Genomic DNA, 57,671 nt, shown 5'->3' with positions numbered 1-57,671 from the left:
GCCGCGAAACCGGCCGCCGCCCGATGCAGTTGCGCCAGCGCGACGCCAGCCGCAAAGGCGTGATCGGGCGACAGGAAGGGCGTCCAGGACTGGCGATCGCGATAAAGATCGATACCCGGCGCCTGGCGATGCAGCTCATAGCTCCATTCGCCCAGCGCCATCGCGCTGGCACCACCGGTCGCGCGCAGCACATCGGGCACCGCCAGTCCGGCACCACGCAGATGCGCCATATAGCCATGCTCCTCGGCCAGCGCCGCCGGCGTCCGCAAGCGCTGGTGATGCCGCTTCAGGAACAGCGGGCCGCGATCCGTCTCGACCAGCGCCGCCGCCGAAAAGGGGCGCGGCGAATGCCAGGCCAGCGCCGCCAGCCGGCCTGCGTCAGGGAAGTGGGCTAGCACCGCCGCTGCCTCATCCGCCGTGATCGCCGGCCAGGCCGGCGCCTCCAGCGCCAGCCCCATGCCATGGACCAGATGCGGAGCGGCGGCACTCATCGTCAGAAGGCGCGCGACAGCGTCGCCACCACGGCGCGCCCGCTGCCGACATAATAGGTCGGCGCCGAACCGGCGATCAGCGTGCCGTTACGCCCGACCGTGTCCTGCGCATTGGTGCTGATCGAATAGACGCCCGACAGGACGCGCGGATTTGTGACGTTGATCGCGTTGATGCGCAGGTCCATCACCTGCGCGTCGATCAGCCCGGCCAGATGCACGCCGACCGACAGGTCCAGCGTGGCATAGCCCTTGATGCTCTCGTCATTCATGAAGGTCGCATATTGGCGGCCGACATATTTGAGCGCGCTGCTGCCGAACAGCCGGCCATCATCATAGGTGCTGCCCAGCGCGAACTGGAAGCTGGGGGCCGACACCGCCCGCTTGCCCCTGGTCGGCAGATAATCGCCGTTGATCGCCAGATCGTCGTTCAGCCGCGTGTGCAGATATTCGGCCGAGGCATAGATGCTCATCCCCTTGGCCGGACGATAGTCGATCTCGCCATCCAGGCCATAGCTGCTCTGGCTGCCGGCGTTGATGGTCGAATTGACCAGCGCGCCGCCGCTGTCGATCACCGTCGCCACCTGGCGGTTGCGGAAATGATAATGGAAACCGGTCAGCGAGAAGGACAGGCTGGGGCCGATATAGCGATAGCCCAGCTCCTGCGAGATCGAATATTCATTCTTCAGCGCATTGGTGCCCTGGCTCACCAGTTCGCCGCCATAATAGCTGTTGTAGAGCGCGAACTCGTTGGGCGTGCGGAAATTGGTGGTGATGTTGGCGAACAGCTGCTGCCGGTCGTCCAGCTGATAATGGATCGCCGCCCGCGGCAGCGCGGCAAAGCTGTCGATCCGCACCGTCGATTGCGGGCCGGGCAGATAATTGCGGCCGTTGCGCAGCAGGTTGACGCCCTTGAAACCGATGTCGATGCCAAGCTTGGGCGTCACCGCAATGCTGTCAGCCAGGAAGAAGCCCTTGGTGACCGTCTCCGTGCGCTGATTCTCATAGGCGAGCAAGCGCCCGTCGGCGGTGCGGATCGCCTTGTCCTGATAGCCCCACTGGTCGACCGGGCGGCCATCGGCATCGATCGACGTATAGGATTGCGTCACCCGGTCGGTGCCATAGTCGAACCAGAGGCCGGCCACGATCCGATGCGCGCCGGCCTGCAGCGTCAGCTTGCTGACGTCGCCGACGCGGAACTGCTTGCCGGTCCAGTTGCCCATTACCGTAGCGACGCCCTCGACCGCGCCGGGCAGGTCGATCGGCTGGGTCAGTTCCTCGGTGCCCAGATAATTGCCGGTGGTGGCGAGCTGCGTGCCATAGGGCGAATTGCCATGGCCCATCTGCAGATAGGCGCTGCTGTCGAAGCTCAGCGTGTCGCTCAGCTTCAGGTGGACGGGCGCCGCGACATAGAAATTGCGGAACGGCGCGCGATAGAGGCGCCAGTAGTTGGTATTCCCCTCGCTATAGGTCTCGTCGAAATTATAGCCGCGGCCAGAGGCTTCCCAGTCCGTCTTGCTGGGGCTGGGATAGGTCGATGTCTTGGCGTCATTGAAGGAAAAGGCGATGCTCGCCCGGTTGCCCTCGCCCCATTCGTTCAGCAGCTTGGCATCGATATGCTGGCGCTGATCATGGCCCGCCCCGCGCCAGTTGTCGGCACGGTTGTTGGAATAGGAAATGAAGGCCTTCAGCCCGGTCGATCCGATCCGTCCCGTGTCGATCCGCGCAAAGACGCGCCGCTCGTCATAGGAACCGACCGACAGGTTGACGAGGCCGCCCGCCTCCGCCCTGGGATCATCCAGCGTCAGCGACAACAGGCCACCTGCCGCCGCCACCACCGGCGAGTCAATGTCTGCCGAGCCCTGCGCCAGCATCACCTGCCGCACATTCTCCGCATCGGCGAATTGGGAGGGATAGGCATAATAATAGCCGATGTCGTTCTGCGGCGCGCCTTCCATCAGCACGCCGATCTGGTCCTGGCCCAGGCCGCGCAGCGTCAGGCTGGACGATGCCGACAGGCCATAGGGGTCGCTGGACGAGACATTGGCGCCGGGCAGCAGGTTGACCAGCTGGAAGGCGTTGAGCGTCGGCGCCTGCTTGATGATGAAGTCGGTGGAGATCGCGCTGACCGCCTTGGGCGCGCTCTGATCGGGCAGCAAGCCTTCGGGGTCGGGATGGCCGACGACCTGGATATTGGTCGACTGGTCCAGTTCATCCTCCGCCATCGCGGGCGATGCAATCATCAACAGGGCCAGCGTCAGGCAGGCGCTTCCAACATGGGGCAATCGGGCAGTCTTCATCTCACGTCCACTCCACAGGAGGGACGACGGACCTGCCGCCTTGCCCTCCCTACGCCGGTATCAGCCGGATCAGGTTCAGCGGGTCGTGGTCTGCTGACCACCTCTCAGCCGCGCATGAGCGGCCCCCCGGGGATGGCCGCCCCTTAGGCGTTTCGACGCGAAGTGGAAAGCCCTCTCTATCGGCTCTCGACTTATCGAAGCCCGCCCGGCTAAGACATGGCCATGATGAAGCTGTTCATTGGCAACAAGGCCTATTCGAGCTGGTCGCTGCGCGGCTGGCTGGCGTGCAAGCTCTCCGGCCTTCCGTTCGAGGAAGTGGTGGTCCCCCTCTATGACGAGGAATGGGAAAAGCGTCGCGAGGGCGATGAGTTCGCCCCCTCCTCCGGCAAGGTGCCGATCCTGTGGGATGGCGACGACATCGTCGTGTGGGACAGCCTGGCCATCGTCGAATATCTCAATGAAAAGACCGGGGGCGACCAGTTCTGGCCGACCGATCCGGGTGCCCGCGCCATGGCCCGCTCGATGGCGGCCGAAATGCACAGCAGCTTCGCCGCGCTCCGCCGCGAGCACAGCATGAACATCCGCCAGATCTATGATCCGGTCCCGCCGTCGGAGGCCGTCGCCCACGACATCAGCCGGATCATGCAGCTCTGGGCCCAGGCCCGCGCCCGCTATGGTGGCGAGGGCGACTTCCTGTTCGGCGAGTTCGGCGCCGTCGACCTGATGTTCGCGCCGGTCGTTACCCGCTTCATCACCTATCAGCTGCCGGTCGCCCGCTTTGCCGAAGCCTATATGCGCGCGATCATCGCCCATCCCTGGATGCAGGAATGGATCGGCGAGGCGCAGGCGGAGGAATGGGTGATCGACAAGTTCGAAGTCCCGCCGCAGACGGCCTGACCCGATGAGCGACAGCCCCGAGGCCAAGCAGGAGACCCGCAAGGAGGAAGCCGCCCGCATCCGCCGGCGCTGGATCACGCTGGGTGAGTTGCTGGCGGTGGCGGCGGTGCTGATCTCTGCCCTCACCCTCTATCTCAACTGGGCCGACAAGAAGGACGAGCGCGCCAGCAAGGCCGCCGAAAGCAGCAAGGCCTCCGCCCGCGCCGCCCGGCTGGTGCTCAACGCTTCGGCCGATGGCGATAGCCGCCTGACGCTCAAGCCCGCCGATCCCGATCAGCTGGTGCAGAGCCAGACGATCCATTTCCCCAGGGCGCTCGGCATCGCACCGGTCGACACCACCGGCGAACCGCGGATCGAGGCCGGCTGGTTCGAGGATGCGCTGAAAAAGGCGCGCAACGCCGCCAAGCTGCCCGACGACAGCATCGGCGACGAGAAACTGCCGGTGACCATCGTCACCCAGTTCGTCGTCAATGGCGACACCCACAGCGATTCCGCCGTCTACGACATCGGCTATGGCATCGCCGGCAAATGGCTGTCCGGCCATAAGCTGACCCTGCGCGGCCTGTCCCTGGTCAGCCACGCCCAGGGCGCCGACGCCCAGGCCCAGATCGACGCCCGCTGGGCGCGCCAGACGAAAGGCTAGGGCTGCGCGCTCGAAACATCGACCAATCGCGGTCATTCCTCCCCGGCACGGGGAGGTGGCAGCGCGAAGCGCTGACGGAGGGGCAGGCGCCCTCTAACGCCGCGCTATCCGGCCTGTGCCCCTCCACCATTTGCTACGCAAATGGTCCCCCTCCCCGTACCGGGGAGGAATGGCGGGAAACCACCCAAATCCGTCATCCTGGCAACAAAAAACCCGGCCGCTCCTTGCGGGAGCGCCGGGCCTTTTGCTCGTCCGGGGACGGGTGTCGGGTTTAGCCGACGATTTCTTCGGGCTTGAAGAAATAGGCGATCTCGATCGCGGCATTTTCTTCGCTGTCCGAACCATGGACCGAATTGGCTTCGATCGATTCGGCCAGTTCCTTGCGGATGGTGCCGGCGTCGGCATTGGCCGGGTTGGTGGCGCCCATGATGTCGCGGTTGCGGGTCACGGCGTTTTCGCCTTCCAGAACCTGGACGACGACCGGGCCCGAGATCATGAAGGCGACCAGGTCAGCAAAGAAGGGGCGTTCCTTGTGAACGGCATAGAAGCCCTCGGCCTGTTCGCGGCTCATGCGGATGCGCTTGGAAGCGACGACGCGCAGGCCGGCTTCTTCCAGCATCTTGGTGACGGCGCCGGTCAGGTTGCGACGGGTTGCGTCGGGCTTGATGATCGAAAAAGTGCGCGTGACGGCCATGGCCCTCATAACTCCGGATTGTTGGAATAAAGTTGCGCGCCCTTTAGACCGGGCCGGATCACTTCGCAAGAGGGGCGCGAGTGGGCTTGGTAGAAGTCCCTATTTCCGGGCGTTCACGGTCCCTGCACCCATTTGCGGCCTTCCTGCCGCCAGAAGCGCGGGGTCACGCCCTCGCGCTTGCTGAGCGCCCGCCAGCTGGCCCGCGCCCCGTCGATCGTGTCCGCATCGAAGAAATAGAAGGCGCGATCGAAGCCCAGCGCCTCCTCGCGCCATACACCGTCCGCCAGCGCAACATGCCTGGCGCCATTGGCAGCGTCACAGCTCTGCGCCAACAGCACCGGCTGGGCGGCGTCCACCCCGTCGCCTGCCAGCCCATTGGCCAGGAAGCTTTCGGGTGGCCCCGCCCACAGGCCCGCCGATATGCGGGCCAGCCGTTCCGGCTCGTCGGCCACCACCAGCAGCCGCGCGCCCATGTCCAGGATGCGCGCCGCGATCGCGGGCAGCACCCCTTCCACGGGATCGCGGCTGAGCTGGTAGAAGTCGACCTGCACCGGCTTCAGCGCTCGAACTTGTCGGCCACCAGCTGGTCGATCAGGCGCACGCCATAGCCAGTCGCGCCCTTGTCGGCGGTGGCGCCCGGCTTGTCCGACCAGACCATGCCGGCAATGTCGAGATGCGCCCACTTCACGCCTTCGTTGACGAAGCGCTTGATGAACTGGGCAGCGGTGATCGAGCCAGCGAAGCGCGGGCCGATATTCTTCATGTCGGCGATCGGGCTGTCGATCAGCTTGTCATAAGCCTCCGACAGCGGGAAGCGCCACAGCTTCTCGCCGCTGATCTTGCCCGCCGCCAGCAGGTCGTCGGCCAGCGCATCGTCGTTGGAGAACAGGCCGCCATGCTCGCTGCCGAGCGCAATCATCATCGCCCCCGTCAGGGTGGCGAGATCGATCACCACTTCAGGTTCATAGGTCTTCTGCGCCCAGGTCACCGCGTCGCACAGCACCAGACGGCCTTCGGCGTCGGTGTTCAGCACCTCGATCGTCTGGCCCGACATCGACGTCACGATGTCGCCGGGGCGCTGCGCATTGGCGTCGGGCATATTCTCGACCAGACCACAGATGCCGACGACACGCGCCTTGGCCTTGCGACCGGCCAGCGCCTTCATCGCGCCCGCCACGGCGCCGGCGCCGCCCATGTCCCACTTCATGTCTTCCATGCCGGGGCCAGGCTTGAGCGAGATACCGCCGGTGTCGAAGGTCACGCCCTTGCCGATGAACACCACCGGCTTGTCGGCGGCGCCATCGGTGCCGTCCCATTCCATCGCCAGCAGCCGCGCTTCGCGCGCCGACCCCTGCGCCACGCCCAGCAGCGCGCCCATGCCCAGCTCCGTCATCGCCGCGCGGTCCAGCACGGTGATCTTGACGCCCAGCTCGGCCAGATGCTGGCAGCGCGCGACGAAGCTTTCGGGATAGAGGATGTTGGCCGGTTCCGACACCAGTTCGCGGGTGAAGGCGACACCGGCGGCGACTGCCGACAACTTGGCCCATTCGACCTCGGCGCCGTTTGCGACGATCGTCACGGTCGCCAGCGTCGGCTTGGCCTTTTCGGGCTGACGCGTGCGATAGGTGTCGATCCGCCAGCTGCGCAGCAGCGCGCCCAGGCCCAGCCGGGCGGCATCCTCGCCGCTTACGCCGGCCGGGAATTCGACCGCTGCGTGGATCGCGCCACTGGTCGACAGCTTGGCGGTCAGCGCGCCGCCGGCCCGCTCCAGGTCGGCCGCACTGCCATTGCCGATGCCCAGCAGCAGGACGCGCAGCACCGCGCCGCCTTCCTCGACGAAGCTCTCGACGCTGCCGCCCGCCTCACCGGCGAAGCGCGCGGCGGCGGCGCCGGCGACCAGCGTGGCCGATGCGGCGAGCGGCAGGCTGTCGACAGTCCCCTTCGCCACGGCAAGGACCAACGTGTCGACCTGGGGGCGCGTGGGGCTGAATTGGATGTCCATCTGGGGGCCTTTTCTCTGGAATGCCGTGTCGTTCTTGTTTCAGCCAGATAGTGCGGCTTTGCCGCTCTGCAAAGCCATTCGGCGGATTTCCGCCGTCCCGAATGCGAGCAGCGATTGCGGCGCGGGCCAAGCAGTGCGATAGGCAGGGACCAGAAGTGCCCACAAAGAGGCCCCTACGCTTGCAGATTTCCGTGTTTCCCCTGTCGTTCAAACAGGCGCTGCTTGCCGGCGCTGCCTCGTCCTGCCTGCTCGCGGCGCCGCTGGCCCATGCGCAACAGGCACCCGAGTCCAAGCTGAACGAGCCCCAGACGCCGATCAGCGCGCCCGACGCGCCGGTGCCCGACAATGACCAGGAAATCGGCTTCGCCGCCGATACGCTGGAATATGACACCAACAGTCAGGTCGTGACCGCCACCGGCAACGTCCAGTTGCTGCGCGACGGCAACCGGCTGCGCGCTGACAAGATCGTGTGGGACCGCAACACCGGCAAGGTCGAGGCACAGGGCGCCGTCTCGGTGATCGATCCCGACGGCAATGTCGCCTATGGCGACCGCTTCGATGTCACCGATACGCTCAAGGACGGCGCGGTCGACAATATATTGCTGGTCCTCCAGAAGGGCGGCCGCATGGCCGCGACCAAGGGCGAGCGGGTCAATGGCGTCTACACGCTGCACCACGCGGCCTATACCGGCTGTCCGGTGGAGGGCAGCGACGGCTGTCCCAAGGAACCGACCTGGCAGATCAACGCGGTCAAGGTCGTCTATGACCCGACCAAGCAGCGCGTCTCCTATACCCGCGCCAATGTCGAGCTGTTCGGCCTGCCGCTGATCCCGGTGCCGGGCCTGTCGCATCCGGTCGGCGACGATGGCGGCAGCGGCCTTCTGGTCCCCAATATCCGTTATGACCGGGTCAACGGCTTCGAGGTCGCGGTCCCCTATTATCTCAAGCTCGCGCCCAATCGCGACCTGACCGTCACGCCGCACGTCTACAGCGATTCGCTGCCGATGATCGAAGGCAATTTCCGCCATCTCTACGATCGCGGTGCCTATCAGATCACCGGCTATGCCACCTATGGCAGCCGGTCGAGCGGCATCACGCCGACCGATTCGCAAAAGGATATTCGCGGCGCGATCGACGCCAGCGGCGGCATGCAGCTGTCGCCTGAATGGAGCGTCAACGGATCGATCCGGGTCGCCACCGACCGCACCTTCCTGCGCCGCTACGACATCAGCCGCGACGACCGCCTGCGTTCGACCCTGGGCGTCCAGCGGATCGGCGAGAACAGCTATTTCTCGCTCGCCGGCTGGGCGGTGCAGACGCTGCGCGTCGACGATCCCCAGGGCCAGATGCCGATCGCCCTGCCGGTCATGGACTATCGGCTGCGGATGAAGGATCCGCTGCTCGGCGGCCAGATGCAGTTCCAGGCCAATACGCTGGCGATCACCCGGACCGAGGGGCAGGACACCCAGCGCGCCTTTGCCGCGTTCGAATGGAATCTGCGCAAGCTGACCGGCCTTGGCCAGGAAGTGAATTTCACCACCTATCTGCGCGGCGACGTCTATCACAGCAGCGACAATCTGCTGACCGACACGATCAGCTATGCCGGCGATCCGGGCTGGAAGGCGCGCGGCATCGCCGCCGCCGCGGTCGACATGCGCTGGCCCTTCATGGGTGAGGCGTTCGGCGGCGTGCAGCGCATCGCCCCGCGCGTCCAGATCGTCGCCTCGCCCCATCTCGCCAACCTGTCGGTGCCCAATGAGGATGCCCGGTCGGTCGATCTGGAGGACAGCAACCTCTTCGCGCTCAACCGCTTCGCGGGCTATGACCGGTTCGAGGATTCGAGCCGCATCACCTATGGCCTGGAATATAATCTGGCGCTGCCCGACTTCACGCTCGACGCCAATGTCGGCCAGAGCTACCGGCTCGACAACCGCGCCAGCATCCTGCCCGACGGCACCGGCCTGTCCGACCGCATGTCCGACATCGTCGGCCGCTGGACCATCCGCTACAAGGATTTCGTCAGCTTCACCCAGCGCTTCCGGGTCGACAAGGACAATCTGGCGGTCCGCCGGAACGAGGTCGACGCGACCGTGGGCAGCAAGAAGACCTATGCCCAGATCAGCTATTTGCGCCTCAACCGCAACGCCAACATCACGCTGGAGGATCTGCAGGACCGCGAGGAACTGCGCCTGGGCGGCCGCATCCAGTTCGCCCGCTTCTGGTCGGTGTTCGGCTCGACCGTCATTGATCTTACCGGCGCGCAGGAAGATCCGGGCACCACGGCCGACGGCTATGAGCCCGTGCGCCAGCGCCTCGGCGTTGCCTATGAGGATGATTGTTTGACGCTGGGCTTTACATGGCGGCGCGACTATCAGACCAACGGTGACGCGCGCGCCGGCAACAGCTTCCAGCTGCGGCTGGCTTTTCGCAATATTGGCATATAAGGAACTGCCTTCCCGCCGTCCGCTCAGGACCGGTTAAGGCGGAACGGGGCATTGGCTCCCGACCGTATTGGAGATTTTTGCCGACGATGCTTTCTGTCGTTTTCTCGCCCAAATCCGTTCGCTCGGGCCTGCGCACCCTGTTCCTGTCCACCGCCCTTCTGGGCATGGCGGCACAGACCGTATCGGCCCAGGCCGTCGACGATGACGCCGATCAGGGCCTGAACCTGCCCAAGGATGTCACCATCTTCGGCAAGAATGATCCCAATGTCCGCAAGGCAACGGCGATCGTGAACGGCCGCATCATCACCGGCACCGACGTCGACCAGCGCCTGGCCCTGATCATCACCGCCAATGGCGGAAAGGTGTCGGCCGAGGAGAAGGAACGGCTGCGCGTCCAGGTTCTGCGCAACCTGATCGACGAAACGCTGCAGATCCAGGAAGCGGCGGCCAACGACATCAAGATCGATCCGGCCGAAGTGAACCAGAGCTATGAGCGCGTCGCGGCCAATTTCCGCAAGTCGCCCACCCAGTTCGACCAGTATCTGCGCGAACAGGGCAGCTCGGCCAGCAGCATCAAGCGCCAGATCGAGGGCGAACTGGCCTGGAGCCGCCTGCTCCGCCGCAACATCCAGCCCTTCGTCAACGTTTCCGAAGACGAAGTGAAGTCGGTGGTCGATCGCCTCAACGCCGCCAAGGGCAGCGATGAAGTGCGGATCAGCGAAATCTATCTGTCCTCGACGCCGGAAAACCGTGACCAGATCACGGCCAACGCCCGCAACATCATCGAACAGATCAAGCAGGGGGGCAGCTTCGCCGCCTATGCCCGTCAGTTCTCCGAAGCCTCCACCGCCGTCGTCGGCGGCGATCTCGGCTGGGTCCGGCCCAGCCAGCTGCCGACCGAACTGGCGCAGGCCGCCACCGAATTGCAGGTCGGCCAGCTCGCCGGCCCGATCGAGACGGTGGGCGGCATGTCGATCATCTATGTGATGGACAAGCGCAAGGTGCTGACCGCCGATCCGCGCGATTCGCTGCTCAGCCTCAAGCAGCTGTCGGTCCTCTTCCCGGCCGGCACCAGCAAGGAAGCCGCCAGCCAGAAGGCTGCGACCTTCGCCGCCGCGGTCAAGGAGATCAAGGGCTGCGGCCAGGCGAACGAAATCGGCGCCCGCATCGGCGCCGACGTGGTCGACAATGACAATGTGAAGCTGCGCGACCTGCCGCCCCAGTTGCAGGACATTCTGGTCAATCTGCAGGTCGGCGAATCCACACCGCCCTTCGGTTCGATCAACGATGGCGTCCGCGTCCTGATCGTCTGCGGCCGTGACGAGCCGCAGTCAGCCAACGCCCCCAATCCCGAACAGATCCAGGCCCAGCTGGAAGAGGAACGCGTCAACAAGCGCGCCCGCATCTATCTGCGCGATCTTCGCCGCGATGCCGTTATCGAATATAACTGATCCGGGCAGCCTGCCGCCCTTCGCCGTCTCGCTCGGCGACCCGGCAGGCATCGGACCGGAAATCGTCGCCAAGGCGTGGGTCATGCGCGAAGCGCGTGGCCTGCCCACCTTCTTCGCCGTCGGCGATGCCGCATCGCTGCGCGCGGTGTGGCTCGGCCCGGTCGAGATCGTCGGATCGCCCGAGGAGGCCGCGCAGGTGTTCGAGCGCGCCTTGCCTTGCATGCAGGTAGCCGAAGCGGGCGAGATCGTGCCCGGCACGCCCAGCATCGATGGCGCCCGCACCGCTTTCCAGGCACTAGAGGTCGCGGTCGGCCTTGCCCGCACCGGATCGGCCGCCGGCATCGTCACCGCGCCGGTCGGCAAGGAACAGTTGTACGGCGTCGGCTTCACCCATCCGGGCCAGACCGAGTTCGTCGCCGAACGCTGCGGCGTCTCGGCCCAGAACGCGGTCATGATGCTCGCCGGCCCGTCGCTCAAGGTGGTGCCGATCACCATCCATATCGCGCTGGCCGATGTGCCCGCGGCGCTGACCATCGATCTGATCCGCGCGCGCGCCCTCACCACGGTGAAGGGGTTGCAGCGCAATTTCGGGATCGCCCGTCCCCGTCTCGCCGTCGCCGGCCTCAACCCGCACGCCGGGGAGAATGGCGCACTCGGCCGCGAGGAGATCGAGGTGATCCGCCCGGCGATCGAAGCGCTGCGCGCCGAAGGGATCGACATTGTCGGCCCGCTGGCGGCCGATGGCATGTTCCATGCCCGCGCCCGCGAAGCCTATGACGCGGCGCTCTGCATGTATCATGATCAGGCGCTGATCCCGATCAAGACGCTGAACTTCGACGATGGCGTCAACATCACTCTGGGCCTGCCGATCGTGCGCACCTCGCCCGATCATGGCACCGCCTTCGGCATTGCCGGCACCGACAGCGCCAATCCCGGCGCGATGATCGCCGCCCTCAAGATGGCGGCCGAAACCGCCCGCGCACGGATTGCCTATGCCGGCTAACGCCCGCCCTACCTTGCCGCCGCTGCGCGATGTGATCGCCGCCCATGGGCTTCAGGCCAGCAAGGCGCTTGGCCAGAATTTCCTGCTCGACGAACAGTTGCTCGACCGGATCGCCGCCATTCCCGGCAGCATCCGGGATCAGCCTGCGTTTGAGGTCGGCCCCGGCCCCGGCGGCCTGACCCGCGCGATCCTGCGCGCCGGCGGCAAGCTGGTCGCGGTCGAGCGCGACCGGCGCTGCCTGCCGGCGCTCGCCGAACTGGAGTTGGCCTTCCCCGGCCAGTTGCGCGTCATTTCCGGCGACGCGATGGAGGTGGATGCCCGTGCCGAGGCCGGCGATGGCGCCCATATCATCGCCAATCTGCCCTATAATGTCGGCACCGCCCTGCTGGTCGGCTGGCTGTCGGCGCTATGGGCGCCGCTGCCCTGGTGGTCCAGCCTGACCTTGATGTTCCAGATGGAAGTGGCCGAACGCATCGTCGCGAAACCGGGCACCGACCATTATGGCCGCCTCGCCGTCCTCGCCCAGTGGCGCAGCGACGCGCGCATTGCCATGAAGGTACATCGCAGCGCCTTCACCCCGCCGCCCAAGGTGATGTCGGCCGTGGTCCACATCACCCCCAAGCCGGCGCCCGAAGGCGTGCAGCTCAAGATTCTCGAACGCCTGACCGCCGCCGCCTTCGGCCAGCGCCGCAAGATGCTGCGCCAGAGCCTCAAGTCCGTCCCCGGCGCCCTCGACGCGCTGGAGGCGATCGGCATCGACCCGCAACGCCGCGCCGAAACCGTCAGCGTCGAAGAATTCGTCACCCTCGCCCGCCAGCTCGGCCAGGCAACCACCAGCGCCTGATTCCGCTACGCCCCCCCCCCCCCAGCAAGGCCCAGAGACGGAGCAGAAACTGAACGTCTCTGGCACGGTCACCCCTGCGGAGGCGTGGATGATGAAGTTGGGTGGGAAGCGAACCGTCCGAAATCCTCCCCAAGCTCGCTTGGAGAGGGGGACCGCCGAAGGCGGTGGAGGGGCAATGACGTTGCGCTTGCGCCATTTCCCCTCCGTCAGCGCTTCGCGCTGCCACCTCCCCAAGCAAGCTTGGGGAGGAACTGGAAACGTCAGCTTCTGATCGTCAGCCAAGCGCAGCGAAGCCCTGTCCTACTCGCCCAATCTCTGATCTACCCTGGGCGATGCACCAGCGCCGCCCCCTTCCCTCGCCCCGACCGCAGCCCGCCACAGTCCGTGACGCATGTGTCGCCTCCCTGTCGCGTCGGAATGACCCGACCGCCGCGTCGGTGCGAGGCTGTCCTGACCCGAATGACGCGCGACGGTCGCGTCATGGGTGCGTGGCAGGCGCATATCCGGTGCAAACGGCCCTGAATGCCGCACGACACTATGAACTTCGGCCCTGTCGCGCCGGCATGACCTTTGCCAATCCCGGCTTATCGGCAATAGCCTTCCTCGCCCGGCTTCACGATCAGGCAATCCTGCTTGTCGGCGAGATATTTGAAGCCCGTCTCCGCCCCCGTGCCCGGTCGGATGGCGAGATCGCGGCCATCGCGCACGAAGCGGATCGTCGCGCCATCGGCCAGGCCGCTATAGGTCGCCTCCCGGTCGAGATTATCCTTGTTGGCCAGCGCATAATGGCCCAGCTTGCCGTCGGGCGCGGGCTGGATGTCGAGGAACAGCCCTTCCGGCCCGGTCCAGCGCCCGACCCACTCGTCGGTGGGCAGCGCCGCGCCCGCATTGTCGGGTGCCGCGACAGAGTCCGTATCCTCGATCGCCTCGGCATGGGCCGGCACGCTCGCATTGTTCGCCACCGTTTCATTGTCCACGCCCTTGGCGCATCCGCTCAGCAGCAGCGCCGCGCCCAGACCGGGCAGAATCAGGCGAAGGGCGGACGTGGTGGCGGGCTGTCGGATCATCCATGTTCTCCTTGCTGTCATGACGACAATATGCGGAGCAAACGGGCGAACCGGCCGGATCGATCCGCAATCGGGTCGAACGGCGCTTGCCAGCGCCCGTCATTTCCGCACAATGAGCGGCAACAGAATAGCATGTTCGGGGCGCCGGGTCGTCCCATGCCGGGGGGCAAGTGAGAGCGAAATTCGTACGGGAGTCCGCCGATGTCCGGCGGCAGGCACTGATCGACGCAACGGCAAAATGTCTGGCGGAAAAGGGCGTGGCAGGCACCTCCGTCCGCGCTATCTGCGCCGCCGCGGGCGTATCGTCCGGGCTGTTGACCCATTATTTCGAGGGCGTCGATGCGCTGATCCTGGCCACCTATCGCGATGTCGGGCAGCGCGTGTCCCAGGCCATGGACGCAGCGATCGCAGGCGCGGGCGATGATCCGCTGGACCGGCTGCGCGCCTTTCTCCAGGCCAATTTCCGCGAGCCCGTGCTCGACGCCGACCTGCTCGCCACCTGGATCGCCTTCTGGAGCCTGATCAAGTCCAACGCCGATGTCGCGGCCGCGCATGCCGACATCTATGCCGCATCGCGCGCGCAGCTGGAGGGGCTGGTCGCCGCCGCCGCGCCGGCCTTCTCCGCCGCGCAGGTACGGCTCAAGGCCATCGGCCTCACCGCGCTGGTCGACGGGCTGTGGCTGGAATATTGCCTGGACCCCACCAGTTTCAGCGCGGCGGAGGCACAGCAGCTGGTCGAACGGGCCATGGGTCATGCCCTGCGGGATCAATGAACCGTTCGATTAATCGGATAGCGTGTGATCGCTTTTATCTATCAACATGTCCGAGAAAACCAATTTCCCCCGAATCATCCGCTTCCCTAAACAGGCTTCGCAACAGCAACCCTAATCAAGGAACTGGATAGCCCATGGCTCTCATCAACACCCCCCTGCAGCCTTTCAAGGCAACCGCTTTCAAGGAAGGCAAGTTCGTCGACGTCACCGATGCCGACGTCAAGGGCAAGTGGGCCGTCTTCTTCTTCTACCCGGCCGACTTCACCTTCGTCTGCCCGACCGAGCTGGAAGACCTGGCCGACATCTACCCCACCCTGCAGGGCATGGGCGTGGAAGTCTACTCGGTGTCGACCGACACCCATTTCTGCCACAAGGCCTGGCACGACACTTCGCCGGCCATCGGCAAGATCAACTATTACATGCTGGGTGACCAGAACCACGACATCTCGAACCAGTTCGGCGTGCTGCGCGAAGGCGTCGGCCTGGCCGACCGCGGCACCTTCGTGCTCGATCCGGAAGGCGTGATCCAGCTGGTCGAAATCACCCCCGAGGGCGTGGGTCGCAACGCGGCCGAACTGCTGCGCAAGATCAAGGCGCTGCAGTATTGGACCAGCCACCCGGGCGAAGTCTGCCCCGCCAAGTGGGAAGAAGGCGCGGAAACCCTCGCCCCCTCGCTCGACCTCGTCGGCAAGATCTAAGCACCATTAGGTGCTGACAGGCCGCCGGGTTCGCCCAGATTGAGGGGACCCGGCGGACCTTCAAAACGCTTTCTACAAACTTATCTTAGTTTCAACGGGGCTTTTGGGTCGCACCAATTCCCCGGACGGGCCGTCGCGTCCTCCCGATCGGGACGGCCCGCCATCTTTTCCACGGAGCCAGACAGACATGTTGGACGCAAATCTCAAGGGGCAGTTGAAGGCCTATCTGGCGAACATCACCCAGCCGATCGAGCTGGTGGCTTCGCTGGATGACGGTGCCAAGTCGCGCGAAATGAACGAATTGCTGACCGAAATCGCCGAGCTTTCGGACAAGGTCAGCCTCGCCACCGGCAATGATGCTTCTGATTCTCGGCGCAAGCCCAGCTTCATGATCCGCCGCGTCGGCACCGATATCGGCGTCACCTTCGCCGGCCTGCCGATGGGCCATGAATTCACCTCGCTGGTGCTCGCCCTGCTGCAGGTCGGCGGTCATCCGTCCAAGGCCGCGCAGGATCTGATCCAGCAGGTCAAGGATCTGGACGGCGACTATGCGTTCGAAACCTATTTCTCGCTGTCGTGCCAGAACTGCCCCGACGTGGTGCAGGCGCTGAACCTGATGAGCGTCTTGAACCCCCGGATCAGCCATGTCGCGATCGACGGCGGCCTGTTCAAGGATGAGGTCGACGCCCGCAAGGTCATGGCGGTGCCGACCATCTTCCTCAACGGTGAGCCGTTCGGCCAGGGCCGGATGGAGCTGGAACAGATCGTCGCCAAGATCGACAGCGGTGCCGAAGCGAAGGCGGCGGAGAAGATCCGCAAGCAGGATCCGTTCGAGGTGCTGGTGGTCGGCGGCGGCCCCGCCGGCGCGGCAGCGGCCATCTATTCAGCGCGCAAGGGCATCCGCACCGGCGTGGCGGCGGAACGCTTCGGCGGCCAGGTGCTCGACACCATGGATATCGAGAATTTCATCTCGGTCAGCCGCACTGAAGGGCCCAAACTCGCCTCGGCGCTGGAAGCGCACGTCAAGGATTATGACGTCGAGATCATGAACCTGCAGAAGGCGGCGAAGCTGATCCCGGCCGAGACCGAGGGCGGCTATCATGAGGTCGTGCTGGAAAATGGCGCGTCGCTGAAGGGCCGCACCATCATCCTGTCGACCGGCGCCCGCTGGCGCCAGATGGGCGTGCCGGGCGAGGACGAATATCGCAACAAGGGCGTCGCCTACTGCCCGCACTGCGATGGTCCGCTGTTCAAGGGCAAGCGCGTGGCGGTGATCGGCGGCGGCAATAGCGGCGTCGAAGCGGCGATCGACCTGGCCGGCATCGTCGCCCATGTCACCCTGATCGAGTTTGACAGCCAGCTCCGCGCCGACGCGGTGCTGCAGCGAAAGCTCGCCAGCCTGCCCAACGTCAAGATCATCACCTCGGCGCTGACCACCAAGGTGAACGGCAATGGCGAGCGGGTGAGTGGCCTCAGCTACAAGGACCGCAACAGCGGTACCGAGCATGATGTCGAGCTGGAAGGTATTTTCGTCCAGATCGGCCTGGTCCCGAACACCGAATGGCTCAAGGACACGATCGCCCTCTCGCCCCGTGGCGAGATCGAGATCGACGCGCGCGGCGAAACCAGTCAGCCCGGCATCTTCGCCGCCGGCGACTGCACCACCGTGCCCTATAAGCAGATCGTCATCGCCATGGGTGCGGGGTCAACCGCAGCCCTGTCGGCCTTCGACTATCTGATCCGTCTGCCCACCGCCGAGGAAGCGGCCGAGGCAGCCTGAAAAATGCCTGCCTGAACCAGTTCCCCCCTTCTGGTTTTCAGGCCAGCGAAGGCCGGCCCGCTGCCCTGACGGACCGGCCTTTTTCCTATTTTCTCGTCCGAAATGCGCGGCGGCTCAGCTTTCGATCAGGTCGAGATAGGCGACGACATCATTGTCTGTGGCAAGGAACAGGCCGTCCTGCACTTCCTGCGGCTGTTGCTCGGCGACGCGCAGCGCTTCGCTCAGGGGACCGTACATGATCGTCATCGCCGCGCCGTCGTCGCCCAGATGATAGAGGCGGACGGTCGCACTGTCATATGTGGTGCGCATCGCCCTTCCCTATCAGATCGGCGCGGCAAAGTCAGCGCCGGTCCTTGACCTTCATGCTGGGGGCAAGCTGGTTCTGGCCGATACGGACGACATCGTCGGTAAAATTGGCGACGAAGGTCGAGCCGCGCGCAAGTCCCGGCACGAAGCCGGCCTTGTTCCCCTCGATCACCAGGGCGCTGCTGTCCTGCTCGCGGCCTTCCGGCGCAATGGTGATGAAGGCGGACCAATTATCCTTGTCCTTGCCCTGCACCATGTCGTTGCCGACGATCTGGCCGCTGGCCCCGTTGCTGAGGTCGATCATGTAATTGGTGAGATGGCCGCCGCTGTCGTCAAAGCTGTTGTCGCGGATATCGACCTGCGCGGCGCGGCTCTTGAGATAATGGCCGCCATCGCCCTGGTCGAAGCGCGAACGGGTGACGCTAAGGCGCGCGACCCGGCCGATATAGATGCCATGGGCGCAATCGAGATCGCGGTCGCACCGGCCAAGATGGCGGAAGGTCGACTTGTCGATCTGGACCGTGGCGCCGCGATCCTCGCCGGTCAGAATGCCTTCCTCGCTGTTGCGGAACAGGCTGTTGCTGACGGACAGATTGCCCTTTTCCAGGCGGATGCCCGAGCCATTGCCGTCGGGCACGCGCAGATTCTGGAAGATCAGGCCGTCGACCATGGTGGCGCGGCCGCGCAGCACAAGGGCCGCCTTTTCCTCGCAGATCGCGCCGTCGAAGATCGCACTGCCCGGCGTCGCCGCCTTGATCGTCACCTCGCCGCCATTCTGCGCCGCACACTGGCGATAGGTGCCCGGCGCGACGATGACCGTGCCCTTGCCATCGCCGATCGCGCCAATCGCATCGGCGAGCGAGGCAAAGCCCCGCCCATTTTCAGCGAGCGTGAAAGGGGCCGGCGCGCTCTGGGCAAAGGCCGATGCGGTGATGGCTGCGGACACCAGCAGCAGGGTCGAGAGGATGCGCATGACATCAAGGCTAGGCACCGACCGCATCATAGCCAAGCCCCATAGTAAGCCTGAAAGCGCATGCCCCACTTTGGGGCAGGATTATTGCCAAGACGCTTACAGGGGTCCGGCGCCCCGAAAAGGCCGTTCGCCTTTCACCTGACCGTCGGCGGAGCGGCAGACCGCAACGCAATGACATCCTGATCGAACGCACCGCACGCCCGCCCGTCGCTTCCGCTGTAAGCGTGGCGCGGAGGCCGCCTTGCGCTGTTGGGGGATGAAGGGCTGATTGCCACTCGGATAGGGAGCGGCGATGGATAACGAGATCGAAGGTGGGCCAGCGAGCAGTCATATGAGTGCTCATACGAGCGATCGTATGAGCAGTCGGATCGAGGTCGTTGCGGGTCGGCGCCGCTGGACAGTAGAGCAGAAGCTGGCGATCCTGCGCGATGCCTTCGGCCCCGAGGGTTCGGTTGGCGATGCCTGCAAGCGGCACGCGATCGGCAGCGGGTCGATCTATACCTGGCGGCGGCAGGCGATGTCGGGTGAGCTTGGCGGTGCCAGGCCAGCGGCATTGCCCACTTTCGCGGCGGTCGAGCTCTCAGCCCCGGTTCGAGCGTTACCGGCGCCCGGCGGTCATATCGGGATCGAACTGCCCTCGGGCGTGAAGCTGACCGTGGACGCCGGTGTCGATGCCGAGGCCCTGGCACGGGTCATTGCCGTTCTCACGCGATGATCCCACTGCCACCTTCCACCCGGATCTATCTGGCCTGTGGCGCCACCGACATGCGCAAGGGCTTTGACGGTCTGGCAGTGCTGGCCCAGCAGGTGCTGGAGCAGAGCCCGCATTCTGGGGCGCTATTTGCCTTCCGGGGCAAGCGTGGCGATCTGGTGAAGCTGCTCTGGTATGATGGCCAGGGCCTATGCCTGTTTTCCAAGCGGATGGACCGTGGCCGGTTCGTCTGGCCAGTGACGAAGACGGGCAAGGTCGGCCTGACCTCGGCGCAGCTTTCCATGCTGCTTGAAGGCATAGACTGGCGACGCCCGGAACGGACAGCCGCGCCGCTGCTGGCGGGCTAAAAAGTGCGGATTCCTGTGGGTTTATCTGGCATCGATGGTGCCGCTTTGATACTATTCCGAGGTGTCGGATCGAAGCTCTTCCCCCGTCGATAAGGACGCCCGCATCGCCGAGCTGGAGGCAGCTCTGGCGGCCCGCGACACGCTGATCGATACCTTGCGTTTCCAACTGGCCCAGCTCCGGCGGCTCACCTTTGGCCAGTCTTCGGAGAAGCTGTCCCTCCAGATCGAACAGCTCGAACTCACCCTTGAGGAGTTGGAAGGCGAAGCTGAGCTTGCCGATATCCGCAAGGTCCAGGCGGATCAGAGGGAGCGACCGGCGCCGATCCGCGCCTTGCCGGCCCATCTGCCGCGGGCCGAACGCCAGATCGAGCCGGAAGCAGGCACCTGCACCTGTCCTTCCTGCGGAGGCGCCCTGCGTCCGCTCGGGCAGGACAGCGACGAGATGCTCGATGTCGCGCCGGTGCAATGGCGCGTCATCCGCACCGTCCGTCCTAAATATAGCTGCCGATCCTGCGAGCAGATCGTGCAAGCCCCGGCGCCCGTAAAGGCGATTGCCCGGGGCAAGGCCAGCTTCGCCACACTCGCCCATGTCGTCGTCGCCAAGTTCGATCATCATCTCCCCCTCTATCGCCAGGCCGAGATGATGGCGGCACAGGGCCTCGATATCGACCGATCGACGCTGGCAGGCTGGGCAGCACAGGCCGCACATCTGCTTGACCCGATCGTCAGTCGCATCCGGGAAGAAGGGATCAAGACCGACAAGATCCATGTCGATGACACGCCCGTGCCGATGCTGATGCCCGGCCCGCGCGCGGATGCGCGCAGAATCAATGGGCAGCCTGACTGTGTCAGGCGGGGCAAGACGGTGCAGGCAAGGCTCTGGGCCTATGTCGTCGATGATCGTGCCGCTGGCGCATCCACGCCCGTGCTGGCGTGGTATCGCTTCACCCCTGACCGCAGCGGCGTCCACCCGCAAGGCGAGCTCAAGGACTTTACCGGGCTGCTACAGGCTGATGCCTATGCAGGCTTCGACAAGCTCTACAGGGGCAACCGCATTCGGGAGGTCGCCTGCTGGGCGCATTTCCGGCGCAAGATATTCGAGAACCATGCCACCAGCCCGACGCCATTGACGAACAACCTGCTGGACCGGATCGCCGCTCTCTACCGGATCGAGGAAGAGATACGCGGGCAGCCGCCCGACCAGCGCCGCCGGCATCGGCAGGGCAGAAGCAGGCCTCAGGTGAACGAGTTACGCTCGATCATCGACGATGCGCTGCGCCGCCTGTCACCCAAGTCCAACATGGCCAAGGCGCTCAGCTATGGCCGCAAGCGGTGGGATGCGCTCACCCGCTACATCGACGAGGGCGTTGCCGAGATCGACAACAACATCGCCGAGCGCGCGATCCGCCCCGTGGCGATCGGCCGCAAGAACTGGATCTTTGCCGGATCGAAGGCTGGCGGCGAACGGGCTGCCGCCATCTATTCCGTCATCGAGACTGCCAAACTCAACGGCATCGAACCGCAGGCCTACATCGCCGATGTCATCGAGAAAATCGCTGGCGACTGGCCCGCTACTCGCTGGGACGAACTCATGCCGTGGAACTGGCAGCCAACCCAGCAAGACGTCGCCCAAGCCGCTCAATTGCGGTGCTCAGGCCACGCTTACCTTCCGCTTGCAGAACAGGAGATTGAGGCCGGCATATCTGACCAGTCGAACGGCCGCGTGAAGACCGAGTATGATAAAACACTCTACCCACGACAGAAGCGCAGCGAGTGCGCATGAGACAAATCGCAAGGAATGGTGCGCTTACGGTCATCGAACATGTGACCCGACACGATCCAGACCGATCATCCCGGCACTAGCGTCGACCAGCATCATCTCCGCTATCGCCACTTCAACGATCGGTCAGATGATGGTCGTCACGCTGCCGGTGATCACCGTCGGGAGCATGGACATGGTAGCGGTGGCCACCTGATATCTGATGCTGGACCTGATGATCCGATGGCGATGATCTCGGGGATTGTGGTTGTCGAAGGTCAGGCGGTCAGCAGGCGGTAGACGCTGGCGCGGCCGATCTTGAGGGTGCGGGCAATTTGGGTAGCGCCCAGTCCCTGATCCCGAAGCTCCCGGACCCGGTCAGGATCGATGGTCGGGCGGCGACCGATATAGGCACCGTCATTCTTGAGCTTCCGGGCCTCGATCCCGCGCCGCTGCCGGGCAGCGATGAAGTGCTTCTCGATGCGACCGACGAGTCCGAAGACGGTGAGCAGCACTTCCCCCATGAGATCGCTGCCGTCGATCGTGATGGAGGGATCATGGATGCGCAGGATCGCCTTCTTCTCGATGATGCGCTTGGCTACGGCGAGGAGGTCGGACGTATCCCGTGCAATTCTGTCGGGATGAAGGGTCAGAAGCTGATCACCGGGTTCAAGAAGGCGAAGGGCAGCCTCAAGCTGGTCCCGACCGTTAAGGCTCATGCCGCTGCCGACATCGCAGAAAACGACCACGGCACCGAGCGATTCCAGCTTGGTCTTCTGGCTGGCGATGTCCTGTCCCTGATCGGTGCTGATCCGAGCATAACCAAGAATTTTCCCCATGCTGACCTCCATTCGCCTCATATGGACCTAGAGGTTGGCATCCGACTGTCTTGGAAGCCGATATTGGCCCCATACAGCACGGCGATCGCGTATCGCCGATCGTATTGCCGCCCCTTACCCATGTGACGCAGATTCTCATGAAGTCGGATGAAGCTCAAGACTTCAAGTGACTGATTTACTTCTGGAAAATATGGACTGAGGGTGTGCCTGAGGACAGCGATGGAGACCGACGATGGACCTGCACGATGTTAGACTGGGAGATTACCTGATCCGTGAAGATCGGCTTGATGGTCGCCTGATTGGCGAGATCGTGCATATTCGCGCGCGGGTGAGTTACATCAACGCTGGGTATCCTTTCAGGGAATGGGTGGACGTCTCGACAGCCACGACCTTCCCCTACCGAACCGGCGATCCAGAAGCGCCGCGTCTCATGAAGGCCACAGATGAGGATATTCGGATATATGGCCTGCAAGACCGCTCCAGAAGAACACCGGCATGGTTCTCTGGTCCTCCGTGCTGATGGATATCGCTGCCGGAATGATCTCCAACATCGTCCTGACCAGATCGTCGACGCCATCATCGACCAAGATCGCCCGTCGGTGATGTCGATGAAGTCTGGCCGTATCATCTGGCCAAGATCGTTCGCCCGCCATCGTGAATATCATCATCAGGCCGGGCCGCGCACGGCACATATATAAGAAGTGTCGGCCGCTCCCCGATCGATCAGAAAGGCGAACATAGGATGATGACCTTTCTGCGTGATGATGGTGAGCGGCGCGATCTCACCGAGCGATGGCGCTGATCATGGTCATGCTGGGGCCAAGATGGTCAAAATGGACCAGCCGAAGGTCTCAACCCCTACACCCCCTACACCGATTTCGGCCCACCCTTACACCCGCCATGGGCGCGAAAGCCGCAGAAATCCGTGCTTTTATAACCCCGGTGTAGGGGGTGTAGGGGATGTAGACTTACTTTCATTCCTGAAGATCATCATCCGCATACGCGCCACCGGGGGAATGCAAAACCACCCTACATCCCCGTCACCCCTACACCGCCACACCCCGGCAACGGGATGATATGACGATGAAGTCACGCGCAACTTCATGAACGCGGAATTGTCGATGAAGTCTCGGCCGACGGTGAAACCGGTTGAAGAGCGAAAACGGCGGAATTCCTCCGATTTCTCGCGCTAAGAGCAGCCTTGGCTCTCTTTCGTCCATCGATCCGAATTTGATTTTTGACTTTGAGGGGTGTGGCACAGCTAAATAATAACAGGAGACGGGTCGTGCTGATCTCGAAAGAATTCGATAAATACCTCTGCAGATGATATAATCATCTGCATCATAGAGAGGTTGGGGTTCCGAGATGACACGACACATCCCGGAACCCTTTATCTATGAGGCTATTAAAAACTGTGTCGTATGTTGAAATTATAAATGAATGCAAGGCGGAGCTTATCCGCTGCAAGTCTGCCGGTGACGAGATCGATCCGGCTTTGATCTTCTCCTCGGTTGATTGGGCCGACAAAGACGTCAGCGAAACATATTTCAGGTGGCTGGTCGCAAACAAGATAGCCACCCGTGCCGAAATTAATGCCGCCCGCACCCGAAGCTTGGTTGCAGCTCTGCTGGGTAGCTATCCAGCAACATGCTGCGAATATGTCAGCGCATACGCTGAAATGCGCCAAGCACTGGTGACCTACGACGGTCAGGTGTCTGTGGTGAATGCCAAGGGCTCTCGCGGCGCGGCGATCATCACGCAGTATCAAACTGAGGCTCGGGTTTTTGCGGCTGAACATCGCCTGCCATTCGCACGCGAAGCGATTAACGATGCCGTCCATGTTTGGCATGAGGACAAACGCACGGGCCGATTGGATGTCATTCGCCAGAATCTTGCTCCGGCAGCATCATTTGACTGGACGGAGTTGGCGCTCCGCTGCTTCGACTGCTCCTCTAATTCTCCTGATTTCGTCGCTGCGATCCTGAAAAAACTGGTGCACCAAACGAAGCGAAAACTTCACGGTTTGCAGGTCGAGAATCATCTTATGCCCGTTTTGCTCGGACCTCAGGGCTGCGGCAAAACTTGGTTTATTCAGTGGCTCACGAAACCTGTTGCCGAGGTTCGCCGAGATACCGATTTTCGCGCGATCGGTGACGAGCGCAATCTGGGTTTGTGGTCATCATACGTCCTCGTCGTCGATGAAATGGCTTTTGCAGATCGTTCCGATATCGAAACAGTTAAGCATGTTATTACGGCTGATGTGCTCGATCGCCGCCCCATGCGGCGCAATGACTGTGTCAGGGTGGTTCAATGCGCAACGTTGATAGGGGCAAGCAACAAGAGCATTGGTGAACTCATCCGTGACGAAACCGGCGTGCGGCGTTTCGTGGGCATTGATTATCGCGTGGATTCCGACTGGAACTATCTCAAAACTGTCGATCCGCTCGCAGCATGGCGCTCGGTATCGGAGCATGAGCCCGATCCGATGACGGATTACCGCGATCAACTTCGGGCTATACAGGCCGAAGACAAATATGTCTCACCAGTTGAATCTTGGCTCGAAGCCCTGTCACCTGATGGTAACCGGGGATCGTTGTCGGAGGAAAGTCCGATCGCCGCAATGGACCTTTACAACGATTATCTGTCATTCTTCCGGGATCGCTATGACGGGCAGCGCGCGAAATCGATGCCAGCTTGGATTCAGGAAACTGGCCGCCTGATTAAATCTGCGAAGGAGCCGTATCGTCTCGAAAAGCACCGGACAAAGACAGGTGTCCAATGGCGGTGGCGCAACGTTCCCGATGGAGATCGCGCATGATCGTCAATCTGTTTGGCCCGTGGACCATCAAGGGTGGTCCACGGAAAGGGCAAAGAGTGCCCGGCTTCAGGCCAGTGCGGTGGGAGCCGACGTGGGATGAGTTCGTCGAAGCCCTTTGGTGCTGCGCAGCGATTCCCACGCCACGGGGACACAAAATGCCGGGGTCGATTGAAGTCAATGCGATAGGTATGGCTGATTATCCCAAAGCAGTGAACAGGTCCAAGGAGGCCGCACTAGGGGCGGACTGGATAGGCTTCGACATCGACGACAAGGGCGAGACAGCAGATGCGTGGAAGTTCGACGATCTAGTCGAATTTCTCGATGCCGCTGACGTCGCATATGCCGTCTGCACTACCACATCATGCACGGAGGAACGCCATTGCCTGAGGGTGTTCATGCCGTTGGATCGTTACGTCTATGACTTTGAATGGGGCACGGTCTGGGCCGCATTCGCGGCATGGATCGGCCAAATCGATCCACAAACGAAGGATTTGAGCCGCATCTTTTTCGAGCCTCGCTTGTGGGATGGCGCATATAATCGATTTCACTCGTCACCTGACGGGCGAAAATTCGTGAGCGTAAATGATATCGTCCGCGATTATGCGCCACCGGTTGCCGAGTCCCCTCAGGCTGCTCCGATTGTTAACCGTGATTGGCAGCCCCCTGCTGATCTGCGCACTGTCGATGACCTGACCGACTTCCAACGGTCGCCGATCATCAAGCCAGCGATGGTAGACGCGGCATTCTCATCATCGTCGGGTGGCCGCATGTTTGCCTTTTTGTGCAAGGTGGCATTGTCTGCCCGAAGCCAGTCAATCGCCCTTGCTGAATTTGAACTGGAGGAGATCGGAAGGAGGCTAGCTGCTATGCTGGGGCGACGCGATATCTCCGATATTCAGCGTGATGCTCAACGTGCTCTGTCATGGTCCGAGTCCGTTGCGCTGAACGATCTCAATACTCCGAAACTTCCTCCCGCTTGGCCATGGTCATCGGGTTGAAGCGAACTTCATGCCGCCTGTCGCTCCATGATCGCATGATTGTCGATCCAATGAATCGCGGGCGGCCCTTTATGGGCACGATCCCAGATATACCATGCGCAATAAAGTTGCGTAGCCTCTAGGCGCTCGGCGAATGGGTCGCCCAGAAAGGAAATGCCACGATTCAAGATCAGCACCTTCGCGAGCGGGAATTCCTTGTCCGTCCAAATTCGATCATGGCGATCTGAGCCGCTCAAATAGTTGAGAGGCAGAAGCAAAGCGATCTTGTGACGGGCGATCCGTTTGGCATGGATGATCCAGTCAACGTGACGGCGGAAAGGCGGGTTCGTCAAAACGACATCATAGCAATCCGAGATGTCGAAGAAGTCGCGCTGCTCGCTGCCGCTGGCCGCAATATCTGAACACGTGATACAGGCAAATCCCGTGCTACGAAGGACGGCCTCGATGACGCGTGCCTTTCCCACACATGGCTCCAGAATCGATGACTTGCGATCGAATTCCTCGTGATCCAGCAGCAGACGGACGATAGGGGCTGGTGTAGCATAATAATCATTTGGATCGCGCGCTCGGTTCGGGCGTCCTGCTACTGTTCGCCACACTTTTCCTGTTTCAATGGGCGCTGGTCCGGCACGCAATCGGGGTGCGACGATCCCGGCAACTTTGATAAGGGGCCCAACGCTTCCCCGGTTGCGCTCAAGATTTCGAACGGTGTTGATCGATACGCCTGCCGTGCGCGCGACCGCTGCCAGCGACAATCTTGTCGCCTGTCGAGCCAGTGCCAGCTTCTCCCCGACCGCGGCTCCAGAGGTCATGCCTTTGAAGTTGATGGGCGCGTGTTCAAGAAGCGCGAACATCGTCGATAGATGCCCCTGATTACCTTCTAGCGCCGCGACGGCCTGTCGCGTAACGCCCGCTCGATCGCCCAATTCGGCCTGAGTCAGCTTCCTCAGCTTCCGACTTGCGCGGATCGCAGCGCCGATGTCCAATGACATGACCTATCGAAAATCCTTACAAATTTTGTTCGAATATTTGATCGCTGTCTATTTTCAGTTCGTTGGCTGGGCAATACTGGATTGGCGTGACGATTGAGGAGAGCGAGGCTTCCCAAGCGTGTCCGACGGAATCGTCCGGTGCACCATTCAGAAATTTGTCGCCTCGTTCGAGCAATCGTAGATCATTGTATTATAATGATATTTTGAGTGTTTGACGCCTCGTGTCTCGCTTGTCATAGCTGCCGAATAGAATGGGAGCACGGGCACAGTGGCGGTTAAAAAGTCTCAGATTTACAGTTCGTTGTGGAAGAGTTGCGACGCCTTGCGTGGCGGCATGGATGCCTCGCAATACAAGGATTACATCCTCACCCTGCTGTTCCTGAAATATGTATCCGATCGGTCGTTAAGCGACCCTAGCGCCCAGATCGAGGTGCCCGAGGGATGCCACTTCGCCGACATGGTGAAACTCAAGGGCACCAAGGACATCGGCGAGGAGATCGACAAGATCATCGCCAAGGTCGCCGAGACCAATGACCTCGGCGGCGTGATCGATAACGCCAAATTTAACGACCCCACCAAGCTGGGCGATGGCAAGGACATGGTGGATCGCCTGTCCAAACTGATGGAAATTTTCAGCCGCCCCGAACTCGATTTCCGCAAGAATCGGGCGGAGGGCGATGACATTCTCGGCGACGCCTATGAGTATCTCATGCGCCACTTCGCATCGGAGAGCGGGAAGTCGAAGGGCCAGTTCTACACCCCCGCCGAAGTCTCGCGCATCATGGCGAAGGCCGTGGGGATCAACGCGGCAACCTCCCGCCAGCACACCATTTACGATCCCACCTGCGGATCGGGCTCGCTGCTGCTCAAGGCGCATGACGCAGCCCCCGATGGCCTGTCGATCTATGGGCAGGAAAAGGATGTCGCCACCTTCGCGCTCGCGCGAATGAATATGGTGATCCACAACTGCGCCGATGCCGAACTTTGGCGTGAGAACACGCTGACCAAGCCTTACCACAAGGGGGCGAACGGTCTGCTCAAGCAGTTCGACTTCATCGTCGCCAATCCGCCATTCTCGGACAAGGCGTGGTCCACCGGGCTCAACCCAGATGAGGATGAGTTCGAGCGGTTCACCTATGGGACGCCGCCCGCGAAGAACGGCGACTATGCCTATCTCCTACATGTGCTGGCTTCGATGAAATCGACCGGCAAGGCGGTGATTGTGCTACCCCACGGCGTCCTGTTCCGTGGCAATGCCGAGGCGGACATTCGCCAAAAACTGCTGAAGCGCGGCTATATCAAGGCGATCATCGGCCTACCAGCCAACCTCTTCTATGGCACCGGCATTCCTGCCTGTCTGGTCGTGCTCGACAAGGAGCACGCCGCCGCGCGCACGGGCATTTTCATGATCGACGCCTCGAAGGGCTTCGTGAAGGATGGGAACAAGAACCGCCTGCGGGATCAGGATGTTCACAAGATCGTCGATGTGTTGCAGCGGTCGGTTGAGATCGAGGGCTTCTCGCGGATGGTGCCCTCGACGGAGATCAGCGCGAACGACGGAAACCTCAACATCCCGCGCTACATTGATGGATCGGAGGCTGAAGACCTCCAAGACATCGAAGCCCATCTCAAGGGTGGCATTCCGGCACGCGATGTCGATGCCTTGCAGGAATATTGGGATGTGATGCCGGGGCTGCGCGGCGACCTGTTCGGACCCGGTGACCGCCCCGGATACCTCGCCGCCAAGGTCGAGCCGACAGAGGTGCGCGCCACGATCCACGCCCATCCCGAGTTCGAGGTGTTTGCCGCCACCGTGCGTGGCATCTTCGCCGAATGGCGCGAGGCCAACATCGAGACGATGCGAGGCTTCGATAAGGGGCATCACCCCATGGACCTGATCCACGCCCTGTCGGAAGACCTGCTGGCGCGTTTCCGAGAGGCACCGCTGGTCGATGCCTACGACGCCTATCAGCACATCATGACCTACTGGTCAGAAGTGATGCAGGACGACGCCTATCAGATCACCACCGAAGGCTGGGAAATCGCCAAAGTTATCCGCGAACTGGTGAAGGATGCCGATGGCAAGCTCACCGAGGAACCCGACATCGTGCTGGGCAGTGGCCGCAGCGCCAAGAAGCTCAAGGCCGAAGTCATACCCCCCGCGCTGATTGTCGCCCGCTATTTCGCCAAGGAACAGGCCGAGGTAGATGAGTTGGAGACCAAGACGGAAGAACTCGCCCGTCAGGTCGAGGAACTGGAAGAAGAGCATTCGGGTGAGGATGGGCTGCTGGCGGAGGCCCAGACGGATGCTGGCAAACTGACCGCCGCCAGCGTGAAGGCTCGCCTCAAAGTAATCAAGGGCGATGCCGACGCCAAAGAGGAATTGGCTGTCTTGCGGCAGTGGTCGGCGTTGACTGAACAGAAAGGTGTGGTGGGGAGCGCAGCCAAGGAGGCGCAAGCTGAACTCAATGTGCTGGTCGTCAAGCAGTATGCGAAGCTTCTCGATGCCGACGCCAAGGCGCTGGCAATCGAGGATAAGTGGATTGCCTCGATCAGCGCAGCAATTGATAGGGAAGTGGATCGGGTCGCGCAGGCACTAACGATACGGATCAAAACGCTCACCGAACGCTACGAAGCGCCATTATCTGCGCTTACCGATGCCATCGCCCGTCTTGAAGCGAGGGTTGCGGAGCATCTCAAGCAAATGGGATTTGCGGCATGAATGCGGCAATCCCTGCATTATTCGACGCCGATAGTTCAATGCCAGAAGGATGGGGGAAGCAGAACCTTTCAACCCTTGCTGCTGTTGAGAAGAACGCCGTCGTCGGGGGGCCGTTTGGGTCTGATCTGGTGTCGAAGGACTACACGCCCAGCGGTGTCCCCGTCATTCGCGGACAGAACATGGGCGAGAAGTTTGTCGGCAATGACTTCGTTTATGTTTCGAACGAGAAGGCGAAGTCGATTTGGGCGAATACGGCCAAACCCAACGATATAATTTTCACGCAAAGAGGGACTTTGGGACAGGTTAGCATTGTCCCAATTCGTCCATATCCACGGTATGTCATTTCGCAGAGCCAAATGAAGATCACCCTCGACAAGAGGAAGTGCGATCCATTCTACATTTGGCATTTTTTTAATTCGACGCAGCAACAACAGGTGATTTTGTCGAGTGCTATTCAGACTGGCGTTCCGCATATCAACCTCAAGATCATGCGCGAGTTTTCGGTCAGCGTGCCCCCGCTTCCCGAACAACAAGCAATCGCCACTGCCCTGAATGACATCGACGACCTTATCGCCTCGCTCGACGCGCTGATCGCCAAGAAGCGCGACATCAAGCAGGCCGCGATGCAGCAGCTTCTCACGGGGAATACGCGCCTTCCGGGGTTTGAGGAGGAGTGGAAGGTTGCGAAATTGAGCCAAATTGCCAAGATTCAGCGAGGCGCATCGCCTCGCCCAATCGATAGTCCCAAATGGTTCGATGACAACTCGTCGATAGGTTGGGTCCGTATTTCCGATGTGACACGATCTGGCATCAAGTTGACCGAAACGACTCAACGGCTTTCTGCCGCAGGCATTCAACATAGTCGCTTCGTGCCAAACGGCTCACTTATCATGAGCATTTGTGCCACCATCGGCAGACCTATAATTACAAGCTTGGATGTATGCATCCACGACGGATTCGTTGTTTTTGATGAACTTAAGGTGGAGAAGGATTTTCTCTACTTTGTCCTCAAGAACATCGAAGGTGAGTGGTCGAAAATGGGGCAAACGGGTTCGCAAATGAATCTCAATACAGGCATGATCAACGGCAAGGAAATTTCCTTGCCCGTCGATCGTGATGAACAAGCAGCCATCGCCAAAATCGCGCTGGATATGGAAGCTGAAATCATCGCGCTCCAAAGTAAGGAGCATAAGGCGCGCACATTGAGACGAGGCATGATGCAGCAACTTCTCACCGGTCGGATCAGACTGGTATGAGCACGGTCGGCCAGATTGAGCGTGCAACCCAGAAGCGGGTGGTGAAGCTGTTCACCCAGACCCTTGGATACGACTATCTGGGGGACTGGCACGAACGGCCCAACAACCGAAACATCGAAGAAGGCACTCTTCGCGCTTGGCTCGCTGGCCGATACGATGAGGCGCTGATAACCCGCGCCATTGCCGAGTTGCAGCGGGTGGCGGGCGATAGTTCCCGCATCCCCTACGATGTCAATCGATCCGTCTATGAACTACTGCGCTATGGAGTGAAGGTCTCTGCCGGGGCGGGCGAGAACTTTCACACGATGCGCCTGATCGACTGGACCAACCCCGAGACCAACCACTTCGCCATCGCCGAGGAAGTGACCGTCAGCGGCTCTGGTGCCAAGAGCGGCACCAAGCGCCCGGACATCGTGCTGTATGTGAATGGCATTGCCCTCGGCGTGCTCGAACTCAAGCGCTCCACGGTCTCCGTCTCAGAGGGCATCCGGCAGAATCTCGACAACCAGAAGTCAATGTTCATCCGCCCGTTCTTCTCCACCATGCAGCTTGTCATGGCGGGCAACGATACCGAGGGGCTGCGCTACGGCACCACGGAAACCCGCGAAAAATACTATCTGCAATGGAAGGAGCCGGAGGAAGCCCCCGGCTTGCCCAGCAGTCCGCTTGACCGTGACCTCATCCATGTCTGCCGCAAGGATCGGTTTCTCGAACTGCTGCACGACTTCATCGTGTTTGACGCGGGCACCAAAAAGACCTGCCGCCACAACCAATATTTCGGCATCCGCGCCGCTCAGGAGCATGTTCGCACCCGCAACGGCGGCATCATCTGGCACACGCAGGGCTCGGGCAAGAGCCTCACTATGGTGTGGCTGGCGAAGTGGATACGCGAGAATATCGACCATTCGCGCGTTCTCATCATCACCGACCGGACGGAACTCGACGAGCAGATCGAGAAGGTGTTCAAGGGCGTAGGCGAGGACATTCACCGCACCACAAGTGGCGCAGACCTGATCGCCCGCCTGAACGACACTGGCCCGTGGCTGCTCGGTTCGCTGGTCCACAAGTTCGGCGGCAAGGATGATGACGATGTCGAGAGCTTTGTCGCCGACATCCAGAAGTCGATTGCGGCGGGGTTCTCGCCCAAAGGCGATATCTATGTCTTCGTCGATGAGTGCCATCGCACCCAGTCCGGGCAACTGCATGAGGCGATGAAGGCCATCCTGCCGCATGCGATGTTCATCGGCTTCACCGGCACCCCGCTGCTCAAGGACGACAAGAAGACCAGCCTTGAGGTGTTTGGCCCTTATATCCACACCTACCGCTTCGACGAGGCGGTCGAAGACGGCGTGGTGCTCGACCTGCGGTATGAAGCCCGCGACATCGATCAGGAAATCACCTCTCCCAAGAAGATCGACCAGTGGTTCGAGGCCAAGACGAAGGGCTTGAGCGACCTCGCCAAGGCCCAGTTAAAGCAGCGCTGGGGGACGATGAAGGCGGTGCTGTCGAGCCAGTCCCGCCTCGAAAAGATCGTCGCCGATATCCTGATGGACATGGAGTTGAAGGACCGCCTCGCCAGCGGTCGCGGCAACGCCATGCTGGTCTCCGGCAGCATTTACGAGGCGTGTAAATTCTACGAATTGTTCGAGAAAACACCGCTCAAGGACAAGTGCGCGATCATCACTAGCTACAAGCCCAGCCCGAGCGATGTGAAGGGTGAAGGCGATGGTGAGGGGCTGACCGAACGGCTGCGGAAATACGAGACCTACAACCGGATGCTCGCGGGGAAAGAACCCGAAGCCTTCGAGAAGGAAGTGAAAAAGCGCTTCATAGAGTCACCCGGCCAGATGAAGCTGCTGATTGTGGTCGATAAGCTGCTGACGGGGTTCGACGCTCCCTCGGCCACCTACCTCTACATCGACAAGAAAATGCAGGATCACGGCCTGTTCCAAGCCATTTGCCGGGTGAACCGGCTCGATGGCGACGACAAGGAATACGGCCAGATTATCGACTACAAAGACCTGTTCCGCAGCCTTGAGGGCGCGATCACCGATTACACCTCCGGGGCGTTCGAAGGCTATGACAAGGCCGATGTCGAGGGGCTGCTGGAAAACCGCCTCCAAAAGGCGCAGCAGCGCCTAAACGAAGTGCTGGAGGCCCTGCGCGCGCTGTGCGAGCCCGTCGCACCGCCGAAGGGCACGCCCGACTACCTGCATTACTTCTGTGCCGCTGACACCGGCGACAAGGATGCGTTGAAGGACAACGAGCCCAAGCGCCTCACCCTCTATAAGCTGACGGCTTCGCTGATCCGCGCCTACGCCGACATAGCGAACGACCTCGGTGAGGCTGGATACGATCGGGCGGGTGCGGCGGCGCTAATGGCGGAGGTGGAGCATTTCGAGAAGGTCCGCAGCGAGGTGAAGCTCGCCAGCGGTGACTATATCGACCTCAAGATGTTCGAGCCCGCGATGCGGCACCTTATCGACACCTACATCCGGGCCGAGGAGAGCGAAGTCATCTCCGCGTTCGACGACATGTCGTTGGTGGAACTGATCGTTGAGCGTGGCCCGGACGCGGTGGATGCCCTGCCTGAAGGCATCAAGAGCAACCCGGAAAATATCGCCGAGACCATCGAGAACAATGTGCGGAAGCTCATTATCGACGAGACGCCGGTTAACCCCAAATATTATGAGCAAATGTCCGAACTGCTCGATGCGCTGGTGGAGCAGCGGAAGGCTGATGCACTAAGCTACGCGGAATATCTGGATAAGATCGTCGAACTGGCGAAGCGCGTTCATAGCCCGGAAGTTGGCGGCAGTTACCCTTCCGATATCAACACCCCGGCCAAGCGGGCGCTTTTTGATAATTTAAGCGGCGACGAAGTGCTCGCCACTGCGATTGATGACGATGTGCGCCGGTCGAAGAAGGCGGATTGGCGCGGCAACATATTCAAGGAGAGAGAAGTGCGGCGGGCGATCGGTCGCCACATCAGCGATCCGGCACTCGTCGATACGATCTTCAATCTGGTCCACAAGCAGCATGAATACTGAGGCCCATCGCATTTCGGTCGGCGAGATCGATGTCGAGGTCGTCCGTAAGCAGATCAAGAACCTGCATTTGGGGGTCTATCCACCTCTTGGTAGGGTCCGTGTGGCCGCGCCGCTGACCGTCAGCGATGACGCGGTGAGATTGGCGGTCATCACGCGGCTCGGTTGGATCAAAAGGCAGCAGGCGAAGTTCGCCGCTCAGGCACGGCAGAGCGCCCGAAGCTATGTCTCGGGTGAAACCCATTTCCATTTGGGCGTGCCATATCGGCTCCGCGTGCTGCGCCGTGATGGTGCGCCGAGAGTTAGGATCGCTGCGGATCGCCTCGAACTCACGGTGCCCCCCGGCAGCGACCGAGATTACCGTGAACGTGTTGTGCAGCGCTGGCAGCGATCAGAATTGCGTGAGCGGGCTCCAGCGCTGGTAACATCGTGGGCGGAGGCGATGTCGCTTTCGCCGCCAGCGTTCGGCATTAAACGCATGCGGACGAAGTGGGGCTCCTGCAACACGGCTGCGCAACGCATCTGGCTCAATCTCGAACTGGTGAAGAAGCCGCCCGCGTGCATCGATTATCTCGTATGCCACGAAGTCGCGCATCTCATCGAGCCATCTCATGGCGAGCGATTTATCTCTCTGATGGATCGGCACATGCCGCGCTGGCGTGTAATCCGGGCAGAGCTAAATCGGGAACCGTTGGGTCATGAAGAATGGGACCATTGAGATAATCAGGCAGCTTTACTTTTGGCTACCGTCATCATGAACGGCATTATCCCGGCCAAGGGAGCGAAGCGCAGCAATGTTGGCTTCTGCCTCTCGCTCCATCTGGGCGATACGATTTTTCACAAGGCGATCGCGCATCACGTGGGACAGGTATCGAGGGTCGTCCGTTTGAAACGTCGGACAGGTCAACATCTTCCAAATTGAGGTCACGCTATCGTCGTCATCGCTGTGATAGTCGTCTGTGCATGAGCGATGGCAGACGAGCCATGTGCTGAAGTTTTCTGGTGATTTTTCTCGTGTCATCAGTTATTTATGGCGCACCGAAAACGCCACTGAGGAGAGCGACGTGACAATATGATCCCATGAAAAGGAACTATTGTTATGGCCATTGCTCCAATCAGCGGGTGGGTTCTTGATCGTATCGCTAACGATCTTGATCGGGCGCGTCCGGGCTTCGCAGGATTTTATCTCCGCGCCAGCGACGAACGACGGCAGGTCGTCGCCGCTTTTTTGTCTGTTTCTCCACTTAATGAAGCCACCGAAAAGGAGTCTGCATCGCTTTTGATGGAGGCAGGGCATCATGCCATTCTCCACATTGCGTTCGGCACGGTCCCGACGGGATTTCGTGCAGCACTCGGGCGCAGCGGCGCACAAGCCCACGCCGCCACATATTATCGCGATTTGTTCAAAATGCTCAGCGATGGACAACCGCACATCATCACCGCGATCCAACGGTTGCCTGCACTGACCCCAGAGCGACTTTTGATCATGAGCGGCCTTCCCATTGACATGTGTGACGCCCGGATCGTTTGCCGGATCAAGGATTTTGAACATGCCTCCGATCTGATTCTTGCAATCGATCTTCTCGAAAAGCGCGGCGTCTCTCGCCATGCGGTCGTTGAGGCATTGTGCCAGTCAGTCAACCTTGATGAAACGATCAAGCGCTGGTCATTTCGTATGCCTTTCCCGAAGGGGCCGATTCCTGCATGCTTGGGATACCGTCCCATCACCAACGGCGTCGAACTTCGTAAGATTGCATTGAAATATCGCAACTGCGTCCGTGGATACCTCTCGGCAGCTATGGCCGGAAATTACGCTTTCGGAGAATTCACGGCCAACGGTCACGATGTTCTGATCTCTTATGACCGTGCTGGAGGTCTCTGGATCGCCGATGGCGTTCACGGCCGTGGCAATCTCGCTGTGAATGTGGATTTGTCGAAGGCGGCTTTCGCGTTCGCAGGGAGGCATGGAATTCCTGATCGGCGTTCGAGCAACCGGACAGACAAAGCGGTGGAAGCGATCCGGCGGTTGTCGCGATTCTACGTGGATTGGGACGCGGAATGATAGCTGCGCCCGACCGGCCCTTCACACACGCCGCTATGGGATGGTTCGAAGAGGCCACTGATCTCCATAATGTCATCACAACCGAGCCATGCGAGGGCAGTGATGCCATCAACCTCTACTTCTCGATCGGAGGTGGCGCAATCCAAGGCTATGCTTATCTTGCCGGAATTAGCGTGGCAGCAATGTGGAAGGGAGAATGCTACGACCTACTGTTTGACGAGGACATCGTCAGCAACCGTGGGCCAGAGGGATGGTGCTGCTCACTATGTTCAGCAGGCTATCGGCGACATTTCTCGACAATCGAAGCGCTTTGGAGAGACCACCTGCTTGAGTCTTTACGTCGATGGATTCGTGACGAATTGCTCTCGTCGGTGGCGCTGGAACTTTATCGGCGAGAGGGACTGACATGGGCCAGACTCGCTGCTGAAAATGAAAAAACTGACGGTCAATGTTTGTCCATCAGTTTATCGAGTGACCGCTGAGCCGAGAGCGCCTTTGCCTTATCGCTGCCTCCGGTAGGGCAATCTTGGCGACAGAGAACCTCCTGAGTAAATCTTGAAAAGCTCCCGAAAAAATCGATCAAATTTGGGCTGACGTGGATCACGTTTCACGCAAGCCCGCAACGACACCATTTTTTGCTTCCGCGAAAAACGTTCGCCCCATACCTCGCCAACGACAGTCACCTTCGGCGCAGCCAAAACCTCTGGGATTTGAGCATAAACCCATAGCTGCGCCCAGATGTTAGGCCAAAGATTACTCGGGACGTTCATCCATGTGTTTTTGATTTCCACGATGAAAACTTCACCACTCTCGCGGTTCCGATAAACCAGATCAGGAGAAACCCGCATCGGCTTCCCGCCAATGAGCAGAGACGGAACTTGGTAGCAGATAATTTCCTTTTGATCTTGCAAATGAAGTCCGTTGTGGATCAAACGCCAAGGCGAACCTACATTTTTGAGATAGGCGTTGTCCGTGCAACCTGCGGCGCGGAGGCGACGATCGAACACCTCCTGCTCTAACTTCTTGCCGCGCTCCTTGTCGTCGTCATCACCCAGCGCAGAGGAATAGAGCGAGTAAACCCATGCTGCCAACCCGGAGGCTGTAGGCTGCGGTTCTTCGGGAGCACATTCTCGCGCCTTCTTGAGGAAGGCTGATGGCTTGAAATCGAACACTGCACCCAGTTCGGGCTTTTTTCTTCCATAGAGAAGTTCTTCGTCAGTCTCCTCCTCGGATTTTGGAGGCCGATACACAGTGTCAGCAACCTTTTCGTCATTGAATAGGACTGCCGCACGGCGATCAGCAGCCGTCTTTAACGAATCGCGCTCGAAATAGACATTGGGAGGGAAGTCAACCTCTAGCCCACTCCGCAACTTAACCAATGCCGTGTTTGTCAAGCGGGAAAACTGAGAAAAATCGATCGCCATATAAGAAACGTCGGCAATGTTACCCATAAACGCAACCCATTTGAGGGCGAGCTTGGATTTAACTACAAAAATCTGATCAGTGGTAGGATTTGAAAGGCGCTAGAACGGGTAGCATATCAATATCCCAAGCCCCTCATAAATCGAGATAGGCAGCAGGCTAATCGACGGATCACGCTTGCGGTCCTCGGCTTGGATAGAGCCTTACGCTCCGCGCGGGCAGCAGCAAGACGGTCGGTGAAGTCCTCGGCCATTATCGTCCCGCGCCTCCATCGCACCGGCCATCCAGCTTTACGAAAGTAGTCCGCAATCCTTCTTGAACATAGCGGCTTGCCCATACAGATCGGTGATCTTAAATTCAGAATCCACGATAACCTGATCGTAGCGGGTGGTGCGAACCCTGATCCGCTTGACCGTGGGCAGCTTCGACAGAAGCGCGGCCTGCATCTCTGTTGGAAGCATCACCTGACCCTCTATGTAATATCCAGCGAACAACTTGATAGGCTCGTCATCATCGAAACGCAGCCACATAAACCGTATGTTTGGATGGGCTCCAAGAAAGTCACTTGTTAAAAAATATGCGGTTATTTTCTTGCTTGATGTATCGCGAACGAGCTGAATGGCGTTTTTTTTCGTAATGTCTGTTACAGATAGCCTTATGCTCTTTTTGTCCGTCATAGCGTCTTCATCTATGAAGGTTTTAACATTATTGGTTTGAGCTATCCCCTCCGATGGAAGGGGAGCACTCACAAGAGCAGCTGAAATCAGAAATATATTTCGGCTCATCCCTACCGTTCGCCCCGTTCAAAAGTCTACGAACCTGCCCTAGCATAATTATGCGTTGGGTTCGTCATGGGCTTTAGGAGCGCGTTGCTGGGCAAATTCGATACCGGCAACAGGCAGGCGACCTATAGGCCGCCTTCTTCCTTAGCGGCCTGCTACCTGCAAAACCGATATTCCGACGGCTATGATAGCCCAAATCAACAGGAGAAAAAATCCAATCTGAACAAGAGTTACCATGCAACTCCCTGTGGCTTTTCCGCTCTCATTGAGCATAGAGAACAATTCTGAAATTACAGACGGCTTGTTGCTCTTTTCATACTCGTATTCCTTTTCAGCTCTTTCAACCGCCCACTTTTCTAGTTGCCACTCTTTTTTAACAGCCATAACGGCGGCAAGGGTGAGATTGAACTTTGCGCCTATGTCGAATTCATTCACATAATCGCCATCAGGAATTGATGATAGAAACGCTTTAACAGCTTGGGCTTGCTGCGGCGTCGCCACGGCCGCGCGCCTTGGCTGGGACACGTAAACCTTGCTTCGCACCAACGAGGTTCGAACTTTGGCTTCAGTAATCGAATGAGAGGCCGCAAGCTTCTTCACGATGTCGCGGGAATTATCCACCGTTGGATTATGCGACAGATATTCGTCTGCTAACTTTTTATCTGAATCGTCTGATGCCATAGTTCCTCCCCTGACGAGGGCCGCATAGCACGGTTACGCGCCTGATAGCGACACTTCATCGTCATCCTCGCCCTACGATCGTGTTGCCGGGGTGTAGGGGTGACGGGGATGTAGGGTGGTTTTGCATTCCCCCGGTGGCGCGTATGCGGATGATGATCTTCAGGAATGAAAGTAAGTCTACATCCCCTACACCCCCTACACCGGGGTTATAAAAGCACGGATTTCTGCGGCTTTCGCGCCCATGGCGGGTGTAGGGGTGGGCCGAAATCGGTGTAGGGGGTGTAGGGGTTGAGACCTTCGGCTGGTCCATTTTGACCATCTTGGCCCCAGCATGACCATGATCAGCGCCATCGCTCGGTGAGATCGCGCCGCTCACCATCATCACGCAGAAAGGTCATCATCCTATGTTCGCCTTTCTGATCGATCGGGGAGCGGCCGACACTTCTTATATATGTGCCGTGCGCGGCCCGGCCTGATGATGATATTCACGATGGCGGGCGAACGATCTTGGCCAGATGATACGGCCAGACTTCATCGACATCACCGACGGGCGATCTTGGTCGATGATGGCGTCGACGATCTGGTCAGGACGATGTTGGAGATCATTCCGGCAGCGATATCCATCAGCACGGAGGACCAGAGAACCATGCCGGTGTTCTTCTGGAGCGGTCTTGCAGGCCATATATCCGAATATCCTCATCTGTGGCCTTCATGAGACGCGGCGCTTCTGGATCGCCGGTTCGGTAGGGGAAGGTCGTGGCTGTCGAGACGTCCACCCATTCCCTGAAAGGATACCCAGCGTTGATGTAACTCACCCGCGCGCGAATATGCACGATCTCGCCAATCAGGCGACCATCAAGCCGATCTTCACGGATCAGGTAATCTCCCAGTCTAACATCGTGCAGGTCCATCGTCGGTCTCCATCGCTGTCCTCAGGCACACCCTCAGTCCATATTTTCCAGAAGTAAATCAGTCACTTGAAGTCTTGAGCTTCATCCGACTTCATGAGAATCTGCGTCACATGGGTAAGGGGCGGCAATACGATCGGCGATACGCGATCGCCGTGCTGTATGGGGCCAATATCGGCTTCCAAGACAGTCGGATGCCAACCTCTAGGTCCATATGAGGCGAATGGAGGTCAGCATGGGGAAAATTCTTGGTTATGCTCGGATCAGCACCGATCAGGGACAGGACATCGCCAGCCAGAAGACCAAGCTGGAATCGCTCGGTGCCGTGGTCGTTTTCTGCGATGTCGGCAGCGGCATGAGCCTTAACGGTCGGGACCAGCTTGAGGCTGCCCTTCGCCTTCTTGAACCCGGTGATCAGCTTCTGACCCTTCATCCCGACAGAATTGCACGGGATACGTCCGACCTCCTCGCCGTAGCCAAGCGCATCATCGAGAAGAAGGCGATCCTGCGCATCCATGATCCCTCCATCACGATCGACGGCAGCGATCTCATGGGGGAAGTGCTGCTCACCGTCTTCGGACTCGTCGGTCGCATCGAGAAGCACTTCATCGCTGCCCGGCAGCGGCGCGGGATCGAGGCCCGGAAGCTCAAGAATGACGGTGCCTATATCGGTCGCCGCCCGACCATCGATCCTGACCGGGTCCGGGAGCTTCGGGATCAGGGACTGGGCGCTACCCAAATTGCCCGCACCCTCAAGATCGGCCGCGCCAGCGTCTACCGCCTGCTGACCGCCTGACCTTCGACAACCACAATCCCCGAGATCATCGCCATCGGATCATCAGGTCCAGCATCAGATATCAGGTGGCCACCGCTACCATGTCCATGCTCCCGACGGTGATCACCGGCAGCGTGACGACCATCATCTGACCGATCGTTGAAGTGGCGATAGCGGAGATGATGCTGGTCGACGCTAGTGCCGGGATGATCGGTCTGGATCGTGTCGGGTCACATGTTCGATGACCGTAAGCGGCATCACATCACACCAACTGAAATCATTGGAGAAACCACGCATGGATGACGAAACCAGCCCCGAAAATCCGGCTTCACCTCACGTAAGCGGCACCAGTCCTCAGAAAATCGTTGAAAAACAAGCGTCTGATGGATCGTTGCGTCCCAACTGTAGCCCAAGGGTGTCGCCCACAAGGGGTAATCAGAGGGCTTTAAGATGTTCTGACCCCTATCGCTGAACTATTCTACCATCGGACGTGACCCACATACCATCGCTTAAGTATGTGTCCTCGCCAGATTCATCTATCGAAAACTCTTCGTAAATCCGTCTGATATCTTGAATGGCTTGGATCGAGATGTCATCGAAGCCCATGTCCTCAAGTGCCACATTGGCGATGTGAACAATGTCATCATAGTCAGGGTATACCGACGTTTCGATGTATGCTCGTCCAACATGATCCACCTTGCTTGCCCATTGAAATTCATATTTTTCAAGCGTCCGCACCGTCGCCGTAATTAGTGCCTTTTGATCCTCATAGACCCGATCACTTCCGCTATCCTCAGCAGCGGTGGCCGTCATAAGCCGAGTTCCGTTTTGATCGGTGATCACTCGAAAGAAAACATACGATCTTGAGGAGATCGCATATTCGGACTGGTTAGACGAAAGTTTGTTCGATGCCCTAATCACTGCCACAGCAGAACTCCTCGATATGTCCCAGCAAGTTACAGCACTAGCGGGGCGGCACAACTGCTCTGTTCGAAGTCCTCCATTAGGGGCGCTCAATGCGATCACGCATGTTTCTACCATATGCACCGTGCGCAAAATTCAGAGTGCTTTCCCCAGATAAATAGCTCAGGTCTAAACCAGCAAAATTGATGGCTGAGATCGCGCCTTCGAGGCGCGACGGGCTGAATCCGCTACCGTATCCATCACCAACAACGGTCGCCGACCCGCCAGATTCTGCCCAACCACCGAGGCGCAGCGCCACTTCTCGCTCAACCTTCGCCTCACGAAGGGCATCGCGAAATGTATGGCGGAAGCTGTGAAAGCAGACACCTCTTGATGAAGCGCCGCAGGTAGTGAGGAATCTTGAAAACCACCGTGACACACGGCCCGAATGAAGTCCGAATGCGTCTGTTGCAATTTCAGGGAACAGTCGCTGATCACCTGCTATATGGCGCTCCCGCAAGTAGGCAAGAATGCCGATTTCCTTCAACATCGGATGGATCGGCACCAACCGCTGACTTCCTGCCGTCTTCAAATTCTTCCCACTAGCTGGATCGGCTCTCAGGTCGAAGCACCACACGTCATCAACTTGTCGAACGTCAGCCGTGTGAAGCTGACAAATCTCATTGAGGCGTGCGCCAGTATACAAGCCAATGAGGGGTATCCAGAATCTCGCGCGACGAGGCCGAGCATCACCCTCAATCGCGTAGCCGTTCTCGTCATCTCGACAGCCGCTGTATAATGGCGAGTGGAAGATGCGATTCAACTGGTCTGTCGAAAACGGTTTCCGCTGATCGGATTTGACCGTGGCCTTGGCGATCCGCAATCCGTTGGCGGGGTTTCGGGAAATCCATTCCTCTCGAAGCGCCCAATTGAACAGGGTCGAAAGCTTGTTCATGTATTCATTGACGTTCGCCGATGACATCGGAGCAACCTCGTGGGCGACGGCGTGTTCTGCGGCTTCGCGAGGTGTGAGGCTGGGAAACCGCTTCTTTGCGTTCGACGGCAGGCGCTGAAGCACGGTCAGCAGATCGCGGCACCTGTCTCGGTCTATGTCTTTGAGAAGCGTGTCGCTCCCCAAAATTGCGGCAATCGTTGCAAAGGTCGTCCGATAGACTGCCTCGCTTTTCACCGTCCGAGAACGCGTGGGATCAGTCATGTAGCCGTCAATCGCGTCCCTGATTGTTCGGTCCGTCGTTTTGGAGACGACCACAGGAACAATCGTTGGGCGGACGGTTTGCTGACGATCCGCAGGGAAGGTCGTCGGTTCGACGCCGCAGCGCACCTGCACGAACTCAAGCTCGATTTCATACGCGACCCGTCGAGCGACACGCACAGCTTCATGAAAAGACGATGTTTTAAGTGATCTATTTACCCGCGTCAGGCCGACCGATCCGATGAGATCGTGCGGAACGCGAACACGATACTGATAAATCGCGCCTCTCCGCCACAATCCCTGCGGACGCTTGGGCGACACCATTGGGCGACACCCATTCGACGGAATTATCGTTGATTCAGAACATCTTAAAGCCCTCTGATTACCCCTTGTGGGCGACACCCTTGGGCTACAGTTGGGACGCAACGATCCATCAGACGCTTGTTTTTCAACGATTTTCTGAGGACTGGTGCCGCTTACGTGACTCGAACACGTGACCCTCGCATTACGAATGCGATGCTCTACCAACTGAGCTAAAGCGGCACTGGCGCGGGCAGATAACAGCGGTCGGGCGATTGGACAAGCGCCCAAATGCACTTTCTTGCCCCCACCCCTGCCGTCACCGCACGATCAACCGATATTGCGCGCCATCCATCCGCTTTTGCGCGCGAATTTACGGCATGTTTACCATCCCCGTGGCACAGCCTTGCGCAAAGTCGCTTATTCTCTGTTCCAAGGACCGACCGGATGGACATTCTGCGGGGGCATGACGTCGCCAACGACCAGGACGATTTCGAATATCCCGGTGATGCCGCGATCGACCGTCCGCTCGCCGTGGGATATGAGGAACGGCGCATGCAGGTGCGCGCCTATAATTATTGGGCGTCGCTGCTGGGCGATCGCGCCCTGCCCCTGATCGAGGATCTTTCGCCCGATCAGATGGACGATTTCGGTCCCTACAGCGTGCTGCTCGATTTCACCGCCGGCATCGAGAATCCCGCGATCGTCTATCTCGGCTCGGCCTTGCGTCAGGAATGCGAGATCGAGGGGCCGATCGGCCATATCGCCGATGTTCCCGCCCGTTCGCTGCTGTCGCGCCTGACCGATCATTATCTCCAGATCATCGCCAATGCCGCCCCGATCGGATTCGAGGCGGAGTTCATCAACCAGCGCGGCCGCGAGATTCTCTATCGCGGCATCCTGATGCCCTTTTCCGCGCAGGGCGATTCGATCGACTTCGTGTTCGGCGTGATCAACTGGAAGGAAATGGCCAGCCACGCTTTGTCGGTCGCGATCGAGCGTGAGGTCGACACCAATTTGCTGCACAATCCCCCGGCGCGCAGCGATGCCCCGATCTGGGCCGATGGTCCGGGCGCGGACGAGGATGATGACGTGCTGGATCTGGCCGGCATGGAGATGCCGACCGAGGATGCGCCGCTCGCCGACTGGCTGGCGCTCGCTCGCGAAGGCGCGGAAAAGGCCCGTACCAGCGAGGCGCGCAGCCATGCCGCCCTCTATCGCGCGATCGGCCTCGCTTATGATTTCGCGCTGGTGACCCGCCGATCGGCCGAGGAATATGCCGAACTGCTGGAAGATTATGGCATCAAGGCGCAGGCGCGCAGCCCGATGACCGCCGTCATCAAGCTGGTCTTCGGCGCCACCTATGACAAGACGCGCATCACCGAATATGCGACCGCGCTCGATCATGCCGCGACCGCCAGCCTGTCGGTCGGCAGCTTCGCCGCCTATCTGGCCGGCTATGATGGTGGCCTCAAGGCCCTGGTCCGCGACGAGCGCGCCGCCCGCCGGGCGGACATGCCCGCCCGCCCCGACAAGCGCCAGACCGCCCGCGACACGATGAAATGCGCCACCGCGCTCGATCCGCTGGCCGTCGCCACCGACAATGATGGCCTGGCCGTCGTCGTCGCCCGGCGCGAAGCGGATGGCACGCTGGCGATCGTCGGCGCCCTGCCGGAAGGATCGGACCTGGGCCAGCGCGTGATCCTGGCCGCCGCCGACTGAGATTTTGTCTCGGCGCCGGCCCTCACTCCCAGCCGTGCCGCAAACGCGCCATCTTGGGGTGACATCGCGGCTTTCCAAGTGCATAGGGACATGCCCACTCTTCGGGCCATGCCTTCCGGACATCGATATCCGCCAGTAACGGGCGGCCCGACCATGCTGCGCCGCATCATAATATTTCACGCGCACGAAATTTTATTTCGACCAATACTTGAGACGATCCGGTGAGAGGGGCATATAGATGCCCCTAGGACAAGGAGTCGTCTGGCGGTGTTCCAGCGCCTCCTCCGTTTCGGCAACGGCGGGACATTTCCCCGCGGCTAAGAGGTAGGCGAATGACGGCGCTGGCTGATCCCAATATCAAGGAAGTCGATTCAACTGTTCGCGCGGCGCTGGAAGGCGTCCTGGCAAAGGGCGCCCTGCCCGGCGAGAGCGAGGGATTTGATCAGGCGGCCATCGCCGCCGCTGCGGCCTTCCTGGGTCGCACCGCCAATGCGCGCAAGGCCGGCCAGCCCGGCATCGCGATCGAGACGCTGGGCGAAGGCGCCACCGGCCGCTTCATGCGGATCGCGCTGATCAACGACGACATGCCCTTCCTGGTCGATTCGATCGCCACCACGCTCGCGGCGGCCGACATCAGCATCCACCGGCTGCTCCACCCCGTCCTGTCGATATCGCGCGGCGCCGATGGCAGCCTGTCCGCGATCCTGGACGATGATGCGCCCGGCGCATTGCGGGAATCGATGATCTATATCGAGGCCGACCGTGCCGACGCAAAGGCCCGCCGCGCGCTCGAAAAGGCGCTGGAAGACACGCTGGCCGACGTCCGCGTCGCCGTGCGCGACTGGCCGCGCATGCAGGAAGCCATGTCGGCCGACGCCAATGCCGTCACCGATGACGAGGGCGCTGCGCTGCTGCGCTGGTTCCTCGCGGGCCATTTCACCCAGATCGGCCATGAACTGTGCAGCCGCGTCGGCACCTCGGAAGAGCGGCTGGGCATCTGCGCGCTGCGTGACAAGCCGATGATCGCGCCAGCCTCGCGCGAAGCCGCCTTCACCTGGTTCGAGGAAGGCAAGCGCAGCCCGCTCATCATCAAGTCCAACATCCTCTCGCGCGTGCATCGCGGCGTGCTGCTGGACCTCATCATCCTGCCGGTGCGTGAGGGCAAGAGCGTCACCGGCCTGTCGATCCACGCCGGCATGTGGACCAGCGCGGCGCTTGCCGCCTCGCCGGAAAAGGTGCCGCTGCTGCGCTCGGCCCTGTCGGCGCTGATGGACAAATATGGCTTCGATCCGGCCGGCCATGCCGGCAAGACGCTGGCTCATGCGCTCACCACCCTGCCGCATGACATTCTGATCGGCTTCGAGCGCGACACGCTGGAGCATCTGGCGCTGACCTTCATGTCGCTGACCGATCGGCCGCGCCCCAAGCTGGTACTCGCCACCAGCGCGCTGGCCCGTCACCTCTATGCCTTCGTCTGGCTGCCGCGCGATGAACTGTCGACCGCGCGCCGCGTCGCGATTCAGGACATGCTGGCCAAGGCAGCGAATGGCCCGGTGTTGAGCTGGTCGATCGCGCTGGAGGAAGGCGGTTTGGCGCTGCTGCGCATCACCCTCGACCTGCGCGATGGCGGCGTCGTGCCCGATGATGCCGCGCTCGATCGTCAGCTCAAGCAGATGGTGCGCGGCTGGCTGCCCGCCGTCGAGGAAGCGCTGGCCGAAAGCGAGGAAGCCGGCCGCGCCGCGGCGCTGGCCCAGCGCTTCGCCCCCGGCTTCCCGATGGCCTATCGCAACGGCGCCGGCCCGGTCGAGGCGGCGGTTGATATCCGCCTGATCCACGGTCTGTCGGGTCCGGGCGACAAGTCGATCCGCATCTATCGCAACCCGGAAGACAGCGCCGAACGGCTGCGCCTCAAGCTCTACAGCCATGACGCCATCGCCCTGTCCGAAGTCGTCCCCGCCTTCGAGAATTTCGGCTTCCGCGTGATCGACGAGATGACCACGCCGATCGACGGCGGCACACTCGGCCATGTCCAGCGCTTCGTGCTGGAACTGCCGGCCGGCGGCGATGCCCAGGCGGTGGTCGACCGCGCCGAAGTGGTGACCGAGGCGATCGCCCAGGTGATCGAAGGCGTCGCCGAAAATGACAGGTTCAACGAACTGATCGTCACCGCCGGCTTCGCGCCGCGCGCGGTGGTGCTGTTCCGCGCGCTGTTCCGCTATCTGCGCCAGACCGGCACCGCCTTTGGCATGGCGACCTTCGCCGACACGCTGCGCCGTGAACAGGGCGTCGCCCGCAATCTTGTCGCGCTGTTCGAAGCGCTGCACGATCCCGCCGCGCAGGACGGCAGCGACAAGGCGACCGCCATCCAGGCGGAGATCGACGCGGGCCTGGAACAGGTCAGCTCGATCGACGAGGATCGCGTGCTGCGCCTGATCCGCGCCGTCATCACCGCGACGCTGCGCACCAACTTCTATGCCCCGGCCGCGGCCGAGGCGCTGGCGTTCAAGATCGACAGCGCGCTCGTCCCCGGCCTGCCGGCGCCGCTGCCCTGGCGGGAAATCTGGGTCTACAGCCCGCGTGTCGAGGGCATCCATCTGCGCGCCGGCCCGGTCGCCCGTGGCGGCCTGCGCTGGTCCGACCGTCGCGACGATTTCCGCACCGAAATCCTGGGCCTGATGAAGGCGCAACGTGTCAAGAACGCTGTCATCGTGCCCACCGGCGCGAAGGGCGGTTTCTATCCCAAGCAACTGCCCAATCCGCAGGTCGACCGTGATGCCTGGTTCGCCGAAGGCACGGAAAGCTATCGCATCTTCATCCGCACCTTGCTGTCGATCACCGACAATATCGTGAAGAACAAGGTGAAGCACCCCGCCCAGGTGGTGGTGCGCGACGGCGACGATCCCTATTTCGTGGTCGCCGCCGACAAGGGCACCGCGACCTTCAGCGACGTCGCCAATGCGATCGCGCTGGAGCGGAACTTCTGGCTGGGCGACGCCTTCGCCAGCGGCGGCTCCAACGGCTATGACCACAAGGCGATGGGCATCACCGCCAAGGGCGCCTGGATCAGCGTCCAGCGCCACTTCGCCGAAATGGGCGTCGATGTGCAGAGCGAGCCGGTCAAGGTCGTGGGCTGCGGCGACATGTCGGGCGACGTGTTCGGCAACGGCATGCTGCTCAGCAAGGCGATCAAGCTGGTCGCCGCCTTCGACCATCGCCACATCTTCCTCGACCCCAATCCCGATCCGGCCAAGAGCTGGGAAGAGCGTAATCGCATGTTCGCCCTGCCCCGCTCCAGCTGGGAGGATTATGACAAGGGCCTGATCTCCGAAGGCGGCGGCGTGTTCGCCCGCAGCCTCAAGAAGATCCCGCTCACCCCGCAGGTTCAGGAAATCCTGGGCGTGACCGAGAGCGAGATGGAGCCGACCGCGCTCATCTCCGCCATCCTCAAGAGCCCCAACGACCTGCTGTGGTTCGGCGGCATCGGCACCTATGTGAAGGCCGCCGCGCAGAGCCATGGCGATGTCGGCGACCCGGCCAATGACCGGCTGCGCGTCAATGCCGAACAGCTGCGCGTCAAGGTGGTGGGCGAAGGCGCGAACCTTGGCACCACGCAGGCCGGCCGCATCGCCTTCTCGCTGCATGGCGGGCGCATTAACACCGACTTCATCGACAATAGTGCCGGCGTCGACTGCTCGGATAATGAGGTCAACATCAAGATCGCGCTGAACAAGGAAATGGCGGAAGGCCGCCTGCCCTTCGACAAGCGCAATGCCCTGCTCGAAAGCATGACCGACGCGGTCGGCGCGATCGTGCTGGAGGATAACCGGCTTCAGGCGCTCGGCCTGTCGATCGCCGAAAGCGGCGGCGCGGCGGACCTGGCCTCCTATGTCCGGCTGATCGAGACGTTCGAGGAAACCGGCCGTCTCGACCGCCAGGTCGAAGGGCTGGCCGCCAATGACCAGCTGCTGCGGCGTGGCCAGGATGGCCAGGGCCTCACCCGCCCCGAACTCGCCGTGCTGCTCTCCACCGCCAAGCTGGCGCTGCAGGACGCGATCGAACATGGCGACCTTGCCACCGATCCCAGCATGGGCGCGGAACTGGCCGCCGCCTTCCCTGCCGCGATGCAGGAGAAGGAAGCCGATGCGATCGCGGCCCATGCGCTCAAGAAGGAGATCATCGCCACCAAGGTTGCGAACCGCATCGTCAACCGCCTTGGCATCATCCATCCGTTTGAGCTGGCGGAAGAAGAGGGCTGCTCGCTCGCCGATCTGGCCAGCGCCTTCCTGATTGCCGAGCGCCTCTACGACATCCGCACCCTGTGGGCGGATATCGACGCGGCCGACATGTCGGAAGCCGCCCGCCTCGCCCTGTTCGGCGACATCGCCAGCGGCATGCGCGCGCAGATCGCCGATATCCTGCGCAGCGTGCCGGCCGGCACCCTGCCGGACGCCGGCCATGCGATCCTGGCCAAGGGCGTCGAAACGCTCGCCAACCAGGTCGATGACCTGCTCACCAGCGAAGCGCTGCGCCGCGTCACGGCCGTCACCGATCGCCTGCTCTCGCTCGGCGCACCGGACATGCTGGCGGTGCGCACCGCCGGCCTGTTCAAGCTGGACGGCGCGGTCGGCATCGCCGCGCTCGCCGGTCGCCTGAAGATGGATGAGATCGCGCTGACCCGCGCCTTCACCCATCTGGGCGAGGCTGTCGGCATCGACTGGGTCCAGTCCGCCGCCGCCCGCATGGAACCGACCGATCCGTGGGAGCGGCTGCTCATCTCCGGCGTCGCGCGCGACATGCAGCAGGTGCGGCTCGACTTCCTGGCGCAAGGGAAGGGCAAGGACGTGTCGGACCATGTCGAGAAATGGCTGATCGAGCGCGGCGCGCGCATCCAGCAGTTCCGCGCCCTGGTGCAGCGCGCCAAGGCAGCGGCGTCGCCCAATGTCGCGATGCTGGCGGAAATCGCCGGTCAGGCCCGCGGCCTGCTCGGCCGCTGAGGCCATCGCCCCTTCCCGTCAGCGGGAAGGGGTTTCAACCGCCCCCCCCCCAAAAAAAAAGAAAAAGGCGCCCGATCCAGTGATCGGGCGCCTTTTTCTTTTCCGTGTCTTCGCTGCGATCAGCGCGGGTCGGCGGGCAGCGGCTGCACCATCAACGGCTTGGGCGCCGGTGCGGGGGCCGGTTCGGGTGCCGGCGCAGCAGCAGGCGCCGGTGCCGACTCCGCAGCAACCGGGGCCGCAGCTTCCGGCGCATCGGCTGCCGGCTTGTCCTTGCCCGGCACGCGCAGCCCCGGACCATAGACCGGCGTCACGCCCGGCGTGTAGCGACCGTGCAGCGCCTCGATCTCCGCCTTGCGCTGGTTGAGATAGAGGTCGCGATAGCTGCCATAGGGATTGTCGTCGGAACGGATCGCCTGGATGCGCTCGTCGAACGCCGCGCGCTCGCCCAGCTGGTCCAGCACCGCCATCGGGATGACGACCGTGGGCTGGGTGAAGGGCTTGCCCACCGCGAAGGGCAGGATCATCTTGTCGACCGTGTCGCCGATGATGTCGCGCAGCGTCGTCGGGCCGACCAGCGGCAGATACATGTACGGCCCCGGCCCCACGCCATAAAAGCCCAGCGTGTTCGCGAGGCCATTGGGGCGATAGGGCAGGTTGAACGGCTTGCGCTTGGCAACGTCGAACAGGCCGACAAAGCCCAGCGTCGTGTTGATCGCGAAGCGGCCGGCCGTCTCGAACGCCTTGCCCGGCTTGAACTGCAGCATATAGGCCGCGAACACCACCGGCTCGCCCAGGTTCGAGAAGAAGTTGCGCAGCCCCTTGCGCACCGGGCGCGGCAGGCCCTTGTTATAGGCCTTGGCCACCGGCTCGATCAACGCCTTGTCGACCGCCTGGACCGCCTCGAAAGACTGTTCGTTGATCGCGGCGAAGGGATCGCGCTTGCGCAGCCCGGTATCGCCGGTCACGACGATCGCATTGGGATCGACCGGCACCTCTTCCTTGGGCTGCTCCGCGATCGGGCTCAGCGTCGGCAGCACGACCGGCGGCGGATAGGGGCTGTCGGGCGTGGGCGTCTGTGCGGGCTGGAGCGGATCGGCAGGGACGGTCTGGGGCGTTTCCGCCGGCGCAGGCGCCACGGCCGCAGCCGGCACCACCGGAGCGCCGCTGTCCACGACCTCCCCCTGTCCCGCCATCAGCATCATTCCAGTGGCGGCAACCGAAAGCAGCATAAATCGTCCCTTGTCACGGCCCCGTCTGGACGACAGGCCCAACGGCCAGCAACGGCCTGGATAAGGGCCGATAAACAGACATCGCATCCCCGCGACATCGCTGTCCAAGCTGATTTCGCTAGGGGGGCGTGCCGCACCCGTCAAGTATGGTGGTCAAGACGGAGGCGGCAGGCGGAGACGCGCGTGCGGCGCTCTGGTTCCAGAACGCTTACATTTTGATACATTTTTCCTGTTGCGAGCGGTTTGCAATTGCGAGTCGTTCGCGTTATTCGGGCCACCTCATTTCCCACAGGACTCGCCGTTCTCTCGATGCACGCTCCCGCCCGCGCCCAGCCCAAGAAAAAGAAGAGCGCCAAGGCATTCTGGCTGAAGCAGCTGCATACCTGGCATTGGGTGAGTTCGGCGATCAGCCTGATCGGCCTGCTGCTCTTCGCCTTCACCGGCATCACCCTCAACCATGCCGCCGATGTCGAGGGTTCGCCCCAGACCGTCGAAAAAAGCGCCACCCTGCCCGCCCCGCTGCGCAAGCTGGTCGCGGCCGATGATGCGCCCGATGCCAAGAAGCCCCTGCCCGCCCCGATCGCCCAATGGGTCGAAAAGGAAATCGGCCAGAGCGGCGCGGGCGAGGCGGAATGGTCGGCGGACGAAGTCTATCTCGCCCTGCCGCGTCCCGGCGGCGATGGCTGGGTGTCGATCGACCGGCATGACGGCAAGGTCACCAGCGAAGCGACCAGCCGCGGCTGGGTCAGCTATCTCAACGACCTGCACAAGGGCCGCAATGCCGGCACCGTGTGGAAATGGTTCATCGATATCTTCGCCGTCGCCTGCTTCCTGTTCGCGCTGACCGGCCTGCTGCTGCTCCAGCTTCACGCCGCCAAGCGGCCAAGCACCTGGCCGCTGGTCGCGATCGGGCTTGCGCTGCCGGCGCTGCTCGCCATCCTCTTCATCCACTAACGGGGGTCCATCTTTCCATGCAGATCAGTCCCAAGCTCATCCTGTCCGGCGGTGCCGCGCTCGGCGCCACCGGTGCGCTGGCCGCGCCGGCCGCCGCGCAGACCATGACCGTCACGGTCAATATCCCGCGCCTGTCGGTCGCCGAATATCATCGCCCCTATGTTGCCATCTGGCTGGAGAAGGAGGGCGCCGCCCCCCGCACGCTCGCGGTCTGGTATGATGTCGACAAGGCCAAGGGCGAAGGCACCAAATGGCTGCGCGACATCCGCCAGTGGTGGCGCGTGTCGGGCCGCACGATGAGCTTCCCGGCCGATGGCGTATCGGGCGCGACCCGCGCGCCGGGCGACCAGAAGATCGCCTTCACCGCCGGCAAGGGGCCGCTCGGCGCCCTGGGTCCGGGCAAATATACGCTGGTGGTGGAAGCCGCCCGTGAAGTCGGCGGCCGCGAACTGGTCCGCCTGCCCTTCACCTGGCCGGCCAAGCCCGGCGTCGCCGCCAAGGCACAGGGCAGCAGCGAACTCGGCGCCGTCAGCGTCAGCTTCGGCAAGTAACAGGGGACGAAGACCATGAAAGCCAAATATCTGATCGCGGGCGCGCTTGCCGCCCTGATGCTCTCCGGCGCGGCCCAGGCCCACCGCCAGTGGATGCTGCCCTCCTCCACCACCCTGTCGGGCACCGACAGCTGGGTGACGGTCGACGCGGCGGTCTCCAACGACCTCTTCTATTTCGAACATTTCCCGATGCGCACCGACGGCATCGCCGTGACCGAGCCGGACGGCACCACCGGCAAGATCGAAAATGCCGCCACCGGCAAATATCGCTCGACCTTTGACGTGCATCTGACCAAGCCCGGCACCTATCGCATCGCCAATGTCTCGACCATGGTGATGGGCAGCTACACCCTCAACGGCAAGCAGGAGCGCCTGCCGCGCGGCACCACCAAGGCCAATCTGGCCCAGGCGATCCCCGCCGGTGCCACCAATGTCCAGACCGCCGAGGCGAGCAACCGCAACGAGATCTTCGTGACGCTGGGCGCGCCGACCACCACCATCTTCAAGCCGACCGGCACCGGCATCGAACTGGTCCCGGTGACCCATCCCAATGACCTGGTGTCGGGCGAGACCGCGACCTTCCAGTTCCTGCTCGACGGCAAGCCCGCCGCCGACCTCAAGGTCACCGTCATTCCCGGCGGCATTCGCTATCGCGATGCGCTGGGCCAGATGGACCTCGCCACCGACAAGGATGGCAAGCTGGCCGTCAAATGGGGCGCCCCCGGCATGTACTGGCTGAATGCCAGCACCGGCGGCGGCCGCGAAGGTGGCCCCGGCGGTCCCGGTGGTCCGGGCGCGCAGGGCGGCAAGCCGGAGGGCGCACCGCCCGCACCGCCGGCCGGCCCGCCGCAGAAGCGCGCCTCCTACATCACCACGCTGGAAGTGCTGGCGCCCTGACCCGGCCCGCCGGCCATCCCGCCCGCATCGCGATAGCGCCCGACCTGTCGCCCGCGCAATTTGCCGGGCGCCAGCGTCAGGGCGCTATCGTCACTTTGGGCGGAGCGACCATGGGCACCACATGGTCGGCCCGCATCGTCGATCCGCCCGCCGACTGCCAGACCCATGTCGAGGCCGTGCTGGCTGCCGTCATCAACGAGATGAGCAATTGGGAAGCCGGCTCCGACATCAGCCGCTTCAACCGCAGCCCGATCGGCCAATGGACCCGCCTGCCGCCCGCGATGATGGGCGTGCTGCGCGCGGGCCTTGCCATGGCCCGCCTGTCGAACGGCGCCTTCGACCCGGCGATCGGCGGCATCGTCGCCCGCTGGGGCTTCGGCCCGGCCCTCGCCGGCGGCAGCGCCACCGCCTCGGTCGCGCCCTGGACCTGCATCGAACTCAATGGCGACCGCGCCCGGCGCACCGCCGACGTCGCGCTCGATTTTTCCGGCATCGCCAAGGGCTATGCCGTCGATGCGGTCGCGGCCTGCCTGCGCGCCCTCGGCCTTATCAATTTCCTGATCGAGATTGGCGGCGAACTGCGCGGCGAGGGGGTAAAGCCCGATATCCAGCCCTGGTGGGTCGATGCCGAAGTGCCGCCGGGTCTCGACCTCCCGACGCTGCGGGTCGCGCTCTGCGGCCTTTCCATGGCCAGTTCGGGCGATTATCGCCGCTACCGGATGGAGGGCGATCGCCGCCTGTCGCACAGCATCGATCCCGCGACCGGCGCGCCCATTGCGGAGGGCGTCGCCGCCGTCACCGTCCTCCACGCCTCCGCCATGCTGGCCGACGCCTGGGCGACCGCGATCACCGTGCTGGGCGCCGATCGCGGCATGGCCCTCGCCACCCGCCACAACCTCGCCGCCCGCCTCATCCTGCGCACCGAAACCGGCGGCCAGGAATATATGACCCCCACCCTCGCCGCGATGCTGGCCGACTGAGGCCGACTTCAGGCGGGGTGGCGCCCCAGAGGGCGGGAATGGGTGGAGAGCGGACGATCTGCTTTCAAGAACAAGTGGCGCATTGCAGCCGTCGTAAGTGGATGTAGACTTACGATTAATCGGGGATGCAATCATGATGAGAAAATTCGGGCCTGCGCTTGTTGGGATTTTGAGTTTTGCGGCGGGTTATCCTGTTGACGCTCAGCAAACACCGCCGGAAGCATATCTCGATCCCGTCGATCGGCAGATTGCCGAAAATGGCAAAGGCATTCCCGGCAGGCCCTATCCGTGCGCCATAGAAAAGGTGGAGGAGGGCTTCACTGCCATAGAATCCGCTCCGACCGATCAGTGCGTTAAAATGCAACCAGCAAAAGAATGGCGAGGTCTCTGGCGTAACGACTTTGAGGGCTCACAGTTCTGCACCGGGCCAGCTTCGACCTGTGAATTTGATTCGGCGGAAGGTAGAGTATGGCTGACCCCCGGCCCTATGCGCGGCGAACTCGGCGCGGTCTATGAAATCGTTTTCCTTGGCAGAAGAACCGCGTTCAAAGGCGCTTATGGCCACATGGGGCTGTCAGACTTCGAAATCATCGTCGATCGACCGATCTCCGTAAAAATGATCCAGGCCCCACTCCCGCAACTGTCTCAAGCCGAAGCTGATGCGGAATGGAAGCGCTGTGAGAAGGCAGGGAACTGCATCTCTACGAAAAAGCTGATGCAAGAGCAGAACGACAACAAATAGGTATTTTGAGCATAGCTGCTAATGTCTGCAAATGGTCGTTAGCCGCCCTACCCACATCCGTCATGCCGGGCTTGACCCGGCATCCCACTTTTCTATGCAACAGATAAAGAAGCGGGACCCCGGCTCAAGGCCGGGGTGACAATGGCAGCTTCTGGTCGCTTCCAATCCGCCCTCAATAGACGTCGCGCTTGTAGCGGCCGGCCTCGGCCAGATCGTTGAGCGTCGCCTCGCCCAGGATCGCGATCAGCGCCTCATGGACGCTCTGCGCCATGCCTTCCAGGCTGCCGCAGACCAGGATGGTCGCGCCCTGGCCGATCCGTTCGCGCAGTTCCGCGCCGGCGTCCGCCAGCAGATGCTGGACATAGCGGCCGCAATCCGCATCGCGTGAGAAGCTGCGGTCCAGCCGTGCCAGCGTGCCGTCCGCCAGCCAGGCCGACAATTCCGCATCGAAATAACGCTCATGCGCCCGGCTGCGCTCGCCGAACAGCAGCCAGTGGCCGCCCATCCCGTCATGGGCGGCAGCGCGCAGATGGGCACGCAGCCCGGCAATGCCGGTGCCATTGCCGATCAGGATCATCGCGCCGCGCGACGCCGGATCGGTGCGGAAGCCCGGATTGGGCCGCACCCGCATCATCGTCGTCTCGCCCGGCGCCATATGCGCGGTCAGCCAGCCCGAGCCGATGCCCAGCCGCCCGTCCCCATCGCGCACCTGCCGCACCACCAGGTCCAGCACGCCATCGGCCATGATCGACGCCGCCGAATATTCGCGCGCCGGCAGCGGGCGCAGCGCCCGCGCTTCTGCCATGGTGAGCGGGGTTCCGGCTTCGGGCAGCATCGCGCGTGCCAGTTCCGCCCGCAACGCCGCCGGCACCGCGATCAGGTCGCCCTCGGGCGCCTGGCTGGCCAGCAGCGCCTCGACCGCCTCGGGCGCGTTGCAGGGGTGGAGTTCGACGATATCGCCCGCCTGCCATTCGGGCACATCCGTACCCACCGGCTCGAACTGCAGATGATAGGCGGTGAGCGCCGGGCTGTCCGGATTGAGCGCATGGCGCGCCACCAGTCGCCACGGCGTGAACGGGATCACCATCTGGCCCCGATCGCCCTCACCTGCGCCCAGATCATGCAGCGCATCGTGCCAGGCCCGCTCCGCCGCTTCATCTTCATGCCCCATGGCGATCAGCGGGAAGAGCGGCTGCGCGCCCGCCCCCACCATCCAGCCGTCGACCGCGATGCCGAAGGCGCAGAAATCGGGATATTCCCGGTCGCCGATCGCCAGCACGCCATAATGGAGATGGCCAAGATCGATCGCCCCGCCACGCAGCAACCGGCTGGCAAAGCCGCGCGCCATGTCCGGCGGCTCGCCCTCGCCATAGGTCGAAACGACGAACAGGATGCGCTGCGCCCCTGCCAGCATGTCGCGCGTCAGCCGGCCGACCGGCACCACCTGCGCCCGCACCCCGCCATGGGCCAGCGCCTGCGCCGCATTGCGCGCACGGATTTCGGCCGTCCCGGTCTGGCTGGCATAGGCGATCAGCAAGTCACCGCCGCCCATGTCGCCACCCACAACCGCCGCGGCATCGCCGGCCAGCGCCCGTGCCGCCTGCTTGCGCTTGCGGCGCGAGAGATAGAGCAGGAAGCCGGTCACCGTGAACAGCGGCATGGTGAGGCTGGTCAGCATCATGATGATGCGGCCGGGCAGCCCGAAAAAGGCCCCGCGATGCAGTTCATAGACGCTCTGGGTGATGATCACGCCCAGCGGCCGGCGATCATAGAGGTCGCGCTTCTCCAGCGCATAGCTGGCTGGATCATAGCTATATTTGTCGGTCTGGCGCAGATGGCGCGCGCCTTCGGGCCGGGCGTCGAAGCTGATCGTCTTCATCGGCTGCGACGGCGCCGGCTGGGTAATGCGCACCCAGATATAGTCATTGCCGGTGGCGCGGCGGAAGGCGGTCCAGGCCGGGTCGATCGACGGGCGCGGCGCGATCCCCTCGCGCTTTTCCGACCGCCGCCCTTCCTCGCTCGGCGCCTTGCCGGTCAGGCTGTAGATCACCCCCTGCCGATACCAGTCATAGCTCCACCACAGGCCGGTGAGCGCGCTCAGCAGATAGAAGAGCAGCACCCAGGTGCCGATCACGACATGCAGCGCGCGCCACAGGTTGCGCCCGGTCTTGCGCAGGTCGAGCACCAGCCAGGCGCGCCAGTCCAGCGCCTGCCGCGGCCAGCGCAGATAGAGGCCGGACAGAGCGAAGAAGATCAGCGCAATCGCGCTGAAGGCGGTGATCTGCCGACCGATGCCATTGCCGCCGCCCGGCAGCGCCAGCCAGCGATGCAGATCGTCCATCAGATGGAAAAAGCCTTCGCCCGCCGGTGCGCCCAGCCAGGCGCCGGTGGCCCGATCGACCTGCCCCTGCTTGCGGCCGCGCCCTTCGCTCGACGACAGGCGCACGCTGTGCGACCGGTCGCGCGCCATTTCCCAGTCCAGCCGCGCGATATAATAGCCCGGATTGTCGGCCTGCACCCTGGCGATCAACTGGTCGGGCGACAGGTCGGGTTTGGAAGGCACGCCGGGCGCATAGAGGCGCGGCGACAGCGCCTCGCTGATCTCGTCCTCGAAGCTCATGGTCGCGCCGGTCACGCCCATCAGCGCCAGCACCAGGCCGGCGGTGATCCCCAGGAACCAGTGGATCTGGAACAATATGCGCT

At 61.9% G+C, this 57,671-nt stretch carries 46 protein-coding genes, 1 tRNA gene, 1 pseudogene and 1 riboswitch (2 of these 49 cut by a window edge); of the genes and pseudogenes, 29 read left to right on the top strand and 19 right to left on the bottom strand.

The annotated features are described in order from the left end of the window. Positions 1–491: the start of a phosphotransferase enzyme family protein gene (locus tag ACI6S0_RS00810; protein WP_434404625.1), read on the bottom strand. The gene continues 652 nt to the left of window position 1, outside the view; the window shows 491 of its 1,143 coding nt (coding positions 1–491); its start codon is at positions 489–491; its stop codon lies off the left edge, out of view. A 2-nt stretch (positions 492–493) separates the two neighbouring features. Continuing rightward, positions 494–2,788: a TonB-dependent receptor gene (locus ACI6S0_RS00805; protein WP_434404624.1), complete on the bottom strand. Its 2,295-nt coding sequence runs from the start codon at positions 2,786–2,788 to the stop codon at positions 494–496. 29 nt (positions 2,789–2,817) lie between these two features. Beyond that, a riboswitch (TPP riboswitch) is annotated at positions 2,818–2,927 on the bottom strand. Positions 2,928–3,010: 83 nt separating this feature from the next. On the opposite strand from ACI6S0_RS00805, the gene ACI6S0_RS00800 reads away from it, so the two are divergent. Continuing rightward, entirely contained in the window at positions 3,011–3,685 is a 675-nt protein-coding gene (locus ACI6S0_RS00800) for a glutathione S-transferase family protein (RefSeq protein WP_026109031.1), read from the top strand. A 4-nt stretch (positions 3,686–3,689) separates the two neighbouring features. After that, positions 3,690–4,328, top strand: coding sequence for a hypothetical protein (locus ACI6S0_RS00795; protein WP_434404623.1), 639 nt, complete (start codon positions 3,690–3,692; stop codon positions 4,326–4,328). 271 nt (positions 4,329–4,599) lie between these two features. On the opposite strand, the gene ndk is transcribed toward ACI6S0_RS00795, so the two are convergent. From ndk to ACI6S0_RS00780, 3 genes are all read right to left on the bottom strand, one after another. Next, positions 4,600–5,022 (bottom strand): nucleoside-diphosphate kinase, encoded by a 423-nt coding sequence (ndk, locus tag ACI6S0_RS00790; protein WP_004210674.1) that lies wholly within the window; start codon positions 5,020–5,022, stop codon positions 4,600–4,602. Positions 5,023–5,135: 113 nt separating this feature from the next. Continuing rightward, complete coding sequence (locus ACI6S0_RS00785) at positions 5,136–5,573, bottom strand: DNA polymerase III subunit chi (protein ID WP_048938572.1); 438 nt, start codon at positions 5,571–5,573, stop codon at positions 5,136–5,138. Positions 5,574–5,578: 5 nt separating this feature from the next. Continuing rightward, a complete protein-coding gene (locus ACI6S0_RS00780; protein WP_434404621.1) occupies positions 5,579–7,024 on the bottom strand; it encodes a leucyl aminopeptidase in 1,446 nt (481 codons plus the stop codon). Positions 7,025–7,203: 179 nt separating this feature from the next. Between ACI6S0_RS00780 and ACI6S0_RS00775 the strand changes: the two genes are divergently transcribed. From ACI6S0_RS00775 to rsmA, 4 genes are all read left to right on the top strand, one after another. After that, positions 7,204–9,468: an LPS-assembly protein LptD gene (locus ACI6S0_RS00775; protein ID WP_434404620.1), complete on the top strand. Its 2,265-nt coding sequence runs from the start codon at positions 7,204–7,206 to the stop codon at positions 9,466–9,468. An 86-nt stretch (positions 9,469–9,554) separates the two neighbouring features. After that, positions 9,555–10,919, top strand: coding sequence for a peptidylprolyl isomerase (locus tag ACI6S0_RS00770; protein ID WP_037511524.1), 1,365 nt, complete (start codon positions 9,555–9,557; stop codon positions 10,917–10,919). Next, positions 10,897–11,922, top strand: a complete 1,026-nt coding sequence (gene pdxA, locus ACI6S0_RS00765; protein WP_434404619.1) for a 4-hydroxythreonine-4-phosphate dehydrogenase PdxA — start codon at positions 10,897–10,899, stop codon at positions 11,920–11,922. The genes ACI6S0_RS00770 and pdxA overlap by 23 nt, the downstream gene beginning before the upstream one ends. Continuing rightward, on the top strand, positions 11,912–12,766 hold the full coding sequence (rsmA, locus tag ACI6S0_RS00760; RefSeq protein ID WP_434404618.1) for a 16S rRNA (adenine(1518)-N(6)/adenine(1519)-N(6))-dimethyltransferase RsmA: 855 nt from the start codon (positions 11,912–11,914) through the stop codon (positions 12,764–12,766). The genes pdxA and rsmA overlap by 11 nt, the downstream gene beginning before the upstream one ends. Before the next feature lie 584 nt (positions 12,767–13,350). On the opposite strand, the gene ACI6S0_RS00755 is transcribed toward rsmA, so the two are convergent. Further along, a complete protein-coding gene (locus ACI6S0_RS00755) occupies positions 13,351–13,833 on the bottom strand; it encodes a hypothetical protein (protein WP_434404617.1) in 483 nt (160 codons plus the stop codon). 170 nt (positions 13,834–14,003) lie between these two features. On the opposite strand from ACI6S0_RS00755, the gene betI reads away from it, so the two are divergent. From betI to ahpF, 3 genes are all read left to right on the top strand, one after another. After that, the gene (betI, locus tag ACI6S0_RS00750) at positions 14,004–14,606 is read left to right on the top strand and encodes a transcriptional regulator BetI (RefSeq protein WP_037516314.1); all 603 of its coding nucleotides are present in this window, start codon (positions 14,004–14,006) and stop codon (positions 14,604–14,606) included. A 134-nt stretch (positions 14,607–14,740) separates the two neighbouring features. Continuing rightward, positions 14,741–15,304, top strand: coding sequence for an alkyl hydroperoxide reductase subunit C (ahpC, locus tag ACI6S0_RS00745; protein ID WP_004210655.1), 564 nt, complete (start codon positions 14,741–14,743; stop codon positions 15,302–15,304). A gap of 187 nt (positions 15,305–15,491) precedes the next feature. Next, complete coding sequence (gene ahpF / locus ACI6S0_RS00740) at positions 15,492–17,084, top strand: alkyl hydroperoxide reductase subunit F (RefSeq protein ID WP_434404616.1); 1,593 nt, start codon at positions 15,492–15,494, stop codon at positions 17,082–17,084. A 114-nt stretch (positions 17,085–17,198) separates the two neighbouring features. Here the strand turns inward: ahpF and ACI6S0_RS00735 are convergent, their stop codons facing one another. Both ACI6S0_RS00735 and ACI6S0_RS00730 read right to left on the bottom strand, forming a co-directional pair. Beyond that, complete coding sequence (locus tag ACI6S0_RS00735; RefSeq protein WP_007713310.1) at positions 17,199–17,393, bottom strand: hypothetical protein; 195 nt, start codon at positions 17,391–17,393, stop codon at positions 17,199–17,201. Positions 17,394–17,424: 31 nt separating this feature from the next. Continuing rightward, a complete protein-coding gene (locus ACI6S0_RS00730; RefSeq protein ID WP_434405889.1) occupies positions 17,425–18,363 on the bottom strand; it encodes a right-handed parallel beta-helix repeat-containing protein in 939 nt (312 codons plus the stop codon). 292 nt (positions 18,364–18,655) lie between these two features. Here ACI6S0_RS00730 and tnpA point away from each other — a divergent pair, with 292 nt between their 5' ends. The 3 genes and pseudogenes from tnpA to tnpC form a co-directional block, all read left to right on the top strand. Continuing rightward, on the top strand, positions 18,656–19,078 hold the full coding sequence (gene tnpA / locus ACI6S0_RS00725) for an IS66-like element accessory protein TnpA (protein WP_434404615.1): 423 nt from the start codon (positions 18,656–18,658) through the stop codon (positions 19,076–19,078). Beyond that, entirely contained in the window at positions 19,075–19,422 is a 348-nt protein-coding gene (gene tnpB, locus ACI6S0_RS00720) for an IS66 family insertion sequence element accessory protein TnpB (protein WP_009824048.1), read from the top strand. Before tnpA ends, tnpB begins: the two co-directional genes overlap by 4 nt. Positions 19,423–19,483: 61 nt before the next feature. Further along, positions 19,484–21,061: pseudogene (gene tnpC / locus ACI6S0_RS00715) on the top strand (IS66 family transposase); the annotation flags it as partial. A 398-nt stretch (positions 21,062–21,459) separates the two neighbouring features. Here tnpC and ACI6S0_RS00710 read toward each other — a convergent pair. After that, on the bottom strand, positions 21,460–22,020 hold the full coding sequence (locus ACI6S0_RS00710; RefSeq protein WP_434404600.1) for a recombinase family protein: 561 nt from the start codon (positions 22,018–22,020) through the stop codon (positions 21,460–21,462). Positions 22,021–22,252: 232 nt separating this feature from the next. On the opposite strand from ACI6S0_RS00710, the gene ACI6S0_RS00705 reads away from it, so the two are divergent. The 3 genes from ACI6S0_RS00705 to ACI6S0_RS00695 all read left to right on the top strand — a co-directional run bounded on the left by ACI6S0_RS00705 (position 22,253) and on the right by ACI6S0_RS00695 (position 25,836). Beyond that, on the top strand, positions 22,253–22,540 hold the full coding sequence (locus ACI6S0_RS00705) for a hypothetical protein (protein ID WP_434404601.1): 288 nt from the start codon (positions 22,253–22,255) through the stop codon (positions 22,538–22,540). 894 nt (positions 22,541–23,434) lie between these two features. Continuing rightward, positions 23,435–24,838: a VapE domain-containing protein gene (locus tag ACI6S0_RS00700; protein WP_434404614.1), complete on the top strand. Its 1,404-nt coding sequence runs from the start codon at positions 23,435–23,437 to the stop codon at positions 24,836–24,838. After that, positions 24,835–25,836 carry a hypothetical protein gene (locus ACI6S0_RS00695; RefSeq protein WP_434404613.1) on the top strand — a complete coding sequence of 334 codons (1,002 nt, stop codon included), beginning with the start codon at positions 24,835–24,837 and terminating at the stop codon, positions 25,834–25,836. Before ACI6S0_RS00700 ends, ACI6S0_RS00695 begins: the two co-directional genes overlap by 4 nt. A gap of 8 nt (positions 25,837–25,844) precedes the next feature. On the opposite strand, the gene ACI6S0_RS00690 is transcribed toward ACI6S0_RS00695, so the two are convergent. Beyond that, a complete protein-coding gene (locus tag ACI6S0_RS00690) occupies positions 25,845–26,828 on the bottom strand; it encodes a helix-turn-helix domain-containing protein (RefSeq protein ID WP_434404612.1) in 984 nt (327 codons plus the stop codon). 268 nt (positions 26,829–27,096) lie between these two features. Between ACI6S0_RS00690 and ACI6S0_RS00685 the strand changes: the two genes are divergently transcribed. The 6 genes from ACI6S0_RS00685 (at position 27,097) to ACI6S0_RS00660 (ending at position 36,397) form a co-directional block, all read left to right on the top strand. Further along, positions 27,097–29,550 carry an N-6 DNA methylase gene (locus tag ACI6S0_RS00685; protein ID WP_434404611.1) on the top strand — a complete coding sequence of 818 codons (2,454 nt, stop codon included), beginning with the start codon at positions 27,097–27,099 and terminating at the stop codon, positions 29,548–29,550. After that, complete coding sequence (locus tag ACI6S0_RS00680) at positions 29,547–30,806, top strand: restriction endonuclease subunit S (RefSeq protein WP_434404610.1); 1,260 nt, start codon at positions 29,547–29,549, stop codon at positions 30,804–30,806. Before ACI6S0_RS00685 ends, ACI6S0_RS00680 begins: the two co-directional genes overlap by 4 nt. After that, positions 30,803–33,856 (top strand): type I restriction endonuclease subunit R, encoded by a 3,054-nt coding sequence (locus ACI6S0_RS00675; protein WP_434404609.1) that lies wholly within the window; start codon positions 30,803–30,805, stop codon positions 33,854–33,856. Before ACI6S0_RS00680 ends, ACI6S0_RS00675 begins: the two co-directional genes overlap by 4 nt. Further along, positions 33,846–34,571, top strand: coding sequence for a M48 family metallopeptidase (locus ACI6S0_RS00670; RefSeq protein ID WP_434404608.1), 726 nt, complete (start codon positions 33,846–33,848; stop codon positions 34,569–34,571). Before ACI6S0_RS00675 ends, ACI6S0_RS00670 begins: the two co-directional genes overlap by 11 nt. Before the next feature lie 381 nt (positions 34,572–34,952). Further along, entirely contained in the window at positions 34,953–35,915 is a 963-nt protein-coding gene (locus ACI6S0_RS00665; protein WP_434404607.1) for a hypothetical protein, read from the top strand. Beyond that, positions 35,912–36,397 (top strand): hypothetical protein, encoded by a 486-nt coding sequence (locus ACI6S0_RS00660; protein ID WP_434404606.1) that lies wholly within the window; start codon positions 35,912–35,914, stop codon positions 36,395–36,397. The genes ACI6S0_RS00665 and ACI6S0_RS00660 overlap by 4 nt, the downstream gene beginning before the upstream one ends. 18 nt (positions 36,398–36,415) lie before the next feature. Here ACI6S0_RS00660 and ACI6S0_RS00655 read toward each other — a convergent pair whose 3' ends face one another. From ACI6S0_RS00655 to ACI6S0_RS00640, 4 genes are all read right to left on the bottom strand, one after another. Continuing rightward, positions 36,416–37,366, bottom strand: a complete 951-nt coding sequence (locus tag ACI6S0_RS00655; protein WP_434404604.1) for a hypothetical protein — start codon at positions 37,364–37,366, stop codon at positions 36,416–36,418. Positions 37,367–37,627: 261 nt separating this feature from the next. Further along, positions 37,628–38,014 carry a hypothetical protein gene (locus ACI6S0_RS00650; protein ID WP_434404603.1) on the bottom strand — a complete coding sequence of 129 codons (387 nt, stop codon included), beginning with the start codon at positions 38,012–38,014 and terminating at the stop codon, positions 37,628–37,630. Positions 38,015–38,263: 249 nt separating this feature from the next. Further along, positions 38,264–38,800, bottom strand: coding sequence for a hypothetical protein (locus ACI6S0_RS00645; RefSeq protein WP_434404602.1), 537 nt, complete (start codon positions 38,798–38,800; stop codon positions 38,264–38,266). Positions 38,801–39,423: 623 nt separating this feature from the next. After that, a complete protein-coding gene (locus tag ACI6S0_RS00640) occupies positions 39,424–39,711 on the bottom strand; it encodes a hypothetical protein (protein WP_434404601.1) in 288 nt (95 codons plus the stop codon). A gap of 232 nt (positions 39,712–39,943) precedes the next feature. Here ACI6S0_RS00640 and ACI6S0_RS00635 point away from each other — a divergent pair, with 232 nt between their 5' ends. Further along, on the top strand, positions 39,944–40,504 hold the full coding sequence (locus tag ACI6S0_RS00635) for a recombinase family protein (RefSeq protein WP_434404600.1): 561 nt from the start codon (positions 39,944–39,946) through the stop codon (positions 40,502–40,504). Positions 40,505–40,945: 441 nt separating this feature from the next. On the opposite strand, the gene ACI6S0_RS00630 is transcribed toward ACI6S0_RS00635, so the two are convergent. The 3 genes from ACI6S0_RS00630 to ACI6S0_RS00620 form a co-directional block, all read right to left on the bottom strand. After that, positions 40,946–41,296 (bottom strand): hypothetical protein, encoded by a 351-nt coding sequence (locus tag ACI6S0_RS00630; RefSeq protein WP_434404599.1) that lies wholly within the window; start codon positions 41,294–41,296, stop codon positions 40,946–40,948. 190 nt (positions 41,297–41,486) lie between these two features. Beyond that, the gene (locus ACI6S0_RS00625; RefSeq protein ID WP_434404598.1) at positions 41,487–42,923 is read right to left on the bottom strand and encodes a DUF6538 domain-containing protein; all 1,437 of its coding nucleotides are present in this window, start codon (positions 42,921–42,923) and stop codon (positions 41,487–41,489) included. 143 nt (positions 42,924–43,066) lie between these two features. Next, positions 43,067–43,142, bottom strand: a tRNA-Thr gene (locus ACI6S0_RS00620). Positions 43,143–43,346: 204 nt separating this feature from the next. Here ACI6S0_RS00620 and ACI6S0_RS00615 point away from each other — a divergent pair. Together ACI6S0_RS00615 and ACI6S0_RS00610 are read left to right on the top strand one after the other, a co-directional pair. Further along, a complete protein-coding gene (locus tag ACI6S0_RS00615; RefSeq protein WP_434404597.1) occupies positions 43,347–44,621 on the top strand; it encodes a PAS domain-containing protein in 1,275 nt (424 codons plus the stop codon). A 332-nt stretch (positions 44,622–44,953) separates the two neighbouring features. Next, on the top strand, positions 44,954–49,615 hold the full coding sequence (locus ACI6S0_RS00610; RefSeq protein WP_434404596.1) for an NAD-glutamate dehydrogenase: 4,662 nt from the start codon (positions 44,954–44,956) through the stop codon (positions 49,613–49,615). Between the two features lie 119 nt (positions 49,616–49,734). On the opposite strand, the gene ACI6S0_RS00605 is transcribed toward ACI6S0_RS00610, so the two are convergent. After that, entirely contained in the window at positions 49,735–50,844 is a 1,110-nt protein-coding gene (locus ACI6S0_RS00605) for an MlaA family lipoprotein (protein ID WP_434404595.1), read from the bottom strand. 309 nt (positions 50,845–51,153) lie between these two features. Between ACI6S0_RS00605 and ACI6S0_RS00600 the strand changes: the two genes are divergently transcribed. The 5 genes from ACI6S0_RS00600 to ACI6S0_RS00580 all read left to right on the top strand — a co-directional run bounded on the left by ACI6S0_RS00600 (position 51,154) and on the right by ACI6S0_RS00580 (position 54,968). Further along, the gene (locus ACI6S0_RS00600; RefSeq protein ID WP_367348362.1) at positions 51,154–51,798 is read left to right on the top strand and encodes a PepSY-associated TM helix domain-containing protein; all 645 of its coding nucleotides are present in this window, start codon (positions 51,154–51,156) and stop codon (positions 51,796–51,798) included. A gap of 17 nt (positions 51,799–51,815) precedes the next feature. After that, positions 51,816–52,349, top strand: coding sequence for a DUF2271 domain-containing protein (locus ACI6S0_RS00595; protein ID WP_069336671.1), 534 nt, complete (start codon positions 51,816–51,818; stop codon positions 52,347–52,349). Between the two features lie 15 nt (positions 52,350–52,364). Next, the gene (locus ACI6S0_RS00590) at positions 52,365–53,246 is read left to right on the top strand and encodes a DUF4198 domain-containing protein (RefSeq protein ID WP_434404593.1); all 882 of its coding nucleotides are present in this window, start codon (positions 52,365–52,367) and stop codon (positions 53,244–53,246) included. Between the two features lie 110 nt (positions 53,247–53,356). After that, positions 53,357–54,226, top strand: a complete 870-nt coding sequence (locus ACI6S0_RS00585; protein ID WP_434404592.1) for an FAD:protein FMN transferase — start codon at positions 53,357–53,359, stop codon at positions 54,224–54,226. Between the two features lie 133 nt (positions 54,227–54,359). Continuing rightward, positions 54,360–54,968 carry a hypothetical protein gene (locus ACI6S0_RS00580; protein WP_434404591.1) on the top strand — a complete coding sequence of 203 codons (609 nt, stop codon included), beginning with the start codon at positions 54,360–54,362 and terminating at the stop codon, positions 54,966–54,968. 172 nt (positions 54,969–55,140) lie between these two features. Here ACI6S0_RS00580 and ACI6S0_RS00575 read toward each other — a convergent pair whose 3' ends face one another. Further along, positions 55,141–57,671, bottom strand: the 3' portion of a protein-coding gene (locus tag ACI6S0_RS00575; protein ID WP_434404590.1) for a PepSY domain-containing protein. 28 nt of this gene lie beyond the right edge of the window; only the last 2,531 of its 2,559 coding nucleotides appear in the window; the start codon falls outside the window, past its right edge — the gene reads right to left on this strand; the stop codon is at positions 55,141–55,143.

Source organism: Sphingobium sp. DN12, from assembly GCF_051058005.1.
Taxonomy (GTDB): Bacteria; Pseudomonadota; Alphaproteobacteria; order Sphingomonadales; family Sphingomonadaceae; genus Sphingobium; species Sphingobium yanoikuyae.
The sequence above is the reverse complement of the archived record's forward strand: the minus strand, read 5'-3'. Positions and strand labels throughout refer to the sequence as shown.

What these genes read in the sequence shown, in the direction of transcription:
- ACI6S0_RS00795 (WP_434404623.1), top strand. Translation starts at nt 3,690, where the DNA reads ATGAGCGACAGCCCCGAGGCCAAGCAGGAGACCCGCAAGGAGGAAGCC.
- ACI6S0_RS00755 (WP_434404617.1), bottom strand. Translation starts at nt 13,833, where the DNA reads ATGATCCGACAGCCCGCCACCACGTCCGCCCTTCGCCTGATTCTGCCC.
- ACI6S0_RS00730 (WP_434405889.1), bottom strand. Translation starts at nt 18,363, where the DNA reads ATGCGCATCCTCTCGACCCTGCTGCTGGTGTCCGCAGCCATCACCGCA.
- ACI6S0_RS00640 (WP_434404601.1), bottom strand. Translation starts at nt 39,711, where the DNA reads ATGGACCTGCACGATGTTAGACTGGGAGATTACCTGATCCGTGAAGAT.
- ACI6S0_RS00800 (WP_026109031.1), top strand. Translation starts at nt 3,011, where the DNA reads ATGATGAAGCTGTTCATTGGCAACAAGGCCTATTCGAGCTGGTCGCTG.
- pdxA (WP_434404619.1), top strand. Translation starts at nt 10,897, where the DNA reads ATGCCGTTATCGAATATAACTGATCCGGGCAGCCTGCCGCCCTTCGCC.
- ACI6S0_RS00645 (WP_434404602.1), bottom strand. Translation starts at nt 38,800, where the DNA reads ATGGCATCAGACGATTCAGATAAAAAGTTAGCAGACGAATATCTGTCG.
- ACI6S0_RS00710 (WP_434404600.1), bottom strand. Translation starts at nt 22,020, where the DNA reads ATGGGGAAAATTCTTGGTTATGCTCGGATCAGCACCGATCAGGGACAG.
- ACI6S0_RS00670 (WP_434404608.1), top strand. Translation starts at nt 33,846, where the DNA reads ATGAATACTGAGGCCCATCGCATTTCGGTCGGCGAGATCGATGTCGAG.
- tnpB (WP_009824048.1), top strand. Translation starts at nt 19,075, where the DNA reads ATGATCCCACTGCCACCTTCCACCCGGATCTATCTGGCCTGTGGCGCC.
- ACI6S0_RS00625 (WP_434404598.1), bottom strand. Translation starts at nt 42,923, where the DNA reads ATGGTGTCGCCCAAGCGTCCGCAGGGATTGTGGCGGAGAGGCGCGATT.
- tnpA (WP_434404615.1), top strand. Translation starts at nt 18,656, where the DNA reads ATGGATAACGAGATCGAAGGTGGGCCAGCGAGCAGTCATATGAGTGCT.
- ACI6S0_RS00665 (WP_434404607.1), top strand. Translation starts at nt 34,953, where the DNA reads ATGGCCATTGCTCCAATCAGCGGGTGGGTTCTTGATCGTATCGCTAAC.
- ACI6S0_RS00630 (WP_434404599.1), bottom strand. Translation starts at nt 41,296, where the DNA reads ATGACGGCCACCGCTGCTGAGGATAGCGGAAGTGATCGGGTCTATGAG.
- ACI6S0_RS00690 (WP_434404612.1), bottom strand. Translation starts at nt 26,828, where the DNA reads ATGTCATTGGACATCGGCGCTGCGATCCGCGCAAGTCGGAAGCTGAGG.
- ahpF (WP_434404616.1), top strand. Translation starts at nt 15,492, where the DNA reads ATGTTGGACGCAAATCTCAAGGGGCAGTTGAAGGCCTATCTGGCGAAC.
- ACI6S0_RS00585 (WP_434404592.1), top strand. Translation starts at nt 53,357, where the DNA reads ATGGGCACCACATGGTCGGCCCGCATCGTCGATCCGCCCGCCGACTGC.
- ACI6S0_RS00770 (WP_037511524.1), top strand. Translation starts at nt 9,555, where the DNA reads ATGCTTTCTGTCGTTTTCTCGCCCAAATCCGTTCGCTCGGGCCTGCGC.
- ACI6S0_RS00580 (WP_434404591.1), top strand. Translation starts at nt 54,360, where the DNA reads ATGATGAGAAAATTCGGGCCTGCGCTTGTTGGGATTTTGAGTTTTGCG.
- ACI6S0_RS00590 (WP_434404593.1), top strand. Translation starts at nt 52,365, where the DNA reads ATGAAAGCCAAATATCTGATCGCGGGCGCGCTTGCCGCCCTGATGCTC.
- ACI6S0_RS00705 (WP_434404601.1), top strand. Translation starts at nt 22,253, where the DNA reads ATGGACCTGCACGATGTTAGACTGGGAGATTACCTGATCCGTGAAGAT.
- ACI6S0_RS00600 (WP_367348362.1), top strand. Translation starts at nt 51,154, where the DNA reads ATGCACGCTCCCGCCCGCGCCCAGCCCAAGAAAAAGAAGAGCGCCAAG.
- ACI6S0_RS00695 (WP_434404613.1), top strand. Translation starts at nt 24,835, where the DNA reads ATGATCGTCAATCTGTTTGGCCCGTGGACCATCAAGGGTGGTCCACGG.
- ACI6S0_RS00660 (WP_434404606.1), top strand. Translation starts at nt 35,912, where the DNA reads ATGATAGCTGCGCCCGACCGGCCCTTCACACACGCCGCTATGGGATGG.
- ACI6S0_RS00650 (WP_434404603.1), bottom strand. Translation starts at nt 38,014, where the DNA reads ATGACGGACAAAAAGAGCATAAGGCTATCTGTAACAGACATTACGAAA.
- ACI6S0_RS00615 (WP_434404597.1), top strand. Translation starts at nt 43,347, where the DNA reads ATGGACATTCTGCGGGGGCATGACGTCGCCAACGACCAGGACGATTTC.
- ACI6S0_RS00675 (WP_434404609.1), top strand. Translation starts at nt 30,803, where the DNA reads ATGAGCACGGTCGGCCAGATTGAGCGTGCAACCCAGAAGCGGGTGGTG.
- ACI6S0_RS00735 (WP_007713310.1), bottom strand. Translation starts at nt 17,393, where the DNA reads ATGCGCACCACATATGACAGTGCGACCGTCCGCCTCTATCATCTGGGC.
- ACI6S0_RS00780 (WP_434404621.1), bottom strand. Translation starts at nt 7,024, where the DNA reads ATGGACATCCAATTCAGCCCCACGCGCCCCCAGGTCGACACGTTGGTC.
- ahpC (WP_004210655.1), top strand. Translation starts at nt 14,741, where the DNA reads ATGGCTCTCATCAACACCCCCCTGCAGCCTTTCAAGGCAACCGCTTTC.
- ACI6S0_RS00680 (WP_434404610.1), top strand. Translation starts at nt 29,547, where the DNA reads ATGAATGCGGCAATCCCTGCATTATTCGACGCCGATAGTTCAATGCCA.
- ACI6S0_RS00635 (WP_434404600.1), top strand. Translation starts at nt 39,944, where the DNA reads ATGGGGAAAATTCTTGGTTATGCTCGGATCAGCACCGATCAGGGACAG.
- rsmA (WP_434404618.1), top strand. Translation starts at nt 11,912, where the DNA reads ATGCCGGCTAACGCCCGCCCTACCTTGCCGCCGCTGCGCGATGTGATC.
- ACI6S0_RS00605 (WP_434404595.1), bottom strand. Translation starts at nt 50,844, where the DNA reads ATGCTGCTTTCGGTTGCCGCCACTGGAATGATGCTGATGGCGGGACAG.
- ACI6S0_RS00655 (WP_434404604.1), bottom strand. Translation starts at nt 37,366, where the DNA reads ATGGGTAACATTGCCGACGTTTCTTATATGGCGATCGATTTTTCTCAG.
- ndk (WP_004210674.1), bottom strand. Translation starts at nt 5,022, where the DNA reads ATGGCCGTCACGCGCACTTTTTCGATCATCAAGCCCGACGCAACCCGT.
- ACI6S0_RS00805 (WP_434404624.1), bottom strand. Translation starts at nt 2,788, where the DNA reads ATGAAGACTGCCCGATTGCCCCATGTTGGAAGCGCCTGCCTGACGCTG.
- ACI6S0_RS00610 (WP_434404596.1), top strand. Translation starts at nt 44,954, where the DNA reads ATGACGGCGCTGGCTGATCCCAATATCAAGGAAGTCGATTCAACTGTT.
- ACI6S0_RS00595 (WP_069336671.1), top strand. Translation starts at nt 51,816, where the DNA reads ATGCAGATCAGTCCCAAGCTCATCCTGTCCGGCGGTGCCGCGCTCGGC.